At 56.7% G+C, this 57408-nt stretch carries 53 protein-coding genes and 2 pseudogenes (2 of these 55 running past the window's edge); 21 read left to right on the top strand and 34 right to left on the bottom strand.

Features of this window, described 5'->3' with window-relative positions; genetic code table 11:
- On the top strand, nt 1-2632 hold the 3' portion of the coding sequence (gene malT, locus DAI21_RS06155; RefSeq protein WP_100778584.1) for an HTH-type transcriptional regulator MalT. Its footprint begins 74 nt before the window's first position; the window shows 2632 of its 2706 coding nt (coding positions 75-2706); its start codon lies off the left edge, out of view; the stop codon is at nt 2630-2632.
- Between the two features lie 75 nt (nt 2633-2707).
- Here the strand turns inward: malT and DAI21_RS06150 are convergent, their stop codons facing one another.
- Genes DAI21_RS06150 through glpE form a run of 3 tightly spaced genes read right to left on the bottom strand, consistent with a single transcriptional unit; the run spans nt 2708 to nt 4693 of the window.
- On the bottom strand, nt 2708-3466 hold the full coding sequence (locus tag DAI21_RS06150; protein ID WP_100778583.1) for a DeoR/GlpR family transcriptional regulator: 759 nt from the start codon (nt 3464-3466) through the stop codon (nt 2708-2710).
- A gap of 16 nt (nt 3467-3482) precedes the next feature.
- Nucleotides 3483-4313 carry a rhomboid family intramembrane serine protease GlpG gene (gene glpG / locus DAI21_RS06145; RefSeq protein WP_100778582.1) on the bottom strand — a complete coding sequence of 277 codons (831 nt, stop codon included), beginning with the start codon at nt 4311-4313 and terminating at the stop codon, nt 3483-3485.
- A gap of 47 nt (nt 4314-4360) precedes the next feature.
- Entirely contained in the window at nt 4361-4693 is a 333-nt protein-coding gene (gene glpE, locus DAI21_RS06140; protein WP_100778581.1) for a thiosulfate sulfurtransferase GlpE, read from the bottom strand.
- Nucleotides 4694-4908: 215 nt separating this feature from the next.
- Between glpE and glpD the strand changes: the two genes are divergently transcribed.
- On the top strand, nt 4909-6417 hold the full coding sequence (gene glpD, locus DAI21_RS06135) for a glycerol-3-phosphate dehydrogenase (RefSeq protein WP_100778580.1): 1509 nt from the start codon (nt 4909-4911) through the stop codon (nt 6415-6417).
- Nucleotides 6418-6486: 69 nt separating this feature from the next.
- On the opposite strand, the gene glgP is transcribed toward glpD, so the two are convergent.
- The 6 genes from glgP to asd all read right to left on the bottom strand — a co-directional run bounded on the left by glgP (nt 6487) and on the right by asd (nt 17209).
- Entirely contained in the window at nt 6487-8934 is a 2448-nt protein-coding gene (gene glgP, locus DAI21_RS06130) for a glycogen phosphorylase (RefSeq protein WP_100778579.1), read from the bottom strand.
- A 15-nt stretch (nt 8935-8949) separates the two neighbouring features.
- The gene (glgA, locus tag DAI21_RS06125; protein ID WP_100778578.1) at nt 8950-10386 is read right to left on the bottom strand and encodes a glycogen synthase GlgA; all 1437 of its coding nucleotides are present in this window, start codon (nt 10384-10386) and stop codon (nt 8950-8952) included.
- Nucleotides 10386-11681, bottom strand: a complete 1296-nt coding sequence (gene glgC / locus DAI21_RS06120) for a glucose-1-phosphate adenylyltransferase (protein WP_102105323.1) — start codon at nt 11679-11681, stop codon at nt 10386-10388. The genes glgA and glgC overlap by 1 nt, the downstream gene beginning before the upstream one ends.
- 17 nt (nt 11682-11698) lie before the next feature.
- Nucleotides 11699-13672, bottom strand: a complete 1974-nt coding sequence (gene glgX / locus DAI21_RS06115; RefSeq protein WP_107702700.1) for a glycogen debranching protein GlgX — start codon at nt 13670-13672, stop codon at nt 11699-11701.
- On the bottom strand, nt 13669-15855 hold the full coding sequence (gene glgB, locus DAI21_RS06110) for a 1,4-alpha-glucan branching enzyme (RefSeq protein ID WP_100778575.1): 2187 nt from the start codon (nt 15853-15855) through the stop codon (nt 13669-13671). Before glgB ends, glgX begins: the two co-directional genes overlap by 4 nt.
- A 247-nt stretch (nt 15856-16102) precedes the next feature.
- Nucleotides 16103-17209 carry an aspartate-semialdehyde dehydrogenase gene (gene asd, locus DAI21_RS06105; protein ID WP_100778574.1) on the bottom strand — a complete coding sequence of 369 codons (1107 nt, stop codon included), beginning with the start codon at nt 17207-17209 and terminating at the stop codon, nt 16103-16105.
- Between the two features lie 176 nt (nt 17210-17385).
- Between asd and yhgN the strand changes: the two genes are divergently transcribed.
- Entirely contained in the window at nt 17386-17979 is a 594-nt protein-coding gene (gene yhgN, locus DAI21_RS06100; protein WP_015960802.1) for an NAAT family transporter YhgN, read from the top strand.
- Between the two features lie 166 nt (nt 17980-18145).
- On the opposite strand, the gene gntU is transcribed toward yhgN, so the two are convergent.
- The 5 genes from gntU to DAI21_RS06075 all read right to left on the bottom strand — a co-directional run bounded on the left by gntU (nt 18146) and on the right by DAI21_RS06075 (nt 23100).
- Entirely contained in the window at nt 18146-19486 is a 1341-nt protein-coding gene (gene gntU, locus DAI21_RS06095; protein WP_100778573.1) for a gluconate transporter, read from the bottom strand.
- Nucleotides 19487-19489: 3 nt separating this feature from the next.
- A complete protein-coding gene (gntK, locus tag DAI21_RS06090; RefSeq protein WP_100778572.1) occupies nt 19490-20017 on the bottom strand; it encodes a gluconokinase in 528 nt (175 codons plus the stop codon).
- A gap of 126 nt (nt 20018-20143) precedes the next feature.
- Nucleotides 20144-21139, bottom strand: coding sequence for a gluconate operon transcriptional repressor GntR (gene gntR / locus DAI21_RS06085; protein ID WP_100778571.1), 996 nt, complete (start codon nt 21137-21139; stop codon nt 20144-20146).
- Between the two features lie 104 nt (nt 21140-21243).
- A complete protein-coding gene (locus DAI21_RS06080; RefSeq protein WP_100778570.1) occupies nt 21244-21939 on the bottom strand; it encodes a pirin family protein in 696 nt (231 codons plus the stop codon).
- A gap of 123 nt (nt 21940-22062) precedes the next feature.
- Complete coding sequence (locus tag DAI21_RS06075; RefSeq protein ID WP_100778569.1) at nt 22063-23100, bottom strand: oxidoreductase; 1038 nt, start codon at nt 23098-23100, stop codon at nt 22063-22065.
- Nucleotides 23101-23455: 355 nt separating this feature from the next.
- Here DAI21_RS06075 and yhhY point away from each other — a divergent pair, with 355 nt between their 5' ends.
- On the top strand, nt 23456-23944 hold the full coding sequence (yhhY, locus tag DAI21_RS06070) for an N-acetyltransferase (RefSeq protein ID WP_102105320.1): 489 nt from the start codon (nt 23456-23458) through the stop codon (nt 23942-23944).
- Nucleotides 23945-23984: 40 nt separating this feature from the next.
- Here the strand turns inward: yhhY and ggt are convergent, their stop codons facing one another.
- Nucleotides 23985-25730 carry a gamma-glutamyltransferase gene (ggt, locus tag DAI21_RS06065; protein WP_181826966.1) on the bottom strand — a complete coding sequence of 582 codons (1746 nt, stop codon included), beginning with the start codon at nt 25728-25730 and terminating at the stop codon, nt 23985-23987.
- A gap of 121 nt (nt 25731-25851) precedes the next feature.
- On the opposite strand from ggt, the gene DAI21_RS06060 reads away from it, so the two are divergent.
- A complete protein-coding gene (locus DAI21_RS06060) occupies nt 25852-26232 on the top strand; it encodes a DUF2756 family protein (protein WP_102105319.1) in 381 nt (126 codons plus the stop codon).
- Here DAI21_RS06060 and ugpQ read toward each other — a convergent pair.
- The 10 genes from ugpQ to livK all read right to left on the bottom strand — a co-directional run bounded on the left by ugpQ (nt 26213) and on the right by livK (nt 36262).
- Entirely contained in the window at nt 26213-26962 is a 750-nt protein-coding gene (gene ugpQ / locus DAI21_RS06055; protein WP_107702699.1) for a glycerophosphodiester phosphodiesterase, read from the bottom strand. The genes DAI21_RS06060 and ugpQ overlap by 20 nt on opposite strands.
- Nucleotides 26959-28029 (bottom strand): sn-glycerol-3-phosphate import ATP-binding protein UgpC, encoded by a 1071-nt coding sequence (locus DAI21_RS06050; protein ID WP_107702698.1) that lies wholly within the window; start codon nt 28027-28029, stop codon nt 26959-26961. The genes ugpQ and DAI21_RS06050 overlap by 4 nt, the downstream gene beginning before the upstream one ends.
- Nucleotide 28030: 1 nt before the next feature.
- Nucleotides 28031-28876, bottom strand: coding sequence for a sn-glycerol-3-phosphate ABC transporter permease UgpE (ugpE, locus tag DAI21_RS06045; protein ID WP_107702697.1), 846 nt, complete (start codon nt 28874-28876; stop codon nt 28031-28033).
- Nucleotides 28873-29760 (bottom strand): sn-glycerol-3-phosphate ABC transporter permease UgpA, encoded by an 888-nt coding sequence (gene ugpA, locus DAI21_RS06040; protein WP_107702696.1) that lies wholly within the window; start codon nt 29758-29760, stop codon nt 28873-28875. The genes ugpE and ugpA overlap by 4 nt, the downstream gene beginning before the upstream one ends.
- Before the next feature lie 87 nt (nt 29761-29847).
- The gene (ugpB, locus tag DAI21_RS06035) at nt 29848-31164 is read right to left on the bottom strand and encodes a sn-glycerol-3-phosphate ABC transporter substrate-binding protein UgpB (protein ID WP_100778562.1); all 1317 of its coding nucleotides are present in this window, start codon (nt 31162-31164) and stop codon (nt 29848-29850) included.
- A gap of 245 nt (nt 31165-31409) precedes the next feature.
- A complete protein-coding gene (gene livF, locus DAI21_RS06030) occupies nt 31410-32123 on the bottom strand; it encodes a high-affinity branched-chain amino acid ABC transporter ATP-binding protein LivF (protein WP_100780798.1) in 714 nt (237 codons plus the stop codon).
- Between the two features lie 17 nt (nt 32124-32140).
- Nucleotides 32141-32908, bottom strand: coding sequence for a high-affinity branched-chain amino acid ABC transporter ATP-binding protein LivG (livG, locus tag DAI21_RS06025; protein ID WP_100778561.1), 768 nt, complete (start codon nt 32906-32908; stop codon nt 32141-32143).
- On the bottom strand, nt 32905-34182 hold the full coding sequence (locus DAI21_RS06020; protein WP_107702695.1) for a high-affinity branched-chain amino acid ABC transporter permease LivM: 1278 nt from the start codon (nt 34180-34182) through the stop codon (nt 32905-32907). Before DAI21_RS06020 ends, livG begins: the two co-directional genes overlap by 4 nt.
- Nucleotides 34179-35105, bottom strand: a complete 927-nt coding sequence (gene livH / locus DAI21_RS06015; protein WP_100778559.1) for a high-affinity branched-chain amino acid ABC transporter permease LivH — start codon at nt 35103-35105, stop codon at nt 34179-34181. The genes DAI21_RS06020 and livH overlap by 4 nt, the downstream gene beginning before the upstream one ends.
- Nucleotides 35106-35152: 47 nt before the next feature.
- Nucleotides 35153-36262: a high-affinity branched-chain amino acid ABC transporter substrate-binding protein LivK gene (gene livK / locus DAI21_RS06010; protein ID WP_102105315.1), complete on the bottom strand. Its 1110-nt coding sequence runs from the start codon at nt 36260-36262 to the stop codon at nt 35153-35155.
- A 424-nt stretch (nt 36263-36686) separates the two neighbouring features.
- Here livK and panM point away from each other — a divergent pair, with 424 nt between their 5' ends.
- A complete protein-coding gene (gene panM / locus DAI21_RS06005; RefSeq protein WP_107702694.1) occupies nt 36687-37070 on the top strand; it encodes an aspartate 1-decarboxylase autocleavage activator PanM in 384 nt (127 codons plus the stop codon).
- 85 nt (nt 37071-37155) lie between these two features.
- On the opposite strand, the gene livJ is transcribed toward panM, so the two are convergent.
- From livJ to ftsY, 6 genes and pseudogenes are all read right to left on the bottom strand, one after another.
- Complete coding sequence (gene livJ, locus DAI21_RS06000) at nt 37156-38256, bottom strand: branched chain amino acid ABC transporter substrate-binding protein LivJ (protein ID WP_142503677.1); 1101 nt, start codon at nt 38254-38256, stop codon at nt 37156-37158.
- Between the two features lie 196 nt (nt 38257-38452).
- Entirely contained in the window at nt 38453-39718 is a 1266-nt protein-coding gene (locus DAI21_RS05995; RefSeq protein WP_107702693.1) for a 4-aminobutyrate--2-oxoglutarate transaminase, read from the bottom strand.
- Nucleotides 39719-39850: 132 nt separating this feature from the next.
- Nucleotides 39851-40708, bottom strand: coding sequence for an RNA polymerase sigma factor RpoH (rpoH, locus tag DAI21_RS05990; RefSeq protein WP_059180334.1), 858 nt, complete (start codon nt 40706-40708; stop codon nt 39851-39853).
- Nucleotides 40709-40964: 256 nt separating this feature from the next.
- A complete protein-coding gene (gene ftsX / locus DAI21_RS05985) occupies nt 40965-42020 on the bottom strand; it encodes a permease-like cell division protein FtsX (protein ID WP_100778553.1) in 1056 nt (351 codons plus the stop codon).
- Entirely contained in the window at nt 42013-42678 is a 666-nt protein-coding gene (gene ftsE, locus DAI21_RS05980; protein WP_100778552.1) for a cell division ATP-binding protein FtsE, read from the bottom strand. Before ftsE ends, ftsX begins: the two co-directional genes overlap by 8 nt.
- A 2-nt stretch (nt 42679-42680) precedes the next feature.
- A pseudogene (ftsY, locus tag DAI21_RS05975) lies at nt 42681-44176 on the bottom strand (signal recognition particle-docking protein FtsY).
- A 127-nt stretch (nt 44177-44303) separates the two neighbouring features.
- Between ftsY and rsmD the strand changes: the two are divergent.
- Nucleotides 44304-44903: a 16S rRNA (guanine(966)-N(2))-methyltransferase gene (rsmD, locus tag DAI21_RS05970; protein ID WP_100778550.1), complete on the top strand. Its 600-nt coding sequence runs from the start codon at nt 44304-44306 to the stop codon at nt 44901-44903.
- Nucleotides 44887-45168: a DUF1145 family protein gene (locus tag DAI21_RS05965; RefSeq protein WP_107702692.1), complete on the top strand. Its 282-nt coding sequence runs from the start codon at nt 44887-44889 to the stop codon at nt 45166-45168. The genes rsmD and DAI21_RS05965 overlap by 17 nt, the downstream gene beginning before the upstream one ends.
- Nucleotides 45169-45218: 50 nt before the next feature.
- On the opposite strand, the gene DAI21_RS05960 is transcribed toward DAI21_RS05965, so the two are convergent.
- The gene (locus DAI21_RS05960; protein ID WP_107702691.1) at nt 45219-45578 is read right to left on the bottom strand and encodes a DUF2500 domain-containing protein; all 360 of its coding nucleotides are present in this window, start codon (nt 45576-45578) and stop codon (nt 45219-45221) included.
- A 128-nt stretch (nt 45579-45706) separates the two neighbouring features.
- Here DAI21_RS05960 and DAI21_RS05955 point away from each other — a divergent pair, with 128 nt between their 5' ends.
- Nucleotides 45707-46333, top strand: a complete 627-nt coding sequence (locus DAI21_RS05955) for a lysoplasmalogenase (protein ID WP_100778547.1) — start codon at nt 45707-45709, stop codon at nt 46331-46333.
- A 75-nt stretch (nt 46334-46408) separates the two neighbouring features.
- Nucleotides 46409-48589: a Zn(II)/Cd(II)/Pb(II) translocating P-type ATPase ZntA gene (zntA, locus tag DAI21_RS05950; protein ID WP_107702690.1), complete on the top strand. Its 2181-nt coding sequence runs from the start codon at nt 46409-46411 to the stop codon at nt 48587-48589.
- A 64-nt stretch (nt 48590-48653) separates the two neighbouring features.
- Here the strand turns inward: zntA and tusA are convergent, their stop codons facing one another.
- Nucleotides 48654-48896 carry a sulfurtransferase TusA gene (gene tusA / locus DAI21_RS05945; protein WP_100778545.1) on the bottom strand — a complete coding sequence of 81 codons (243 nt, stop codon included), beginning with the start codon at nt 48894-48896 and terminating at the stop codon, nt 48654-48656.
- Between the two features lie 190 nt (nt 48897-49086).
- On the opposite strand from tusA, the gene DAI21_RS05940 reads away from it, so the two are divergent.
- Both DAI21_RS05940 and DAI21_RS05935 read left to right on the top strand, forming a co-directional pair.
- The gene (locus DAI21_RS05940; protein WP_100778544.1) at nt 49087-49752 is read left to right on the top strand and encodes a 7-cyano-7-deazaguanine/7-aminomethyl-7-deazaguanine transporter; all 666 of its coding nucleotides are present in this window, start codon (nt 49087-49089) and stop codon (nt 49750-49752) included.
- A 72-nt stretch (nt 49753-49824) separates the two neighbouring features.
- A complete protein-coding gene (locus DAI21_RS05935) occupies nt 49825-50382 on the top strand; it encodes a DcrB family lipoprotein (protein ID WP_100778543.1) in 558 nt (185 codons plus the stop codon).
- Nucleotides 50383-50388: 6 nt separating this feature from the next.
- On the opposite strand, the gene DAI21_RS05930 is transcribed toward DAI21_RS05935, so the two are convergent.
- Nucleotides 50389-51603: an MFS transporter gene (locus tag DAI21_RS05930; protein ID WP_107702689.1), complete on the bottom strand. Its 1215-nt coding sequence runs from the start codon at nt 51601-51603 to the stop codon at nt 50389-50391.
- Between the two features lie 146 nt (nt 51604-51749).
- Here DAI21_RS05930 and DAI21_RS05925 point away from each other — a divergent pair.
- The 9 genes and pseudogenes from DAI21_RS05925 to DAI21_RS05885 form a co-directional block, all read left to right on the top strand.
- Nucleotides 51750-52796 (top strand): annotated as a pseudogene (locus tag DAI21_RS05925) (AI-2E family transporter); the annotation flags it as partial.
- 296 nt (nt 52797-53092) lie between these two features.
- The gene (locus DAI21_RS05920) at nt 53093-53482 is read left to right on the top strand and encodes a hypothetical protein (protein ID WP_107704220.1); all 390 of its coding nucleotides are present in this window, start codon (nt 53093-53095) and stop codon (nt 53480-53482) included.
- 69 nt (nt 53483-53551) lie between these two features.
- A complete protein-coding gene (locus tag DAI21_RS05915; protein ID WP_107702687.1) occupies nt 53552-54616 on the top strand; it encodes a methyltransferase in 1065 nt (354 codons plus the stop codon).
- A gap of 64 nt (nt 54617-54680) precedes the next feature.
- Nucleotides 54681-55403: a beta-ketoacyl synthase chain length factor gene (locus tag DAI21_RS05910; RefSeq protein ID WP_102105304.1), complete on the top strand. Its 723-nt coding sequence runs from the start codon at nt 54681-54683 to the stop codon at nt 55401-55403.
- Complete coding sequence (locus tag DAI21_RS05905) at nt 55400-56215, top strand: 1-acyl-sn-glycerol-3-phosphate acyltransferase (protein WP_100778538.1); 816 nt, start codon at nt 55400-55402, stop codon at nt 56213-56215. The genes DAI21_RS05910 and DAI21_RS05905 overlap by 4 nt, the downstream gene beginning before the upstream one ends.
- On the top strand, nt 56196-56453 hold the full coding sequence (locus DAI21_RS05900) for a phosphopantetheine-binding protein (RefSeq protein ID WP_100778537.1): 258 nt from the start codon (nt 56196-56198) through the stop codon (nt 56451-56453). The genes DAI21_RS05905 and DAI21_RS05900 overlap by 20 nt, the downstream gene beginning before the upstream one ends.
- Nucleotides 56454-56466: 13 nt before the next feature.
- Nucleotides 56467-56718 carry an acyl carrier protein gene (locus tag DAI21_RS05895; RefSeq protein ID WP_100780796.1) on the top strand — a complete coding sequence of 84 codons (252 nt, stop codon included), beginning with the start codon at nt 56467-56469 and terminating at the stop codon, nt 56716-56718.
- A gap of 6 nt (nt 56719-56724) precedes the next feature.
- On the top strand, nt 56725-57312 hold the full coding sequence (locus DAI21_RS05890) for a hypothetical protein (protein WP_107702686.1): 588 nt from the start codon (nt 56725-56727) through the stop codon (nt 57310-57312).
- Nucleotides 57305-57408, top strand: partial view of an AMP-binding protein gene (locus tag DAI21_RS05885; protein ID WP_107702685.1) — the beginning only. 1258 nt of this gene lie beyond the right edge of the window; the window shows 104 of its 1362 coding nt (coding positions 1-104); the start codon lies at nt 57305-57307; its stop codon lies beyond the right edge, outside the window. The genes DAI21_RS05890 and DAI21_RS05885 overlap by 8 nt, the downstream gene beginning before the upstream one ends.

Genomic DNA, 57408 nt, shown 5'->3' with positions numbered 1-57408 from the left:
ACTTTCCGGCGCGAATAATTTCCGACTGGCGCTGGTTACGAGTCCTGCAGGTTATGGAAAAACAACGCTCATCTCACAGTGGGCCGCAGGCAAAAGCGATTTAGGCTGGTACTCCCTTGATGAGGGCGATAACCAGCAGGAGCGCTTTGCCAGCTACCTGATCGCCGCCATACAGCAGGCGACTAACGGGCATTGCGTCACCAGCGAAGTGATGGTGCAAAAACGCCAGTACGCCAGCCTCTCCTCCCTGTTCGCCCAGCTGTTCATTGAGCTGGCCGAATGGCATCGCCCGCTGTTCCTGGTGATTGACGATTACCACCTGATCACCAATCCGGTGATCCACGAATCCATGCGTTTCTTCCTGCGCCATCAGCCGGAGAACCTGACCCTGGTGGTGTTGTCACGTAACCTGCCGCAGTTGGGAATTGCCAACCTGCGCGTGCGCGATCAGCTGCTCGAAGTGGGCAGCCAACAGCTGGCCTTTAACCATCAGGAAGCGAAACAGTTCTTTGATTGCCGCCTCAGCTCGCCGATTGAAGCCTCAGAAAGCAGCCGCCTGTGCGACGACGTTGCCGGCTGGGCAACCGCGTTGCAGCTCATCGCCCTGTCAGCGCGTCAGAATAACAGCCCGACGCATCAGTCTGCGCGCCGCCTGGCGGGCATTAATGCCAGCCACCTGTCCGATTATCTGGTCGACGAAGTGCTTAACAGCGTTGACCCGGCGACCCGCCAGTTTCTGCTGAAAAGCTCGCTGCTGCGCTCCATGAACGATGCGCTGATTGTGCGCGTCACTGGCGAAGACAACGGCCAGATGCGCCTCGAAGAGATTGAACGTCAGGGGCTGTTCCTGCAACGCATGGACGACTCCGGCGAATGGTTCAGCTTCCACCCGCTGTTTGGCAATTTCCTGCGCCAGCGCTGTCAGTGGGAAATGGCCACCGAATTACCCGACGTCCACCGCTCCGCGGCGGAAAGCTGGATGGCACAAGGGTTCCCGAGCGAAGCGATCCACCACGCGCTTGCCGCCGGTGATGCCAACATGCTACGCGATATCCTGCTCAACCACGCCTGGGGCCTGTTCAACCACAGCGAGCTGACCCTGCTCGAAGAGTCACTCCGCGCCCTGCCGTGGGAAAGCCTGCTGGAAAATCCGCGTCTTGTCCTGTTGCAGGCGTGGCTGATGCAGAGTCAGCACCGCTACAGCGAAGTGAACACTCTGCTGGCACGAGCCGAACAAGAGATGAAAGGCGAGATGGACGGCACGCTGCACGGCGAATTTAACGCCCTGCGCGCGCAAGTGGCCATCAACGATGGTGACCAGGAAGAGGCCGAACGTCTGGCGATGATCGCCCTCGACGAGCTGCCGCTGGCGAACTATTACAGCCGCATTGTCGCCACCTCGGTCCACGGGGAAGTGCTGCACTGCAAAGGGGACCTCACCCGTTCTCTGTCGTTGATGCAGCAGACGGAGCAGATGTCCCGCCGCCATGACGTCTGGCATTACGCTCTGTGGAGCATGATCCAGCAGAGCGAAATCTTATTTGCTCAGGGGTTCTTGCAAGCCGCCTGGGAGACACAGGAAAAAGCGTTCCAGCTGATTCAGGATCAACATCTGGAACAGCTGCCGATGCACGAGTTCCTGCTGCGTATTCGCGCACAGCTGCTGTGGGCCTGGGCGCGTCTCGATGAGGCCGAAGCCTCTGCCCGTCATGGCGTTGACGTCCTTTCCACCTTCCAGCCGCAGCAGCAGCTGCAATGTCTGGCGCTGCTGGTGCAGTGCTCGCTGGCGCGCGGCGATCTGGATAACGCCCGCAACCATCTGAACCGTCTGGAAAACCTGCTGGGCAATGGTCAGTACCATAGCGACTGGGTTTCCAACGCCGATAAAGTCCGGGTGATTTACTGGCAAATGATCGGCGATAAGAAATCAGCCGCCAACTGGCTGCGTCAGACGCCAAAACCGGAATTTGCCAATAACCACTTCCTGCAAAGCCAGTGGCGCAACATCGCCCGTGCGCAGATCCTGCTCGGTGAGTTTGAGCCTGCGGAAATTGTGCTCGAAGAGCTGAACGAAAACGCCCGCAGTCTGCGTCTGATGAGCGATCTGAACCGCAACCTGCTGCTGCTCAATCAGCTTTACTGGCAGGCAGGGCGGAAAAATGACGCACAACGCGTCTTGCTGGAAGCATTACAGCTGGCGAACCGCACCGGGTTTATCAGCCACTTTGTGATTGAAGGCGAAACGATGGCGCAGCAACTGCGTCAGCTGATTCAACTCAACACTCTGCCGGAGCTGGATCAGCACCGCGCCCAGCGTATTCTGCGGGAGATTAACCAGCATCATCGCCATAAGTTCGCGCATTTTGATGAGAACTTTGTCGAACGTCTGCTGAACCACCCGGAAGTGCCGGAGCTGATTCGCACCAGCCCGCTCACCCAGCGTGAATGGCAGGTTCTGGGGCTGATTTATTCGGGTTACAGCAACGAACAGATTGCGGGCGAGCTGGCGGTCGCGGCGACCACCATCAAAACCCATATTCGCAATTTGTATCAGAAACTCGGCGTGGCGCATCGTCAGGATGCGGTGCAGCATGCGCAGCAATTGCTGAAAATGATGGGTTACGGCGTGTAATGCAATGCCCGGCGGCGGGACGTTTGCCGGGCCTGAAGTTAAGTCAGCCGGGAGGCGCCGCCGCCCGGACCGGGATTAGCACAGCTCTAACTGAACGTTATTGTCCTTAATCACCTGCAACACACCCGCTGGCGGCATTACGTCGGTGTACACGGCATTGACCATGCTGATGCTGCCCATATTTACCATCGCGTTACGGCCAAATTTCGAGTGATCCACCACCAGCATTACGTGGCGCGAGTTGTCGATAATCGCCCGTTTGGTGCGCACTTCATGGTAATCAAATTCCAGCAGAGAACCATCGCTGTCGATGCCGCTGATCCCAAGGATGCCGAAATCGAGGCGGAACTGGGAGATAAAATCGAGCGTCGCTTCACCAATGATCCCGCCGTCGCGGCTGCGCAGTTCGCCGCCCGCCAGGATGATGCGGAAATCTTCTTTCTGCATCAGGGTATTGGCGACGTTAAGGTTGTTGGTGACCACGCGCAGATTTTCATGGTTGAGCAACGCATGGGCCACCGCTTCCGGCGTCGTTCCGATATCAATAAACAGCGTCGCGCCGTTGGGGATCTGGCTCGCCACTTTGGCGGCAATACGCTCTTTCTCTGCGGTTTGCGTCGCCTTACGGTCATGCCATGAGGTATTCACCGAGCTGGACGGCAGGGCCGCGCCGCCGTGATGGCGCAGAATACGGTTCTGATCGGCCAGGTCGTTTAAATCACGACGAATTGTTTGCGGGCTGACGGCGAATTGCTCCACCAGCTCTTCGGTGCTGACGTATCCCTGCTTTTTAACCAGTTCGATAATGGCGTCATGACGTTGCGTTTGTTTCATGAAATATCCCTGGGAATTATGTTCGTTTTCGCGCATTCAGCGTATCAGCAAAGGCCATTACCAGCCCCACGCCCAGCCCGGCAACGTGTGCGCCATTGGCGATAGACATACCAAACAGATCAAACCATCCGGCAATGAGCCATATTAATGCAAAGGTGATTAACCCGCGTTGCAGATAGATGCCGCTTTGTGGGTCGCGCTCGCCGCGCAGCCAGACATAGCCCATTAACGCATACACCACGCCGGACAAACCGCCGAACCACGGGCCGCTAAACTTGTGCTGCACATAGCCGCTCAGCAGGGCGCTGATCACGGTGATGACGACGAGTTTACCGGTGCCGAGGCGCTTCTCAACGGCGCCACCGAGATACCACCACCACAGCAGGTTAAAGAGGATATGCAGCACCGAGAAGTGCATCAGGGCATGGCTGAAGTAACGCCAGACGTCAAACTGCACCGAAGCGTCATACGGCCAGGCCAGGGCAATCATTACCTGCTGATCGCCCACCACGTTCATGATGATAAACACCAGAATACAGGCCGCCATCAGCAGCAGGGTAAACGGCCCGGCGCGCTCGCGCACGGTGGCTAAGAAAGGGAAACGCTGATAGTGCAGCCCGCTGTCCGTGTGGCCGGAGGTCCAGCTGGCCGCCAGATAGCGCGGGTCCGCAGGGTTTTCAAGAAAGCGCGCCAGCTCGGTGTTAACAAAATTCGCCTGGCTTTCATCAGCAAGCCAGACATCGGTTTGCGTATGCTGTTGAATCGTCAGGATCACACCCTGCGTCGCCATATAATCGACAAACGCCTGAGCGACGCGCGGGTTCGTAAAAGAGGTAATCATCAACATGGGCGGCAGTCGCTTATTTCCGTACAAAAGAGGACAGTATAACTGCGTCAGCCGCCAAAGGCGTGTTCTACTTCCGCCGGAAAATGACGATGCCAGGCGTCGAAGCCGCCATCGACGCTGTATACCGCGTCATAACCCTGCTGGAGCAGGTATTGCGCCGCACCTTTGCTGCTGTTGCCGTGGTAGCACATCACCATCACTGGCGTTTCAAAATCGTTATCGCGCATAAACGCGCCCAGGCTGTCGTTCGTCAGATGAAACGCGCCCGGCGTGTGGCCCATCGCAAAACTTTGCGGATCGCGGATATCCACCAGCACCGCCTTTCCCTGGTGCATCTTCTGATGGGCTTCTTCTACATTAATGCATTCAAACTGTTCCATTCGATTCTCTTCGTTTTTCAGGTTTGGTGCGCTCTCCCGCAGGAAGAGGGGAAAACTATTTTACCCCGTAGTGTACGTCCTGGCGGCGGCGAAACGCCATTATGTTATCTCTATCACTCAAAATTGTTTTTTTGATGTTACCAAAAGAGCGTTCCTTTGCTATTATGAGCGATATCGAACATTTCTGAGCTTTAACGAAAGTGCGTGAGGGTGATATGGAAACCAAAGATCTGATTGTGATAGGCGGTGGCATTAACGGTGCCGGTATTGCGGCGGATGCTGCAGGACGCGGGTTATCTGTACTGATGCTGGAAGCCAACGATCTCGCCTGCGCGACGTCGTCCGCCAGCTCCAAACTGATCCACGGTGGCCTGCGCTACCTGGAGCACTACGAGTTCCGCCTGGTCAGCGAAGCGCTGGCGGAGCGTGAAGTGCTGCTGAAAATGGCCCCTCACCTGGCGATCCCGATGCGTTTCCGTCTGCCTCATCGCCCGCATCTTCGTCCGGCATGGATGATCCGAATTGGTCTGTTTATGTACGATCATCTGGGTAAACGTACCAGTCTGCCGGGATCGACCGGTTTGCGTTTTGGCTCAGAATCGGTTCTGAAACCGGAAATCGTGCGCGGATTCGAATATTCCGACTGCTGGGTAGACGATGCGCGTCTGGTGCTGGCGAACGCCCAGATGGTCGTGAAGAAAGACGGCGAGGTGAAAACCCGCACTCGCGCCACCGCTGCACGCCGTGAAAACGGGCTGTGGATTGTGGAAGCCGAAGATATCGATACCGGCGAGAAATTCAGCTGGCAGGCGCGCGGCCTGGTGAACGCCACTGGCCCGTGGGTGAAACAGTTCTTTGACGACGGCATGAAATTGCCTTCGCCGTACGGCATCCGCCTGATCAAGGGCAGCCATATCGTTGTTCCGCGCGTACACACCCAGAAGCAGGCCTACATCCTGCAAAACGAAGATAAGCGTATCGTGTTTGTGATCCCGTGGATGGACGAGTTTTCAATCATCGGCACCACCGACGTGGAGTACAAAGGCGATCCGAAGAACGTTGAAATCGACGAGAGCGAAATCGGCTATCTGCTGAAAGTCTATAACGCCCACTTTAAGAAACAGCTGGGCCGCGATGACGTGGTCTGGACATACTCCGGCGTGCGTCCGCTGTGCGATGACGAATCTGATTCACCGCAGGCGATCACCCGTGACTATACGCTCGATATTCATGACGTTGACGGCCAGGCGCCGCTGCTGTCGGTCTTTGGCGGCAAGCTGACGACCTACCGTAAGCTGGCGGAACATGCGCTGGAAAAACTGACGCCGTACTACAAAGGTATCGGCCCGGCGTGGACCAAAGGGGCGACGCTGCCTGGCGGTGATATCGGCAGCGACCGCGATGACTTTGCGGCAAAACTGCGCCGCCGTTATCCGTTTATTACCGAATCCATGGCACGCCATTACGCGCGCACTTACGGTAGCAATACCGAGTGGATTCTGGGGGAAGCGAAAACGCTCGCCGATCTCGGTGAACATTTTGGTCATGAGTTGTATGAAGCTGAGCTGCGTTACCTGGTCGAGCACGAGTGGGTGCGCCGTCTGGACGATGCCATCTGGCGTCGTACCAAAGAGGGGATGTGGCTGGATGCGGAGCAGCAATCGCGCGTGGCGCAGTGGCTGGCCCAACATGCGGGAAAGCGTAAATTGTCACTGGCATCGTAATGCCCCGCCCTCCCACATAGCGTGAGGGCGAAGACATAAAAAACGGCAACTTACGTTGCCGTTTTGCATTTACAACCGCACCGGATCGATATGCCAAATGGTCTCGGCATACTCTTTGATGGTCCTGTCGGATGAGAAATAGCCCATGTTGGCGATATTGAGCATCGCTTTGGTGGCCCACTCCTCCTGATGGCGATACAGCTCGTCCACCTTATCCTGACAATCCACATAGCTGCGATAATCCGCCAGCACCTGATAGTGATCGCCGAAGTTAATCAGGGAATCCACCAGATCGCGATAGCGGCCAGGCTCTTCCGGGTTAAATAGGCCGGTGGCGATCTGCGTCAGCACTTCGCGCAGCTCTTCATCCTGCTCGTAATACTCGCGTGGTTTGTAGCCCTGCTTGCGCAGCTCCTCCACCTCTTCCGCCGTATTCCCGAAGATAAAGATATTGTCCGCACCGACGTGCTCCAGCATCTCGACGTTAGCACCGTCCAGCGTGCCGATGGTCAGCGCGCCGTTCAGGGCAAACTTCATGTTACTGGTCCCGGACGCCTCGGTCCCCGCGAGCGAAATCTGCTCGGAGAGATCCGCCGCCGGAATGATCAGCTGCGCCAGGCTCACGCTATAGTTGGGGATGAAGACGATCTTCAGTTTGTCGCCAATCTGCGGATCGTTGTTGATCACCTTCGCCACGTCGTTGATAAGGTGAATGATGTGCTTCGCCATGTAGTACGCCGAGGCGGCCTTTCCGGCAAAAATGTTCACACGCGGCACCCACTCCGCCGTCGGATCGGCTTTGATGCGGTTGTAGCGGGTGATCACATGCAGCACGTTCATCAGCTGACGTTTGTACTCGTGAATACGTTTAATCTGCACGTCAAACAGCGCTTTCGGATTCGCGATGACGTTCAGGTGCTGAGCCATGTACACCGCGAGGCGTTTTTTGTTCAGCAGCTTGGCGTCGCGTACCGCTTTGTTCACCGTCGGGAAATCGGCGTGCTGCTCCAGTTCGCTCAGCTGACTGAGATCGGTACGCCAGGTGCGACCGATGTTTTCATCCAGCACTTCCGAGAGCGGCTGGTTCGCCAGCGCCAGCCAACGGCGAGGCGTGACGCCATTAGTGACGTTGCAGAAGCGCATCGGGAAGATTTTTGCGAAATCAGCAAACAGCGACTGCACCATCAGGTTCGAGTGCAACTCGGACACCCCGTTCACCTTGTGGCTGATCACCACCGCCAGCCACGCCATCCGCACGCGACGGCCGTTGGACTCATCGATAATCGACGTGCGGCTCAACAGCCCGGTGTCGTTCGGATATTGCTCCTGGAGCGTTTTCAGGAAGTAGTCGTTAATTTCAAAGATGATCTGCAGATGGCGCGGCAGGATCTTGCCGAGCATGTCGACCGGCCAGGTCTCCAGTGCTTCGCTCATCAGCGTATGGTTGGTGTATGAGAACACCTGACAGGTCACTTCGAACGCCTCGTCCCAGCTGAACTTGTGCTCATCCATCAGCAGGCGCATCAGTTCGGGAATCGACAGCACCGGGTGGGTGTCGTTGAGGTGAATCGCGGTCTTTTCGGCCAGGTTGTTGTAGGTTTTGTGCAGCTGATAGTGGCGGCTCAAAATGTCCTGGATGGTCGACGATACCAGGAAATACTCCTGACGCAGACGCAGTTCGCGCCCGGAGTAGGTGGAGTCATCCGGATACAGCACGCGCGACACGTTCTCGGAGTGGTTTTTGTCTTCCACCGCCGCGAAGTAGTCGCCCTGGTTGAATTTACCGAGGTTGATTTCGCTACTGGCCTGGGCGTTCCACAGACGCAATGTATTGGTGGCGTCCGTGTCATAGCCGGGGATAATCTGATCGTAAGCGACCGCCAGGATCTCTTCGGTCTCCAGCCAGCGGCTCTTTTTGCCTTCGAGCTGCACGCGGCCACCAAAGCGCACTTTGTAGCGCGTATTGTGGCGTTTAAATTCCCACGGATTGCCGTACTCCAGCCAGTAATCCGGCGACTCTTTCTGCCGCCCGTCGACGATGTTCTGCTTGAACATGCCGTAATCGTAGCGAATCCCGTAGCCGCGTCCCGGCAGGGCCAGCGTCGCCAGCGAATCGAGGAAGCACGCCGCCAGACGGCCCAGACCACCGTTGCCTAAACCGGGGTCGTTCTCTTCATCAATCAGCTCTTCTAAATCTAACCCCATCTCTTCCAGTGCGTTTTTGACATCGTCGTAAATCCCGAGCGATAACAGCGCGTTGGAAAGGGTGCGGCCAATCAAAAACTCCATCGACAGGTAATAAACCTGACGGGTTTCCTGCGAGAGCTGGGCGCGGTTCGAGCGCAGCCAGCGTTCGACCAGACGGTCACGCACGGCAAACAGCGTGGCGTTCAGCCACTCGTGCTTGTTGGCGATCACCGGATCTTTCCCGATGGTAAACATCAGCTTATAGGCGATGGAATGCTTTAACGCCTCTACGCTAAGTGTCGGGGATGCATAACTAAAAGGTGCATTCATATCAGTGACTCCGCCTTATGACATCAAGCGTTGATAAAGATCGCGGTACGACTGCGCCGCAACGTGCCAGCTAAAGTCCATCGCCATCGCCTGGCGTTGCACGAAACGCCACAAAGAGGGACGCGACCACAGAACAAATGCCCGCCGAATCGCGCGCAGCAGCGACCAGGCATTGCTGTCTTCAAAGGCAAAACCGGTGGCGATGCCGTCCGCCAGATTCTCCAGCGACGTATCCGATACGGTATCGGCCAGCCCACCGGTGCGGCGCACCAGCGGCAGCGTGCCGTACTTGAGTCCATACAGTTGGGTTAAGCCGCACGGCTCAAAGCGGCTTGGCACCAGGATGACATCCGCGCCGCCCATAATGCGGTGCGAGAACGCCTCGTGATAACCAATCTGCACGCCAACCTGCCCCGGATGTTCGGCGGCAGCGGCAAGGAAACCTTCCTGCAACACCGGATCGCCTGCCCCCAGCAGCGCCAGTTGACCGCCCTGCTCCAGCAGCCCCGGCAGCGCTTCCAGCACCAGATCCAGCCCTTTCTGGCTGGTCAGGCGGCTGACCACGGCGAACAGCGGCACTTTGTCGTTCACCTTCAGCCCCATCGCAATCTGCAGCTGGCGCTTGTTTTCCGCTTTGTCTTCCACCGAATCACGGTTGTAGCGCGAGGCCAGCAAAAGGTCCGTTTCCGGACTCCAGATTTTTTCATCGACGCCGTTGAGGATCCCCGACAGGCGTCCTTCACGATGTCGCTGGCGCAACAGCCCTTCCATGCCGTAGCCAAACTCCGGCTCGGTGATTTCGCGTGCGTAAGTCGGGCTGACCGCCGTGATGTGGTCGGCGTAGTACAGCCCCGCTTTCAGGAACGAAATCTGACCGTTAAACTCCAGCCCGTGCATGTTATAGAACGACCATGGCAGATCGATGTCATTCATATGATGGGCGTAATACATGCCCTGATACGCCAGGTTGTGCACCGTAAAGACCGACTTTGCCGGGTGGCCGCGCGCCGCCAGATAGGCGGGAGCCAGCCCTGCGTGCCAGTCGTGCGCGTGGACGATCTCCGGGCGCCAGAAGGGATCGAGTCCGACCGCCATTTCAGCACCCACCCATCCGAGCAACGCAAAACGCAGCACGTTGTCCGTATAGGCGAATAAGTTCGTATCGTGGTACGGGCTCCCTGGACGATCGTACAAATGCGGCGCATCAATCAGATAAATGCCGACGCCATTGTAATGGCCAAACAGCAGGGTGATGCGCCCGGCGAACGTGTCGCGACGGCTCACCACCTGCGCGTCGGGAATGCCACGGCGGAGATCAGGAAAAGCCGGCAGCAGCACGCGGGTGTCGATACCTTCCGCAATTTGCGCCGCCGGGAGTGCGCCCAGTACATCCGCCAGCCCGCCCGTTTTCAGCAGCGGGAACATCTCAGAACATACATGTAAAACCTGCATTATCGCTCCTGTTTGACCTGCAGTTTGCGCAGCATTTCGCGCGTGACCAGCACGATGCCTTCTTCTGAGCGGTAGAAGCGGCGAGCGTCTTCCTCCGCATTCTCTCCAATCACCATCCCTTCCGGGATCACACAGGCACGGTCGATAACACAGCGACGCAAACGACACGAGCGCCCCACCCATACATCTGGCAGCAGTACCGACGAATCGATATTGCAGAAGGAGTTCACCCGCACGCGCGGGAAGAGCACCGACTGCACCACCACTGAGCCAGAAATAATGCACCCGCCCGACACCAGCGAGTTCAGCGTCATGCCGTGGCTACCGGAACGATCCTGCACAAATTTGGCCGGCGGCAGCGATTCCATGTGCGTGCGAATCGGCCAGTTCTGGTCGTACATATCCAGTTCCGGGGTGACGGAGGCTAAATCGAGGTTCGCCTTCCAGTACGCTTCAAGCGTACCCACGTCGCGCCAGTACGGTTCGGCATCCGGGTCAGACTGCACGCAGGACAGCGGGAAGGGATGCGCATAAGCCATGCCAGCTTTGGTGATTTTCGGGATGATATCTTTGCCGAAGTCGTGGCTAGAATTCTCGTCCTTGTCGTCCTCTTCCAGCAGTTCATAAAGGTAATCGGCGTCAAAGATATAGATGCCCATACTGGCGAGGGATTTGGTGGCGTCCGTCGGCATGGTCGGCGGGTTAGCCGGTTTCTCGACGAAATCGATAATCTTGTCGTTCTCGTCCACGTCCATGACGCCGAACGCCGTCGCTTCAGCAACGGGCACCGGCAGACACGCCACGGTGCAACGCGCCCCTTTTTCGACGTGGTCGATGAGCATGTGCGAGTAGTCTTGCTTATAGATATGGTCGCCCGCGAGGATCACGATGTATTCCGCGCCGTAGCGGCGAATGATGTCGAGGTTTTGCGTCACCGCATCGGCCGTGCCGCGATACCAGTTTTCACCGTGTACGCGCTGCTGAGCCGGAAGCAGATCGACAAACTCGTTCATCTCTTCGCTGAAAAATGACCAGCCGCGCTGGATGTGCTGCACCAGGGTGTGCGACTGATACTGAGTAATCACGCCGATACGGCGAATACCGGAGTTCAGGCAGTTGGATAATGCAAAATCGATAATACGGAACTTACCACCAAAGTGAACGGCAGGCTTAGCACGCTTGATTGTCAAATCTTTCAGACGGGTACCACGTCCACCAGCAAGTATCAGCGCGACCGTTTTTAAGGGTAACTGGCGCGCCAACATCAAGGGATCGTTCTTCTCTAATCTCACCATGACTAACTCCTTTTTTATCATCTTTGGAATACGCACACTCCGTGTGCAGGCCCGTGCCAGACAGCCATTACCACCGGATTATCCACTCCGGCAAAGGGGGAAATGGCGCGCCATTCCCCGTGAGGTAAAACAATCTCTGCGACATCGTTCGTCGCGTTTAACGTGATTAGCCAGTTATCCGAAAGCAGGATTTGCAGGCAGGGAATACCGTACTGCCACTCGTGCGCACTCAGCGGTTGTGCCTCTTTATTCAGCCAGCTGACGTTGCCGTCTCCCTCTTCCCACCAGCGATCCGCCGTGAGTGCCGGGATCTGTTGCCGAAGGTGGATCAAGGCCGCTGCAAAGTGCGTTAACCCCGTGTTTGCCTGTTCCCAGTCGAGCCAGGTCAGCGCGTTATCCTGGCAATACGCATTGTTATTGCCGTGCTGGCTATGACCGAACTCATCACCCGCCAGCAGCATTGGCGTCCCTTGCGAGAGCAACAGCGAAGTCAGCAGCGCATGCACGCTGGCGCGACGCCGCTCGATAACATCCTGACTGCCGCCTAACCCTTCTATACCATGATTAAAGCTATGGTTATTGTTAGTCCCATCGCGGTTTTCTTCGCCGTTTGCCTCATTGTGTTTCTGATTGAAACAAACACAGTCGCGAAGGGTAAACCCGTCGTGCGCCGTCACCAGATTGACGCTGGCCGACGGTGCTCTGCCACTCTTCCTGAACACATCACTGGACGCTGCAAACCGCCCGGCGAAGTCGCCAAGAGAGAGATTTTTTTCCAGCCAAAAACGGCGCGTGGCATCGCGGAAACGATCGTTCCACTCGGCAAACAGCGGCGGGAAGTTCCCCACCTGATAACCGCCGTCACCGATATCCCACGGCTCAGCAATCAGTTTGACGCGCGACAGCACCGGACAGTTTTTAATGGCTTCAAACAAGGGAGCCTGCTGGCTGAACGCAGGCGTTCGGCCCATCACAGACGCCAGATCGAAGCGGAAACCGTCGATATGGAAGGTCTCGACCCAGGATTTCAGGCAGTGATAAGCAAAGTCCGCCACCGCCGGATGACTGAGGTTGAGCGTGTTACCGCAACCGGTCCAGTTGTGATAATCACCATCCTCCCTAATCCAATAATAGCTACGGTTATCGATTCCGCGCATTGAGAGCGTCGGTCCGTCGAGATCCAGCTCCGCACTGTGGTTCAACACCACATCCAGAATCACTTCGATACCGGCCTGGTGCAGCGCTTTTACCGCATCGCGAAACTCATCTCTGGCGCGTTCCGGATGTGAGGCATAGCGCGGATCGAGAGCAAACATCGCCAGCGGGTTGTAGCCCCAGTAGTTGGTCAGCCCCAGGCGCAGCAGGCGCGGCTCGGAGGCAAAATGGGCCACCGGCAGCAGCTCCAGGGCGGTGACGCCCAGGTGTTTGAGATAGGCAATCATCACCGGATGAGCGAGCGCCTTGTAGGTGCCGCGGATCTCCTGCGGGATCGCCGGATGCAGATACGTCAGCCCTTTGACGTGGGCTTCGTAGATAACCGTTCTCCCCCACGGCGTCGCGGGCGGGGCGTCATCTTCCCAGTCGTAAGCATCGCTCACCACCACGCTTTTTGGCGCAATCGCCGCGCTGTCGCGAGGCTCAGGTTCGTGGTCGCCATCAAAGTAGAGCGGGTTATCGGTGACCTCTCCCTCGACGCGCAGGGCGCAAGGATCGACGAGTAATTTGGCCGGATTAAATCGTAGCCCCTGCCCCGGCTCCCACGGGCCGTGCACGCGAAAACCGTAGCGCAGTCCGGGCCGTCCGTCGGCCAGATAGCCATGCCAGATGTCCCCGCTGCGTTCCGGCAGATCGTAGCGGTACTCATTACCCTCACCGTCAAACACACAGAGTTCCACCCGTTCTGCGTGGGCGGTAAAGAGGGTGAAATTCACCCCTTTGCCGTCAAACGTTGCCCCAAGCGGAGCGGGTTTGCCTGCCGTGAGTTGCGTCATTCGCCCTCCCGAACCAGCCAGATTGTGGACAGCGGTGGCAGCGTGAGGCTCAGAGAGTTCGGACGCCCGTGGCTTTCCCACTCATCGCTATGAACGCTGCCGCCGTTACCAGCGTTACTGCCGTGGTAGTGGCTGGAGTCGGTGTTGAGAATTTCGCGCCATCTGCCCGGCTGGTTGATGCCGAAGCGATAGTTCTGTCGCGGCACCGGCGTAAAGTTGCTGGCGACGATGATTTCATTCCCTTCCCGATCGCGGCGCACGAAGATAAACACCGAGCGCTCGTGGTCATCCACCACCAGCCACTCAAAACCGTAGGAGTCAAAGTCCAGCTCGTGCAGGGCTTTGTGATGGCGATAGGTCAGGTTGAGGTCGCGCACCAGGCGCTGAACGCCGTGATGCCAGTTGTCGCCGCCTTCCAGCAGATGCCAGTCGAGACTCGCATCATGGTTCCACTCGCGGCCCTGGGCGAATTCGTTGCCCATAAACAGTAGCTTTTTGCCCGGGAAGGCAAACAACCAGCCGTAGTAGGCGCGCAGATTGGCAAAGCGCTGCCACGCGTCGCCCGGCATGCGGTCGAGAATCGATTTTTTGCCGTGCACCACTTCGTCGTGTGAGAGCGGCAGAACAAAGTTTTCGGTGTTGTTATAGAGCATCCCGAAGGTCAGTTTGTCGTGGTGATACTGACGATAGACCGGATCGAGTTTGAAATAGTCGAGGGTGTCGTGCATCCAGCCCAGGTTCCACTTGTACCAGAAGCCCAGCCCGCCCATGGCAGGCGGACGCGATACGCCGGGGAAGTCAGTCGACTCTTCGGCCATCGTCACCGCGCCTTCGACCTGCTCGCCGAGAATGCGGTTAGTGCTGCGCAGGAATTCAATGGCTTCAAGGTTTTCGCGGCCCCCGTATTCGTTCGGGATCCACTCGCCCTCTTTGCGGCTGTAATCGCGATAGATCATCGACGCCACGGCGTCCACGCGCAGAGCGTCAATACCGAAACGTTCAATCCAGTACAGGGCGTTGCCCACCAGATAGTTCGCCACTTCGCGACGACCATAGTTGTAAATCAGGGTGTTCCAGTCCTGATGGAAGCCTTCGCGCGGATCGCTGTGCTCGTACAGATTGGTGCCATCAAACTGAGAGAGACCAAAATCATCCGTCGGGAAATGGCCTGGCACCCAGTCGAGGATCACGCTGAGTCCGGCGGCATGGGCGGCGTTAATGAAATAGCGGAAGTCATCGCGGGTGCCGAAGCGGCGCGTCGGTGCGTAAAGGCCGGTCGGCTGATAGCCCCAGCTGCCGTCGAACGGGTGCTCGTTAATTGGCAGCAGCTCCAAATGGGTAAAGCCCATCCATTTGGCGTAGGGCACCAGCTGGTCCGCCAGTTCGCGATAGCTCAGCCAGAAATTGTTGTCCGTGTGGCGACGCCACGAGCCGAGGTGCACTTCATAAATAGAGATTGGCGCATCGAAGCGGTTGGCCTGTTTACGCTCTTCGGTCTGCACGATTTTCTCCGGCAGACCGCAAATCAGCGACGCGGTATCCGGGCGCATTTGCGCTTCGAAGGCGTAAGGATCGGCTTTCACCCGCAGCTGACCGTGGGCATCGATCATTTCGAATTTGTAGAGCTGGCCGTTATGCGCGCCGGGGATAAACAGCTCCCAGATCCCCGATTCACGCCGCAGGCGCATCGGGTGGCGGCGACCATCCCAATAGTTGAACTGCCCGACCACCGACACGCGCTGCGCATTCGGTGCCCAGACGGAAAAACGGGTGCCGGTGATGCCATCCATCGTATCGGCATGCGCGCCCAGCGTTTCGTACGGGCGAAGGTGCGTGCCTTCGGAGAGCAGCCAGGCGTCCATCTCTTGTAACAGCGGGCCAAAACTGTAGGGATCGTCAATCAGATTTTCATGACCATGCCAGAGCACGGCGAGCTGATAACGGAACAGGTTTTTGCGACGCGGGATCGCGCCTGAGAAGAAACCGCGCGAATCAAGGCACTCCAGCTTGCCTACCTTGCGGCCAGTTTTAGGTTCAATGACCCACACTTCGGTGGCGTCGGGCAACAGTGCGCGGACCTCCAGTCCATCCTCCGTCCTGTGCATACCCAGCACAGAAAATGGGTCCGCAAAATGACCCGCAATTAGCGCATTTATCACGTCTCTATCAATACGATCGGACATGGTATTCATCCTGTTTTTTCTAATGTCGCCCTATTTAAGCGCTCCGGTGCGACTTTTAATGTGACCTGAACGACGCAGATATTGTTCATCCTCTCTGCGCCATCCCACCCTCAGGTAAGAAATGACTCTTCCTTAAAGCATAGCCAACGACGAAATGACTCCTGATAAAAAATTGACGCTCTGCGCATGACTCCGTGTTACGCGCAAAAAAAAGGGGGTGAATATCACCCCCGGTATTAGCAAATTATTAGGCCAGTTGTCGCAACATGCGGCGAAGCGGCTCGGCGGCACCCCACAGGAGCTGGTCTCCGACGGTGAAGGCCGAGAGATACTCCGGCCCCATGTTCAGCTTACGCAGACGACCGACCGGCGTGGTCAGCGTGCCGGTAACGGCGGCTGGGGTCAGTTCACGCATGGTGATATCGCGATCGTTTGGCACCACTTTCGCCCACGGGTTGTGCGCAGCCAGCAGCTCTTCCACGGTCGGAATAGACACATCTTTTTTCAGTTTAAGGGTGAAGGCCTGGCTGTGGCAGCGCAGCGCGCCGACGCGCACGCACAGACCGTCAACCGGGATCACGGAAGAGGTGCTGAGGATTTTGTTGGTCTCGGCCTGACCTTTCCACTCTTCGCGGCTCTGGCCGTTATCGAGCTGTTTGTCGATCCACGGGATCAGGCTGCCTGCCAGCGGAACGCCGAAGTTATCGACCGGCAGTTCGCCGGAGCGGGAAAGCTGAGTGACTTTGCGTTCGATATCCAGAATCGCCGAGGCCGGGTTCGCCAGCTCGTCAGCGACGTGACTGTGCAGTTGACCCATCTGTGCCAGCAGTTCGCGCATATGACGCGCGCCGCCGCCGGATGCGGCCTGATAAGTGGCAACGGAGACCCACTCCACCAGATCCTGCGCGAACAGGCCGCCCAGGGACATCAGCATCAGGCTGACGGTACAGTTACCGCCGACAAAGGTTTTCACGCCGTTGTTCAGGCCATCGGTGATCACGCCCTGGTTCACCGGGTCGAGAATAATGATCGCGTCGTCTTTCATACGCAGAGAAGACGCGGCGTCAATCCAGTAACCCTGCCAGCCGCTTTCACGAAGCTTTGGATAGATTTCGTTGGTATAATCGCCGCCCTGGCAGGTCACTATAATATCAAGTGCCTTCAGCGCTTCCAGATTAAAGGCGTCCTGAAGCGTGCCCGTAGAGGCACCGCCGAACGCGGGCGCTGCTTGCCCGAACTGGGAAGTGGAGAAGAAGACCGGGCGGATGGCGTCAAAATCGCGCTCTTCGATCATGCGTTGCATGAGGACAGAGCCGACCATACCGCGCCAGCCGATAAAACCAACGTTTTTCATAGCGTATGTTCCTGCAGAGGTGTGTGCTGTGTGTGTCAACCCGTATCCAACGGGCATAGCCTTCACATTACAAAATGCTGCCAAAGTCGCAAGTGAAATTAATCAATGATTGCGCTGCGATCAGTAATACCACTAATTACAATAGAAACCACAGGGTTTATCAGGGATAAATAACAATGACTGAAATCATTTCCGCAGCGGTGCTTTTGATCCTGATTATGGATCCGCTTGGGAACCTGCCCATCTTTATGTCGGTGCTGAAACACACCGAGCCGAAGCGCCGCCGGGCAATCATGATCCGCGAGCTGCTCATCGCGCTGCTGGTGATGTTTATCTTCCTGTTCGCGGGTGAAAAGATCCTCGCGTTCCTGAATTTACGCGCTGAGACGGTTTCGATCTCTGGCGGCATTATTCTGTTCCTGATCGCCATTAAAATGATTTTCCCGAGCGCCGAAGGCAGCAGCAGCGGCCTGCCTGCTGGCGAAGAGCCGTTTATCGTACCGCTGGCGATCCCGCTGGTCGCCGGGCCGACCATTCTGGCGACGCTGATGCTGCTCTCCCATCAGTATCCGAATCAGATGAGCCATCTGGTGATTGCTCTGCTGATCGCCTGGGGCGGGACCTTCATCATCCTGCTGCAGTCGTCGCTGTTCCTGCGCCTGCTGGGCGAAAAAGGGGTGAACGCGCTGGAACGCCTGATGGGGTTGATTCTGGTGATGATGGCGACGCAGATGTTCCTGGATGGAATTCGGGCGTGGATGAAGGGGTGAGGTTGAGGAGTATATCGGGTAAAGGCGTTGTTCCGTTGATCTTACGGACTGAAGAAGGTGTAGAGCCGCTGTAAAAAAGCCGGGTAGTGCTTGCGCTTACCCGGCCTTCATATCACCGTTTTATCGGTCGGGTAAGGCGTAGCCGCCTTCCCGACAAACATCGCACTTAACTCAGCAGCGAAAACGCAATCATCCCAACAATCGCGCCTGTCGTGCCGAGGATGGTTTCCATCAGCGTCCAGGTTTTCAGGGTTTGCGCTTCGGTCGCGCCGGTAAATTTACCGAACAGCCAGAAGCCTGCGTCGTTTACGTGGGAGACGACGATAGAGCCGCCTGCGATACAGATAGACAGGGCCGCCATTTGCGCACCGGAGTAGTTCAGCTGTTCAATCACCGGCATCACCAGGCCGACCGCAGTCAGACAGGCTACCGTGGCAGAACCCTGAATAATACGCACCGCGGCTGCCAGCACGAAACAGGTCACGGCAATCGGTAAGCCCATCCCGGTCAGCGCTTCGCCCAGGGCCGGGCCCACGCCGGAATCAACCAGCACCTGCTTGAACACACCGCCTGCGCCAATCACCAGCAGAATAATCCCCGCCGGTTGCAGCGCCGCGCCGCAGATCTCCATCACGCGGTCTTTCGGCATCCCCTGACGCATCGCCAGGCCGTAAATCGCCACCAGACACGCCACCAGAATCGCGGTGAACGGATGACCGATAAACTCGAACCATTCGTAAGCACTGGAACCGACCGGCACAAAGCGCGCGGCGATGGTTTTGAGGCCAACCAGCACCAGCGGCAGCAGAATCAGCGACAGGCTGAAGCCGAAGGACGGCATTTTGCCTTCGCCAAGGTGCGGCTCGGTGATGTCATCAGGAATGTGCAGCTCAACGTAGCGGCTGATAAAGTTGCCCCACAGCGGCCCGGCAATAATCATCCCCGGGATCGCGGCGCACAGGCCAATCAGAATCATCCAGCCAAAATCGGCGTGCATCTGAGACGCCAGCAGCATCGGCGCAGGCCCAGGCAGCAGGAACGCTGCGGCCGCCGCCACGCCCGCAAACAGCGGAATGACCAGCTTAACAAGGTTGGTGCCCGTGTGACGCGCCATGGAGAACGCCACGCTAATCAGCAACACCACGGCCACTTCAAAGAACAGCGGCAGCGCGCAAATCAGACCGGCCAGACCAATCGCGTAGTGCGCGCGGCTGTGGCCGAAGGATTTGAGCATCTTGACGGCAATCTGATCGACCGCGCCCGTCTCATGCAAAATCTTGCCAAACATCGCGCCGAGCGCGACCACAATCGCCAGGAAGCCCAGCGTGCCTCCCATCCCTTTTTCCATTGTCGCTGCGATTTTATCGAGCGGCATACCGGAAAAGAGACCTGCACCAATAGAAACCACCATCAAAGCAACGAAGGCATGCATACGCGCCTTCATCACTAAAAACAGCAGCAGCAAAACGGAGCCGACTGCTGTCAAAACTAGCGTTAATGTACTCAAAACTTACTGCCTTTTTTTAATGACCTCAATGGTGCTGGCAACAACACCGTCCAGCGGCTGATCGATATCGACGATCAGAACATCGCTTTCGTCTGCACCCGGTTCCTGCAGCGCTTCAAACTGCGTGACCAGCATCTGAGTTTTGAAGAAGTGGCCTTTACGGGCTTTCAGACGGCTTTCGATCACGTCGAAATCGCCTTTCAGATAGATAAAGGAGAGGTTTGGGTTACCGTCACGCAGCAGATCGCGATAGGTCTTTTTCAGCGCGGAGCAGACAATCAGCGACACTTTGTTGGTGCGCTGCATCGCAAACGCGGCATCGTTCAGCGCCTGCAACCAGGGCTTACGATCGTCGTCGTTCAGCGGTTCGCCAGCGGCCATTTTAGTGATGTTGCTGCGCGGGTGGAGGAAGTCGCCATCAAGAAACGCTGCCTGAAGTTGATGCGCCACTTCGCTGGCGACGGCAGATTTACCGCTACCGGAAACGCCCATCAGGACGTAAACGTGGTGATCGAGATTTGTCGTGCTCAAAGGGTGCCCCTCAGTCAATTGTTACGGGTAACAGTTATCGGTAACATTGTCCTGCCGGGGCTATGGAGAAGCAATATCCATTCGTGCGAGAAGTGAATAAGTGTGAGCTACTTCAAATTTGTCAGACTAAATTGATCCACCCGGTGACAAGGTGAAACCTAAATCTAACATTTTAGGCGTGACCACTTCACCACGAATGCGCGCCAGCAGGCGTTCCGCACCGATGCGGCCCATGCGTTCGCGCGGCGTCAGAACGCTCGCCAGACGTGGCTCCATCACCTGTCCGATATCGTGGCCGTGGAAACCGGCAATCGCCATATCGTCAGGGATTTTCAGGCCAAGACGCTGACATTCAAAGGCTGCGCCGACCGCAAGGTCATCGTTGGTACAGAATATACCATCAAGCTGCGGATACTCACGGCGGGCCTGGCGCATCAGCTCAATACCGGACGAATAGGAAGAGGATTGCTCCACCATCACGCTGTACGGCGTTAAGTTTGCGTCGAGCATCGCCTGCTCGTATCCCTTCTGTTTGATGATAGTACGTTCGTCGAGACGTGCGCCCAGATAGGCCACGTGGCGGTGACCGCGGGCGAGAATGGCGGCGGTCATCTGACGCGCTGCTTCGAAGTTATCGAACCCGACGGCAATATCCAGACAAGGGGACTGACTGTCCATCAGCTCCACCACCGGAATACCGGCGACTTCGATCATCTTGAGCGTACGCGGCGTGTGAGTACGTTCCGTTAAGATCAGACCGTCGATGTTCCAGGAAAGCATCGATTCAAGACGTTCCTCTTCCAGTTCCGGTTTGTACCCGTAGTGCGCGAGCATGGTTTGATAACCGTAGGCGTCAGTAACGCTTTCGATTCCGCGCAGCACTTCGGCGAAGACCTGGTTGGTTAAGGAAGGAAGCAGAACACCGACCGCACGGCTGGTGGCATTGGAGAGAATATCGGGCGCGCGGTTGGGGATATAACCCAGTTCATCGAGAGCAGCGGCAATCTTGCCACGCAACGCCAGGGAAACCTGTTCCGGGTTACGCAAAAAGCGGCTGACCGTCATTTTGGTCACACCGACGCGATCGGCCACATCCTGAAGTACGGGTCGTTTCTTTTTCATCGTCCTGAGAGAAACCTGTAATGAGACATTCTCTCAGTTTATCACGGACAAAGGCCAACCTTCCCCTGTCAAATAGGGAAGGTTGGCCTTTTATTTACGATTAATCACACGGGCGGCAGATCGAAGAGCAGAATTTCGCTCGCGCTGTCAGCATGGACGGACAGCGCCTGCTCATCCCAAATCGCCAGACCGTCGGCGGTGGTGGCTTTGGTGCCGTTGATTGTCACGTCACCTTTGACCACCTGGATCCAGACGCGGCGGTTCGCGGCAATCTGATGCACAGACTGTTCGTCTTTCGCCAGTGCCCAACGGTACAGTTCCATATCCTGATGCACTTTCAGGGAGCCATCACGCGCATCCGGGGAAAGCACCAGCTGTTTGCCCTGCAGGGCATCGAAGCGGCGCTGCTCGTAGCGCGGCGTGATGCCGGTTTCTTCTGGAATGATCCAGATTTGGTACAGGTGCAGTTTTTCCGTGTTGCTCGGGTTGTACTCCGAGTGACGAACCCCGGTACCGGCGCTCATAATCTGGAACTCACCGGCCGGAACCTGCTCTTCGTTACCCATGCTGTCTTTGTGCGCTACGGCGCCTTCCAGCACATAGGTCAGGATTTCCATGTCTTTATGCGGATGGGTGCCGAAGCCCTGGCCCGCGTCGATCACGTCATCGTTAATCACGCGCAGTGCCGAGAAGCCCATGAAGTTCGGGTCGTAATAGTCCGCGAACGAGAAGGTATGCCATGAGTCCAGCCAGCCATGATTTGCGTGACCACGATCGCCTGCTTTACGTAAAAAGATCATTGTTTTTCACCCCAGTTCGTTTCGATGAAGTAAGTGTGGACGCAATTGGCCTGGGATCATAGAGGGTGAAAATTGACTCCTCTGTTCAAAAATTATGAACAAGCACAGAGGAGTCGACAGAGCTTACTTCGCGAGGGTAATCGTGGCAGGAGAAGCCTGCTCGAACCCGCGCTCGAGGATCTCCAGATTAGTGAGAACTTCAGATTCCTTGACGTAATTCGGCGCGCCTTTGGTGAGGGTGTCATACAGCGCATCGTAGACGCGGCCATAATCGCCAGTTTCCGGGGTGAGCTGTTCTTTTACCGTCACGCCTTCGTCATTGACATACTCCAGCACGCCGACCGATTCATCCGCCGCGAATCCCGGCTCGCCCGGCATGATATTGGCCTTCAGACTGGTCTCCTGCTGGTCGATACCGTATTTGATAAACGAGCCGCGGGTGCCGTGCACGATAAATTTCGGATAGTCCGTTTTCACCAGATGGCTGGTTTTGACGATCGCCTTCAAATCGCCGTAAAACAGCTGTGCTTCAAAGGTATCGTCCGGATTGGCTTTGTTGCGCAGGCTGCGGATATCGTAGGTCACGTGATCCGGGCGGCCCAACAGAGAGATTACCTGGTCCATGGTATGCACGCCCAGACCATAAAACGCGCCGTCCTGCGGCAGGCCGGGTTTGGTTTCCGCCACCGGACGATAGAGGTCGAAATGGCTTTCGATTTCAACGATATCGCCCAGTTTGCCGCTCTCGATAGCCTGTTTCGCCATCAGGAAGCAGGTATCAAAGCGACGGTTCTGGTACGGCGTGACGGTCAGCCCTTTGCTTTTTGCCAGCGCGAAAAGCTCTTTGGCCTCCGCAAGCGTCGGGGTGAAGGGTTTTTCCACCAGCACGTTTTTGCCCGCTTCCAGCGCGCGTTTCGCGTAGTCAAAGTGGCTGTCGGCATGGGTACAGACGATCACCAGTTTGACCTGCGGATCGCTTAACACCTCATCCAGATCGCTGGTGAAATGAATATGGGAATACTGTGGGGACTGCTCTTCGGGTTTCGCGTGACGGCGGAAGATATGCGCCACGTGCCAGCTGTCTTTACGGTTGAGAACATACGGAAGGTGATAGCGAGTGGTGCTTTTACCAAATCCAATAAATGCGCAATGTAATGTCATGGCTCAGTCCTTGTTAAGGTTGTTGGGACAACCATAGCGCAAGTTAAATGCGCGTGCATCCGCCGCTGTGAGCTTCACATATGTGGGATGGCGAACGCTTCCCGAGGGGAACGGGCAGGTCTGCCTGGCTGAAACAGGATAAAAAAAAGCCAGCGCGAGGCTGGCTAAAGTAATACTGGAAGCAATGTGAGCAATGTCGTGCTTTCAGGTTTCCGTAGAGGTCTTCCTGAACGCGAGACAATAATAATCATTCTCATTCGCACTTGTCCAATACTTTTTGCAAAAAAAAGGGAGTTGACTCGAATTTCAAAGTCAATGATGTTGAAAGGGATATCAACCCACCGAGGACAAAAGAATGAGTGAGATAGTGATACGCCACGCTGAACCGAAAGATGCCGAAGCCCTGCGCCAAAATTATATGCATCCAGAGGTGTATCACGACACGCTACAACTCCCTCATCCTTCCCTTGAGATGTGGCAGGAACGCCTTAATCCTAAAGCTGGGCAAAAACGTCTTGTCGCCTGCATGGATGAAATTATTGTCGGTGATCTGGCGCTGCAGGTCGAAGCCAGCCCGCGACGCAGCCATGTGGCAACCTTTGGTATCAGCGTTGCGGCGCATGCTCAGGGGCGAGGCGTCGGAAGTGCGCTCATGCGTGAGATGATCAACCTGTGCGACAACTGGATGCGCATCGAACGTATCGAACTCACGGTTTTTGCCGATAATCCTCCTGCGCTGGCGCTGTACAAGAAGTTTGGCTTTGAAATCGAAGGCACCGGAAAGAGATTCGCCCTGCGTAATGGCGAGTTTGTGGATGCCTATTATATGGCGCGGATGAAGTGAAAAATTGCCCGGTAGCGCTGCGCTGCCGGGCGACAACGTATCAGTACCCTGCCGTCAAATCATCCACCGACCGTGGATCGGATGCCCCGGAAAGGGAACCGTCGGGCGCCACCACAATGCTCTGCGTGCTCCCCATCGCCTCTTTCACCACCACTTTCTGCCCGCGCTGTTCCAGCAGTTTGATAGTGTCCGGGCTAAAGCCTTTTTCCACGCGCAGTTCGTCCGGCAGCCACTGATGGTGGAAGCGCGGCGCGTTGGTCGCTTCGGCCACGTTCATCCCGAAATCGATACTGTTGACCACCATTTGCAGCACGGTGGTGATAATTCGGCTTCCGCCTGGGCTACCCGTCACCAGCCAGGTTTTGCCGTCTTTCACCACGATGGTCGGAGACATGGAGGACAGCGGGCGTTTCTTCGGCCCAACGGCGTTGGCATCGCCGCCCACCAGCCCGTAAACGTTCGGCACGCCCGGTTTGGCGGAGAAGTCATCCATTTCGTTGTTTAGCAGAATGCCGCTGTTACCCGCCACAATCCCGGTGCCAAACACCGTGTTCAGCGTGTACGTCACCGCCACCGCGTTACCGTCCTTATCCACCACCGAGAAATGGGTGGTCTGATTGCTCTCGTACGGCGCCAGTTTGCCGGGGCGGATCTGGCTGGACGGTTTCGCTTTGTTGATATCAATCTGATCCGCCAGCGATTTGGCATAGGCTTTGTTGGTTAGCGCCTGCCAGGGCACTTTGACAAAATCCGGATCGCCGAGATACTCCGAGCGGTCGGCATAGGCAAATTTTTCTGCCTCCGCCATCACCTGCATCGCATCGGCGCTACCGAAGCCAAATTTGTGCATATCGAAGTTTTCAAGAATATTGAGGATCTGCACGATGTGAATCCCGCCGGAGGACGGTGGCGGCATTGAGAACACCTGATACCCGCGATACTCACCGCTTATCGGTGTGCGCTCAACCGCTTTGTACTCCGCCAAATCCGCTTTGGTAATCAGCCCGCCGTTCTTTTGCATCTCGTCGGCAATCTGATCGGCAATCGCCCCTTTGTAGAAGGCATCCGGGCCGTTTTCCGCAATCAGCTCCAGGCTTTTCGCAAGATTTGTCTGCACCAGCTTGTCGCCCTTTTTCAGCGGCTCGCCGTCCTTCCAGAAGATCGCTTTACTGTTCTCATGGTTCGGAATCACTTCGCTGCCGTAGGTTTTGAGATCGTCCGCCAGCGCGTCATTGACCACAAACCCGTCGCGCGCCAGCTTGATGGCTGGCTGCACCACTTTGTTCAGCGGCAAGGTCCCGTATTTTTCCAGCGCCAGAGAGAACCCGGCGACGGTGCCCGGCGTGCCGCTTGCCAGATGGGATGTGAGGGATTTTTTACTGTCCGGATTCCCCTGATCGTCGAGGAACATATCGCGCGATGCCTGATTTGGCGCCATTTCGCGGAAGTCGATGGCCGTGGTATTGCCGTCTTTGGTGCGCAGCAGCATAAAGCCCCCGCCGCCGAGATTCCCCGCCTGCGGATGGGTCACCGCCAGGGCATAACCCACGGCTACCGCCGCATCAACTGCATTACCGCCCTGCTTGAGGATATCCACACCGACCTGGGTGGCCATCGCGTCCACGGACGCCACCATCCCCTGCTTCGCCCTGACGGGATGGAAGACATCCTCTTCCACGCCGTAGGAGACTGGCGGTGCAGCAGGCGGGTTCGCCGCCACGGTAAATGTCCCGCCGGCCATCAGCGCAGCGATCGCTACCCAGCGCAAAAACGTTGGTTTTATCATTGTTGTTCTCCAGGTGAGGGATCCAGATTCCCGTTTAAGCCTGGTTCACAACTCCTAAAAAATCATCGTTGTGGCAGATTCGGGGTAAACTTAAGAGAGGCCTCAGAAGGAGGAAATGAGAATGAAACGACTACTAATCTTAACGGCACTGCTCCCGTTCGCCGTGCTCGCACAGCCACTGAATACCCTGAATAACCCCAACCAGCCGGGCTATGAGATCCCCAGCCAGCAGCGGATGCAGACCCAGATGATGGGCCAACAGCAGCAGCAAAAAGGGATGCTCAATCAACAGCTGCATACCCAGACGCAGATTCAGCAGCAGCACCTGCAAACGCAGATGAACAACAACACGCAGATGATTCAGCAGGGCCAGGTGCGGGAGCAGCCGCTGCCGAATACCAGCGGCGGCATGTTAAGCGGGGGAACAAGCCCGAGCAGCGGTCAGCAGCATATGCTGCCGCCGCGTTCGAATGGCGATATGCTTAATAATCCGCAGAATTAAAGTTCGGGCCAATCACGTCAATCGCATCGGTACAGATGCAGTCCACGCCCCAGCGCAGCAGTTCTGCCGCTCGCTGGGGTTTGTTGACCGTATAAACCAGGATGTGCAGCCCGGCGTCTTTGAGCATCCTCACGCGCGCCTCATCCAGCAGGCGATGATTGAGATGAATCGACACACACCCTAAGCGAGTGGTCAGCTCGCGCCAGTCGTCACGCCATTCGTCCAGCAACAATCCCCGAGGCAGTTCCGGTGCAGCGGCTTGTGCGGCTTCCAGCGCGTCAATTTCAAACGACGACAGCAGCGGAGCGGTCATGCCTTCCCACAGTTCACGCGCGGCGAGGGCAATCACTTTTCCGGTGAGCGGCCCGGTGCCGGTCGTCGGTTTGATTTCGATATTGGCCATCATCCCGTGCTGACGACAGCGATCGGCCACTTCCGCCAGCAGCGGCAACGGCTCGCCTTTGAATTCGCTGCTAAACCAGCTTCCGGCGTCTACGTTCAGCAGATCGCGCCACGGCAAGTCGCCCGCCACGCCCCATCCGTTGCTGGTGCGCTCAAGGTTATCGTCATGCAGCAGGAAAATTTCGCCATCTTTCGACAGCTTGGCGTCGAATTCGATCATTGTATGACCGTAATACGCGCCCTTATCTATTGCCGCCAGGGTGTTTTCCGGTGCCCGTTTCCCGCCGCCACGGTGGGCGACGATGTGAGGATATGGCCAGTTACTCATACGCGTTGTCCTGTTTCACCATCAAATAAGTGCAGATGATTTTCCGGCAGATGCAGCCACAGCGTGCTGCCCGCCTTTGGGCGTTCCTGATGCGCCAGACGCACCACCAGCTTTTGATCGCCCCAGCGTCCGTGCGCCAGGTTGTCCGCGCCCAGCATCTCCAGCGTGTCCATCACCAGCGGCACGCCGCCTTCCGCCTGCGAGCTTAGCGCAATATGTTCCGGGCGGATACCGAGCGTCATTTTACGCCCGGCGTAGCCGCGATAAAACCAGTTCACCGGCAGCGCCATGCCGCTCTCCAGCTCAAAATGCGTGCCCGCGTTGCCGATGCGCCCTTCCAGCAGGTTCATCGCCGGGCTGCCGATAAAGCTGGCGACAAAGCGGCTGGCGGGTTTTTCATACACCTCCACCGGCGTGCCGATCTGCTCGGCGATACCTTTGTTCATCACCATCACGCGCTGCGCCAGGGTCATGGCTTCCACCTGATCGTGGGTGACGTACAGGGAGGTGGTTTTCAGGCGGCGATGCAGATGTTGCAGCTCAAGACGCATCTGCACGCGCAGTTTGGCGTCGAGGTTAGAGAGCGGTTCGTCGAACAGGAACACCGCCGGATCGCGCACGATGGCGCGGCCCATCGCCACGCGCTGACGCTGGCCGCCGGAAAGCTCACGTGGACGGCGTTTTAACAGACCGTCCAGCTCCAGAATGCGCGCCGCCTCTTTCACCCGTTCGTCGATATGGCCTTTCCCCATCCCGCGAATTTTCAGGCCCCAGGCCATGTTCTCTTCCACGCTCATGTGCGGATAGAGGGCATAGTTCTGGAACACCATCGCGATGCCGCGATCTTTCGGCTCCATCTCAGTGACACGCTGGCGGTCAATCCAGATGTCGCCGCTGGTCACGCGCTCAAGCCCCGCCACCATGCGCAGCAGCGTCGATTTCCCGCAGCCGGACGGGCCGACCATCACGATAAATTCGCCGTCTGCCACGTCGAGGGTCAGGGGTTGAATCACCTGGGTTTTGCCGTCCCAGCTTTTGGTTACTGCCTGTAATTTTAATCCTGCCATCTTATTTCTCACTGTCTACTAAACCACGCACGAACGCGCGCTGCATGGCTAAAACGATAACGACCGGAGGGATCAGCGTGAGCAGCATCGCCGCCATCACCTGATTCCAGAGGGTGGTGCCTTCGCCGGTGGCGATCATCCCTTTGATGCCCGCCACGGCGGTGCCAAGATTCACGTCCTGCACAATCAGCAGCGGCCACAGGTACTGGTTCCAGCCGTAGATAAAGGTGATCACGAACAGCGCGGCGAGGTTGGTTCTGGAGAGCGGCAGCACGATGTCGCGGAAAAAACGCATCGGCGATGCGCCGTCGATGCGCGCCGCTTCAATCAGTTCGTCCGGCAGGGTCATAAAGAACTGGCGGAACAGGAACGTCGCGGTGGCCGACGCCATCAGCGGCAGCGTCAGGCCCGCGTAGCTGTCGAGCATCCCGAGATTGGCGATCACCTCGACGGTCGGGAAAATACGCACTTCGACCGGCAGCATCAGAGTGATAAAGATCATCCAGAAGAAGAGGTTACGCAGGGGAAAACGGAACCAGACGATAGCGAAGGCCGAGAGCATCGACACCACGATCTTCCCCACCGTAATGCCAAAGGCCATGATGAAACTGTTGAGCATCATCAGCCAGAACGGCGCGCTGTTGGCCCCTACCCCCTGGGTCCAGATAGTCGCCATGTTTTCGAAAAGATGGCCGCCAGGCACCAGCGTCATCGGCGTGTCGAACACGGCTTTGGTATCCAGCGTGGCGGCAACAAAGGCCACGTACAGCGGGAACAGGATGACGATGATCCCGAGTATTAACAGGGTGTGGCTGAAAATCGTCAGCCCCGGACGGTTCTCAATCATTGGTAGCGCACCTTACTTTCGACATAGCGGAACTGAACCACCGTCAACACAATCACCAGCCCCATCAGCACCACGGACTGCGCGGCAGAGGCCGACAGATCCAGCCCCGCAAAGCCTTCGCGGTAGATTTTGTAGATAAGCGTGGTGGTCGCCTGTACCGGCCCACCGGCGGTGGCGGCGTCGATCACCGGGAAGGTGTCGAAGAAGGCATAGACCAGGTTTACCACCAGCAGGAAGAAACTCACCGGCGCAATCAGCGGCAGCGCCAGTTTGAAGAAGCGGCGAATCGGCCCTGCGCCATCAATCGCGGCGGCTTCGACCAGCGAGCGCGGAATGGATTGCAGCGCGGCGAAGAAGAACAGGAAGTTGTAGCTGATCTGCTTCCAGACCGAGGCAAACACCACCAGGAACATCGCCTGGCCGCTGTTTTGCGCGTGGTTCCAGTCATAGCCGAATTCGCCGAGGAAATGGGTAATCAGCCCGCGCCCTGGATTAAACAGGAAGATCCACAGCACGGCGGCGACGGCAGGCGCGACGGCGTAGGGCAGCAGCATCAGTGTCTGATAGAGACGGCTGCCGCGCACCACGTAATCCACCAGCGCCGCAAAAAACAGCGACACGACGAGGCCGCTGACCGTCACCATGGCGCTGAATTTGATCGTCGTCCAGAAGGAGTCGAGGTAATAACTGTCGTGGAACAGCGTGGTAAAGTTATCCAGACCGACAAACTGGCTGGAAAGCCCGAACGGATCGACGCTTTGTACCGAGTACCAGAGCGCTTCGCCCGCAGGCCAGATAAAAAAGATGACGGTGATAATCAGCTGCGGGGCGACCAGCAAATAGGGCAGCCAGCGCGAACGGAATACCGGACGGGAGGAAGACATTGAGATTGGATTCCTGAACAGTGCCGGATGACCCGGCCAACGAAGAGAATTTCCCCCTCGCAGGCCGGGTAAGCCGGCATAAAAACATTAAGACTTCGTCGACTGCTCAAAGCGGCGCAGCAGCTGATTTCCGCGCTCTACCGCCGAATCCAGCGCCTGCTGTGGCGTTTTCTTACCGGTCCATACGCTTTCCAGCTCTTCATCCACGATGGTCCTAATCTGCGGCATGTTGCCCAGACGCAGACCTTTGGTGAACGGTAACGGCGGCTTGTTCAGCATCTGGCGCGTCGCGATATCCGCCCCTGGGTTTTTGTCATAGAAGCCCTGCTCGCGCGTCAGGTCGTAAGCGGCTTTGGTGATCGGCAGGTAGCCGGTCTTCTGGTGCCACTCGGCGGCGTTTTCAGGTTTCGCGAGGAAGTCGAGGAACTCCGCCACGCCTTTGTAGGTGCCGTTGTCTTTGCCCTGCATTACCCACAGGCTCGCCCCGCCGATGATAGCGTTCTGCGGCGCGCCTTTGGCATCGGCGTCATAAGGCATCATGCCCACGCCGTAGTTGAATTTGGCGTAATGACGGATGTCCGCCAGCGAACCGGAAGAGGCGGTGGTGATCGCACAGTCGCCGTTGTAAAACTTCTCGGTAGATTCGTCTTTACGGCCGAAGTAGCTGAAATCGCCCTTCTTATTCAGCGCCTCCAGCAGCGCGATGTGTTTCACCTGCTCGGGTTTGTTGAACTCCAGCACGGCGTCGGTGCCGTCAAAGCCGTTGTTCTTCGTGGCGACCGGCAGACCATGCCAGGCACTGAAGTTTTCAATCTGAATCCAGCCCTGCCAGCCGCTCGCATAGCCGCACTTCATGCCTGCCGCTTTCAGTTTGGCGGTGTACTCCGCCAGGTCCTGCCAGGTTTTCGGCGGCTGATCCGGATTTAAACCGGCTTTTTTGAAGGCGTCTTTGTTGTAATAGAGCACCGGCGTGGAGCTGTTAAACGGTTGAGACAGCAGATGCCCGGTTTTGGAATCGGTGTAGTAACCGGAAACCGTCGGCACAAACTGGGATTCATCGAAGTTAATGCCCGCGTCTTTAAACACTTCATAGACCGGTTTGATCGCTTTCGAGGCCATCATGGTGGCGGTGCCGACTTCATACACCTGCAGCAGCGCCGGTGCATTCCCGGTGCGGAACGCGGCGATGCCCGCGCTCAGGCTCTGCTCGTAGTTACCTTTGTACACCGGCACAATTTTGTAATCCGGATGGGTGTCGTTGAAACGCTGCGCCAGAGAATCAACCTCTTTGCCCAACTCCCCTTCCATGGAATGCCAGAACGGAATGGTCGTGACAGCCATTGCGTTCGTCGCAAAAGCCAGACCGATTGCCAGACCCAAAGCTGTGTGTCGTAACGATGTCATTGTCATCTCTCTTTTTTGTGCCGGATGCGCGATATCACGCGTTTTATGCTCGCGAGGTAACATGACATGCTCGAATGACAGAAAAATAACTGTTTATTTACAGAATGATGACAGACCGGGGTCAGGGGGATGATGGAATGGTGACGATAGCATGGCAAAAAAAAGCCGGGAGGCATCGCCCTACCCGGCCTGTGATTCAGGTTTTACTGGCCCGGTAAGCGCAGCGCCACCGGGTAACAGACAGCTTAACCGCCTAAATATGCACTTCGCACCGCTTCGTTCGCCAACAACGCTTCGCCGGTATCGGACAGCACAACGTGACCGTTCTCCAGCACGTAGCCGCGATCCGCAAGTTTCAGCGCCTGGTTGGCGTTTTGCTCCACGAGGAAGATAGTCATCCCCTCTTTACGCAGTTGCTCAATGGTGTCGAAAATCTGCTGAATGATGATCGGCGCGAGGCCGAGGGATGGCTCATCGAGCAGCAGCAGACGCGGCTGGCTCATCAGCGCACGACCAATCGCCAGCATCTGCTGTTCACCGCCTGACATGGTGCCCGCACGCTGAATACGGCGCTCATACAGGCGCGGGAAGAGTTCATACACGCGCTTAATGCGGGTCTGATACTGTTCGCGCTCGGCAAAGAAGCCGCCCATCGCCAGGTTCTCTTCCACCGTCATACGGGAAAACACGCGGCGGCCTTCCGGCACTATCGCCACGGCTTCGCGCATGATTTTCGCGGTCTGCCAGTCGGTAATGTCTTTACCGTCAAAGATGATACGCCCGCTGGAAGCACGCGGATCGCCGCACAGGGTGCCGAGCAGCGTGGTTTTCCCCGCGCCGTTGGCCCCGATGAGCGTCACGATCTCACCCTGATTGATATGCAGGCTGACATCATGCAGCGCCTGAATCTTGCCGTAGTGGGCATTCACCTTGTCAAAAGATAACATCGCTTTTTCCATATTATGACTCGCCCCCATCATGCTTCACCTAAGTAGGCGCGGATCACGTCCGGGTTATGTCGAATTTCTTCAGGCGTGCCGTTCGCCAGCGGCGTCCCCTGGTTGACCACGTAGATCCGATCCGAGATGCCCATCACCAGCTTCATATCGTGCTCAATCAGCAGGATGGTGGTGTCATGATGGTTACGCAGCTCGACGATCAGCTCGTCCAGCTCTTTGGTCTCTTTCGGGTTCAGACCGGCGGCAGGCTCATCAAGCATCAGGATTTCCGGCTGTGTGACCATGCAGCGGACAATTTCCAGACGACGCTGGTCGCCATAGGCCAGATTGCTGGCCTGACGGTTTGCGTGCTGCAACAGACCGATACGATCCAGCCAGGTTGCGGCGCGGTCCAGGGCTTCGCTCTGAGCGCGGCGGAAGGCCGGGGTTTTCAGCAGGCCGGAGAACACCCCGCTCTTCAGCTGCTGATGTTGTGCCACCAGCAGGTTTTCAATCACCGTCATTTCACGGAACAGGCGCACGTGCTGGAAAGTGCGCACCACGCCCATACGGGCGATCTGCTGGCCCGGCAGCCCTTCAAGATGCTGATCGCGCAGCATGATGGTCCCGCCCGTCGGCTTGTAGAAACCGGTTAGGCAGTTAAACACCGTGGTTTTCCCTGCGCCGTTCGGGCCGATCAGGGAGACAATCTCTTTCGGGAACAGGTCCAGCGAGACGTTATTGACCGCCAGCAGGCCGCCAAAACGCATCATCAGGCCGTTCACGGATAATAATGGCTGACTCATGCCTGCTCTCCTTTCGCTTGCCCGTTCTTCAGCTTCAACTGTGGACGGGTCATCGGCAGCAAGCCCTGCGGACGCCAGATCATCATCAGTACCATCAAACCACCCAGCATCAACATGCTGTATTCGTTAAAGTCGCGCATCAGCTCGCGGGAGACCACCAGCAGAATTGCCGCGAGGATCACCGCAAACTGGGAGCCCATCCCGCCGAGTACCACGATGGCCAGCACAAAGGCTGATTCGGCAAAGGTGAAGGATTCCGGGCTGACGAACCCCTGACGCGCGGCAAACAGCGTTCCGGCAAAACCGGCAAACGCGGCGCTGATGGTGAACGCAGTCAGTTTGATGCGCGTCGGGTTCAGCCCCAGGGAACGGCAGGCGATTTCGTCTTCACGCAGCGCTTCCCACGCGCGCCCCAGCGGCATGCGCAGCAGACGGTTGATCACGAACAGGGTGATCACCACCAGCAGCAGCGCCACCAGATAGAGCCAGATAACGCGGTCGGAGGGATCGTACTTCACGCCGAAGAAGTTGCTGAAGGTATCCCAGCCGCCTTCGCGCGCCGTGCGGCTGAACTCCAGGCCGAAGAAGGTCGGTTTCGGGATCTGGCTGATGCCGTTCGGACCGCCGGTCACTTCGGTGTTGTTGAGCAGCAGGATACGGACGATCTCGCCAAAGCCTAAGGTCACAATCGCCAGATAGTCACCGCGCAGACGCAGCACCGGGAAGCCGAGCAGGAAACCTGCGGCGGCAGACACCAGGCCCGCCAGCGGCAGACAGGTCCAGAAGCCCAGCCCGTAATAGTGGTTCAGCAACGCAAACGTGTAGGCACCGATGGCGTAAAATCCGCCATAGCCCAGCACCAGCAGGCCAGACAGACCGACCACCACGTTCAAGCCCAGACCCAGAATCACGTAGATCATGGTCAGCGTGGCAATATCCACCGTCCCGCGCGACACCATGAACGGCCACGCAACAGCGGCCACCAGCAGCGCCAACAGGAACAGTTTCTGCTTAACGGTCGAGCCATCAATGGCTGGCAGCACGAATTTCGGGCCAGAGACGTTTTTCATTGTCTTCTGGAACACCGGGCGCAGCAGCTGGAACAGGAACACCACCGCCGTGCCGACAAACACCCACTGCCAGCGGATATCCGCGGCGGTATCGACCACCAGTCGGGTGCCATCCAGTTCTAACTGCACACCCATAAAGACGCCCGCGAGGACGAAGAACATGACGGCAGAGAGCAGCGCCATCGCAAAATGCATCGGTTTCATACTTTCTCTACCTCCGGACGACCCAGAATCCCGGTAGGCATCACCAGCAGCACCAGAATCAGCAGTGCAAAGGAGACGACGTCTTTATATTCGGTACTCAGATACGCCGAGGAGAGCGCTTCAGCAACGCCCAGAATCAGGCCGCCGATCATCGCACCAGGAATACTGCCGATCCCGCCGAGCACCGCAGCGGTAAAGGCTTTCATCCCGGCCATAAAGCCGATGTATGGGTTGATAACGCCGTAGAACTGACCGAGCAGCACACCCGCCACCGCCGCCATCGCAGCACCAATCACAAAGGTCAGGGCGATCACGCGGTCGGTGTTAATGCCCAGCAGGCTGGCCATTTTCAGGTCTTCTGCACAGGCGCGACAGGCGCGGCCCATGCGGGAGTAACGGATGAAAATGGTCAGCGCCAGCATCGCGAGGAAGGTCACAACCCAGATCACCAGCTGCATGGTGGTGATAGAGGCCGAGAAGTTTTCGCTGGCCCCGATAATCCACTGGCCGTTAAACAGGCTTGGCAGCGCCACATCGCGCGAGCCTTCCGTCAGGCTGACGTAGTTTTGCAGGAAGATGGACATCCCGATGGCGGAGATCAGCGCAATCAGACGTTTGGAGCTGCGCACAGGCCGATAGGCCACGCGCTCGATGCTCCAGCCGTAGGCGCTGGCAATCACAATTGCACCGACAAAACCGGCACCCACCAGCAGCCAGCTGCTGTCGATACCCATCATCATCAGTGCGGCAATGATCATAAAGGAGACATAGCTGCCGATCATATAGACCTCGCCGTGGGCGAAGTTGATCATGCCGATAATGCCGTAAACCATCGTGTAACCGATGGCGATCAGCGCATAGGTGCTTCCCAGCGTGACGCCGTTAAACATCTGCTGCAAGAAATAGAGAAACTGCTCGGACATAAGAAAACCTTTTTATAACCGCCCGTTTTGCGCGGGCGGCGGGATGATTATTTGGCTACCGAAGAAGAACCATCGGCGTGCCATTGGAAGACACCAAATTCAAATCCCTTTAGATCGCCTTTCTCATCCCAGTTCAGCGGCCCAATCACGGTGTTTGCTCCGTGTGCTTTCAAATCTTTAACTAAGTCCAGCGGCTCTTTGCTGCCGGTACGTTCCATGGCAGTCGCCAGAGACTGTACCGCCGCGTAGGTGATCCAGACGTACGGACCGCTCGGATCTTTCTTCTGCGCTTTGAGCGCTTCTACGATAGCCTTGTTCGCCGGTTCCTGGTCATAGCGTTTTGGCATTGTCACCAGCATACCTTCGCCCGCATCGCCTGCGATGTTGGACAGAGACGCGTTACCCACGCCTTCCGGGCCCATAAACTGCGTTTTCAGGCCGGTCGCGCGCGCCTGGCGCAGCATCTGGCCCATCTCAGGGTAGTAACCGCCGTAGTACACGAAGTCGATGTTCTCTTTTTGCAGGCGTGCCAGCAGGGCAGAGAAATCTTTCTCACCTGCGGTGATGCCGTCGAAGAAGACCACATTCGCGCCGCCTTTTTTCAGGCCATCCTGTACGGAACGCGCGAGACCTTCGCCGTATTGCTGTTTATCGTGAATGATCGCGATGCGCTGCGGCTTCACTTTCTCGAGGATGTACTTCGCGGCAGTTGGACCCTGAGAAGAGTCCAGACCGGCGGTACGCATGATGTGCTGATAGCCACGCTGCGTCAGCTCCGGGTTGGTAGCGCCTGGCGTGATCATCAGAATGCCTTCGTCTTCATAGATATCTGAAGCGGGCTGCGTGGAAGAGGAGCACAGGTGGCCGATAACGTACTGAATACCGTCGTTAACGATTTTGTTCGCCACGGCGACGGCTTGTTTCGGATCGCAGGCGTCGTCATATTCCACGCCAACCAGCTTATCCCCTTTGATCCCACCTTTGGCGTTGATGTCTTTGATCGCCTGACGCGCGCCGTTGAACTCCATATCACCCCACTGGGCAACCGGACCGGACATCGCACCGACGACGGCAACTTTAATCTCTTCCGCCATGGCTGCCTGCGAAATCGCTAATGCAACCATTCCCGCGATCAATGCTTTCGCGTTCCTTTTCATCTGTGAATCCCCATTCGTGACGTGATGTATATATTTTGTTTTATTATGGTTAAAAAGCATTCTGTACTTTTAATGAACAACGCTATTTTTACCAGTGCCTTTAATGGTTTAGCGCAGTTTTTTGATAAAAACCAGACTAAAATCTCTATTTTTCAGGCGATTAAGCAAAGATAATATTCTGAAATCAGACAGAGATAAACAAATAAAAGTGCAGTTTGCAGCATAAAATAACGGTACAAAGCGCCGAATAAAACACTGCCTTTTAGAGTAAAATTCTGCTTAATTTTCGATCCCTGCTCTTTCTCGCTACACATCGCGTTGCTAAAAAAGTAATCAGCTGGAGAATGGTTCAAAAAAGGGGAAGCCGCTGAAGAGATAAATTGAGTACACTGCCTTTACTCTTTTTGATTTGGACAAGCAGCTAATGAAACTGACCATCCTTCGTCTGGTGTCCTTTAGCGACCAGGATCATATCGACCTGGGCAAGATCTGGCCGGAATATTCTCCTTCCTCCCTGACCGTGGATGAAACCCATCGAATTTATGCCGCCCGCTTTAACGAGCGTCTGCTGGGCGCAGTGCGCGTGACCCTGAGCGGAGCCGATGGCGCGCTGGACTCCCTGCGCGTGCGGGAAATCACCCGCCGTCGCGGCGTGGGGCAGTATTTGATTGAAGAGGTGATTCGCGATAATCCGGACGTGTCAGCCTGGTGGATGTCCGATATCGGCGTGGAAGACCGCAGCGTGATGTCCGCCTTTATGCAGGCGACAGGGTTTTCAGAGCGGGAAAATGGGTGGGAGCGGCGGTAAAAAAAGCCGGGTGGCGACTGCGCCTTACCCGGCCTGGAACTCAGGTTTTGTAGGCCCGGAGAGCATAGCGGCACCGGGCATTTTTTTACTTAGCGTCGGTCGCTGAACCGTCTGCATGCCAGGTGAAGACACCGAACTCAAAACCTTTCAGATCGCCCTTCTCGTCCCAGGACAGCGGCCCCATGACGGTATCGACGGAGTTCGCTTTCAGCCAGGTCGCAATCTCAGCCGGATCGGCTGACTGGTTCAGGCCTGCCTGCAGGGATTGCAGCGCTGCGTAGGTGGTCCACACGAACGCGCCGCTTGGATCTTGTTTCTTGGCCTTGATGGCATCCACAATCGGTTTGTTCGCCGGAACCTGATCGTAGTTCTTCGGCTTGGTGACCAGCATCCCTTCAGCCGAGTCGCCCGCGATGTTAGACAGGGAAACGTTCGCCACGCCCTCTGGCCCCATGAACTGCGTTTTCAGACCGGCCGCGCGCGCCTGGCGCAGGATCTGGCCCATTTCCGGGTGATAACCGCCGTAGTACACGAAGTCGATGTTCTCTTTCTTCAGACGCGCTACCAGCGTGGAGAAGTCTTTTTCACCGGCGGTGATGCCGTCGAAGAACACCACTTTCGCATTGGCTTTTTTCAGGCTGTCCTGCACGGAGCGCGCCAGGCCTTCGCCGTACTGCTGTTTATCGTGAACAATCGCGATGCGCTGCGGCTTCACTTTCTCAAGAATGTATTTCGCGGCGGTTGGGCCCTGGTCAGAGTCCAGACCGGTGGTACGCAGAATCAGTTTATACCCACGCGCGGTCAGCTCTGGAGCGGTCGCCGCCGGGGTGATCATCAGAATACCTTCGTCTTCGTAGATATCAGACGCAGGCTGGGTGGATGAGGAGCACAGGTGACCGATAACGTATTTGATCCCGTCGTTCACCACTTTGTTCGCCACTGCTACCGCTTGTTTCGGATCGCAGGCATCGTCATATTTTACGATCTGCAGTTTTTCGCCTTTGATGCCGCCCTTGGCATTAATGTCTGCAACCGCTTGTTCTGCGCCGGTAAATTCCTGGTCGCCGTATTGCGCTACCGGACCGGACATCGCACCGACAACAGCCACTTTAATATCCGCCTGAGCCATAGTGCTGAATGCCAACGCGATACATCCTGCCAGTAACGCTTTACCCTTCATATTCATCCTGAGATTCCCCATTATTATGGTTATTACGATTGTTGTGATGTTGTTGTGTAGCGCTTTATTTCAATTATAGGTCTGCCGTCCGCGCTTTTTCAGCACACTCTGCTAAAACATACCCCATTTTTATGATTTTGGAATAGCTAATTTGAAATGTAACTCTGCCAGCCCGGTGCAGTTTTGCGACCGGGCTCGGGCTTTATCGAGTCAGCGAGGCAGAGATGATATCCAGCGCTTTGCGGAACTGCGCGTCGGGAATGGTGAGTGGATAGAGAAAACGAATGACGTTGCCGTATACGCCGCAGCTGAGCAGCAACAGCCCTTCCGCCAGCGCGCGCTCCTGAACCTTACGGGTAAATTCCGGTGAGGGCTGCCCGGTCTCGGGATCGTTGAACTCCACCGCCACCATCGAGCCTTGCGCGCGGATATCGGCGATATACGGGCAACCAGATTTGGCCTTGCTCAGCACTTCCACCAGATGATGGCCCAGGTGCGAGGCGCGAGCGCACAGATCCTCTTCGTCGATCACGTCCAGCACCGCCAGTGCCGCCGCAATCGCCAGCGGGTTCCCGGCGTAGGTGCCGCCCAGCCCGCCCGGTGCGGGGGCGTCCATCACCTCGGCACGGCCCGACACCGCCGAGAGCGGCATACCGCCCGCCAGGCTTTTCGCCATGGTGATCAGATCCGGTTTGACGCAGTGATGCTCCATCGAGAACAGTTTCCCGGTACGGGCAAAGCCGGTCTGCACTTCGTCAGCGATCAGCAAAATTCCGTGGGTGTCGCACAGGGCGCGCAGCCCTTGCATAAAATCGGGCGGCGCGACGTTGAATCCGCCTTCACCCTGAACCGGTTCGAGGATAATCGCTGCCACCTGATCCGGGGCGATATCGGCTTTAAAGATACGCTCCAGGCTTTTCAGGGCGTCCTGAGAACTCACGCCGTGCAGCGTGTTGGGATATTGCGCGTGATAGACCGAGCCAGGGAACGGGCCGAAGCCGAGTTTGTACGGTGCCACTTTGCCGGTGAGGGCCATGGTCATAAAGGTACGCCCGTGGAAGGCGCCGCCGAACGTGATAAGACCGGGTCGTTTGGTGTAGGCGCGGGCGATTTTGACCGCGTTTTCGACGGCTTCTGCACCCGTCGAGAAGAAAGCGGTTTTGGCTGGCCCTTCAATCGGCACGCGGGCATTGATGCGCTCTGCGAGGGCGATATAGCCTTCGTACGGCACAATCTGGTACGCCGTGTGGGTAAACGACTGAAGCTGCTTTTCGATGGCGCCGATCACTTTGGGATGGCGATGGCCCGTGTTCAGCACTGCAATCCCGGCGGCGAAGTCGATCACTTCGTTGCCTTCGATATCCCACAGCGTGGCGTTTTCCGCTTTATCGGCGTAGAAACCGCACATCACCCCGATACCGCGCGGCGTTGCCTGCAAACGCCGTTCATTTAACTCGTGATTGTTCACCCTGTCCCCTAAGATTCGCATGCGTAGCGCATCTGTAAGTGTTTGCCAGGGGGAGGAATTCGCCAGAGCGGTCGTTAAAAAAACAAAACCCCCAGATTTTCATCCAGGGGTTATCGGGGAACTTCGCAGGAATTACGCTTCGATAGCGGCGCGAAGTTTTTTCATGGCGTTCTTTTCAAGCTGACGCACACGCTCTGCTGAGACGCCGTAGCGGTCGGCCAGCTCCTGCAGGGTGGACTTGTTGTCTTCGTCCAGCCAGCGGGCGCGGATAATCGCCTGGCTACGCTCGTCGAGACCTTCCATCGCGTGGGTGAGTTTGTTCGCGGCCTGATCTTCCCAGTTATCCTCTTCGATGCCGTCGGCAAAGTTAGAGGTTTTATCCTGCAGATACAGAACCGGTGCCATCGGCTGGCTATCCTGCGCATCGTCGTCAGAAGACATATCGAATGTCATATCCTGAGCGGCCATACGGGATTCCATCTCACGCACATCTTTGCTGGAAACGCCCAGCTCACGCGCTACCATTTCGACTTCATCCTGATTGAACCAGCCCAGACGCTGCTTGGCTTTACGCAGGTTGAAGAACAGTTTGCGCTGTGCTTTGGTCGTAGCGACTTTCACAATACGCCAGTTACGCAGCACGTATTCGTGAATTTCCGCTTTGATCCAGTGAACGGCGAAGGAGACCAGTCGCACACCCACTTCCGGGTTGAAGCGACGTACAGCCTTCATCAGACCGATGTTACCTTCCTGAATCAAGTCCGCCTGCGGCAGACCGTAACCCGAGTAATTACGAGCAACGTGAACAACAAAGCGCAGGTGAGACAGGATCAGCGTCTTAGCTGCTTCCAGATCGCCCTGGTAATGCAGCTTTTCAGCAAGCTCCTTTTCTTCCTCAGCCGTCAACATCGGCCAGGTGTTCGCAGCCCGGATATAAGATTCCAGGTTACCAACAGGGGCTAAAGCTAAAGTTTGCATTTCTTTGGTCATTCATTCCTCTCAATTTAGTGTCTTCTGGCGTTTGTTTGTCCCCATCAGGCAACAAGCATGCCAAAGCATTTGAGCAGTGAGACTAACATTCACATTTCTATCAGACCGTGATTTTATCCACAAGTTCCATGTAATGCTGTGAATAAATTACGCACAAATTGTGACATGGACAACTGATTGCGGGGGAGAGCCAACAGGGACTCTTTCCCTGCAGAGTGAAGTACTCATTGCAGGGAAAGATTATACCAGAGATTTTTTACTGCGGGGTAAAGTGACGTAAATGTTGTACGGTGGCAAGCCAGGCGGCCACCCAGCCAATCATCGAGCACACCAGCAGTAATAACAGGCACTCATCGAAGGATAAGCCACTGATATCAAACTTAGTTCCGAAAACCTGCGCCACTTCGGTAACGGCAGAAGAGAGCCGCATCACCAAAATTTCTGACAGAATCAGTGAAAGAAATGCGCCGGAAAAACCGAGCAATGCGCCGCCATACAGGAACGGGCGCAGGATGAATCCATCCGTTGCACCTATCAGTTTCTGCACGTTAATCGTATCGCGACGGGCGAAGATGCTCAGACGCACGCTGTTACCGATGACGAGGAAGACCGCCGCCACCATCAGCACGCCAATCATTGCCGCCACGCGCCCTACCAGCCCCGTCAGGGAGGCCAAACGCGCAAACCAGCTGTCGTCCATACGCACTTCATCAATGCCGTTGATACGGGTGATGCGATCGCGCAGGGTGTTCAGCGAATCCGTGCCCTGGAAGTCCAGTTTCGGGATCACCACCGCCACGGCGGGCAGCGGGTTCTCTTCGAGCATATCCAGCGCGCCGCCAAACCCGGACCAGTTGCGGAACTCGCCCAGCGCTTCGTCGCGCGACAGGTAGTTCACCTTTTCAACGCCCTGCTCCGCCTGGAGCTGCCCCACCACCTGCGCGGCGGCGCTGTCATCCAGCGCCTTATCCAGATACACCGTGATTTGCGGAGACGGATAGTATTGCGAGGCCGCCTCATTGACGTTTTTGTAGACCATATAGCAGACGCTCGGCAGCGTCAGGGAGATGGCGATCACCATCACCGTCAGGAACGTCGCCAGCGGTTTGCTTTTCAGATCCTGCACCGCGCCGTGGAAGGCGTAGCGCACCTGTTCGTTAAAGACGTTGGTCTTGCGAGAGTTTGGCTTCGGCGCCGCTTTCGCACGCTTTGGCGTGTTACGGTTACCCTCTCCGCCGCCCTGCGGCTTGCGGAAGCGGTCGAATCGATTACCAAACTGCCGAATCTGGTTTATTGCGTCGCGCTTATTCAACGTGGCCTCCGTGCAAATGACCTTCGCTCAGGGTCAGCATGCGGTACGAACGACGGGAAATCAGCCCAATGTCGTGCGTCGCCATCAGGACTGTTACCCCAACGCGGTTAAATTCCTCAAACAGCCGCAGGATCCCTTCCGAGAGCGCATCGTCCAGGTTACCGGTCGGTTCATCCGCCAGCAGGACGGCGGGTTTGTTCACCACCGCGCGAGCAATACCCACGCGCTGCTGTTCACCGCCGGAAAGCTGAATCGGGAAGTTCTTCGCTTTGTCCAGCAGCCCGACTTTATCCAGCGCCGCCGAAACGCGACGGCGGATATCGTCATAGCTGGCACCCGCAATGATCAGCGGGATCGCCACGTTATCAAAGACGGTGCGATCCATCAGCAGGTGGTGATCCTGGAAAATCATGCCGATCTGGCGACGCAGAAACGGCACCTCACGGTTTTTCAGGCGGCTGATATCATGCCCGCTAAAAAAGATGTTCCCGGCGCTTGGGCGCTCGATCCCACAGATAAGCTTGAGCAGGGTACTTTTCCCCGCGCCGGAGTGGCCGGTCAGGAATGCCATCTCGCCCGGTTGCAGGTGGAATGTCACCCCCTGCAACGCTTGTCTCCCACCGAGATAGGCCTTGCTGACGTGTTCAAAGCGAATCATTGTTAATCCTCTCGGGCAAATAGTGCCTCAATAAAGTCGTCCGATTTAAACGGACGCAAATCCTCGATACGTTCGCCGACACCGATGTAACGGATTGGGATGCCGAACTGATCCGCCACGGAGAAGATCACTCCCCCTTGGCGGTGCCGTCCAGTTTGGTCAGCGTAATCCCGGTCAGCCCGACCGCTTCATCAAACAGTTTCGCCTGGCTGATGGCGTTCTGTCCGGTGCTGGCATCAATGGTCAGCATAATTTCATGCGGTGCGTCTTCGTCCAGCTTCTTCATCACGCGGACGATTTTCTTCAGCTCTTCCATCAGGTGCGATTTATTCTGCAAACGCCCTGCGGTATCCGCAATCAGCACATCGATATTTCGCGCTTTCGCCGCCTGGATGGCATCGAAAATCACGGACGCAGAATCTGCGCCAGTGTGTTGCGCAACCACCGGAATGTTGTTGCGCTGACCCCAGACCTGCAGCTGCTCGACGGCCGCTGCACGGAAGGTATCGCCCGCCGCCAGCATCACCGATTTGCCCTGCTGCTCAAACTGACGCGCCAGCTTACCGATAGTGGTGGTTTTCCCGACGCCGTTAACGCCCACCATCAGAATAACAAAAGGCGTTTTGCCTTCAATATTAAGCGGTTCGTCGACTTTTGCGAGAATTTCGCCCATCTCGTCTTTCAGCAGGCCGTACAGCGCCTCGGCATCACGCAGCTGTTTACGGCTCGCGCTTTCCGTCAGTTTCGCGATAATTTTGCGCGTGGTTTCCACGCCGACATCGGCAATCAGCAGCTGCTCTTCCAGCTCCTCAAACAGATCATCGTCGATTTTTTTGCCACGGAACAGACTGATAAATCCGGAACCGAGGTTTTCTTTGGTTCTGACCAGGCTGCGTTTCAGACGCGCGAAGAAACCTTCTTTGGTCGGTTTTTCCTGCTCCTGAACGATCTCTTCCGCCGGGGCCTCATCTTCCGTCTCTTCGACCGGCACCACGATCACCGCTTCTTCTGCGGCCTCGGCGGCCAGCGCCTGGGCTTCCAGCTCTTCATCGGTGATTTCAGGCGCGTTTTCCGCTTCTTCAACGGCTTCAACGATCTCTACGGTTTCCGCTTCCGCCTGCCACTCTTCTGGCGCGATCGTTTCGGCTTTGACCTCTTCCGGCAGCGGTAGCTCTTCGTGCTCAATCACGGCATGAGGCGCTTCTTCAACAACCGGCTCAACGACAACCTCGACCGCCTGAGGAACAATCACCGGCTCCGGTTTCTCGATCTCCTGAATCTGTTCGGTTACCTCAACCACGTCTTCAGCGAAGGAGTCGATCTCTTCTTTGCTGTGCGCGGGCTCTTCCGCTTCTACAACCGCGGCGGTTTCAACAGGCGTTTCGGGCTGTGACTGCTCTTCAACCGCTTGCTGTTCTTCGATTTTCTGTTCTGTTTCTTGCTCTTTTTCGCCGAAGCCCAGCCAGGAAAAGAAGCCACGTTTTTTTTGTTTTGCCATCTGCGACGACACTCCTCGCGGTGCTATATACATGGAAGCTATAAAAATGATGAAATAGTCTAACACTTTACCTAATTAACATCACCGCCTGGAATCGCAGGCCAATTGTTAGCAGAGCTTTCCTGAAATGAAGAAAACGAACCGCCCGGCCGGACAAATTCGCATTATTGGCGGCCAGTGGCGAGGCCGCAAACTGCCTGTGCCCGACAGCCCTGGGCTGCGCCCGACAACCGATCGCGTCCGCGAGACGCTATTTAACTGGCTGGCTCCATCGATGGTTGACGCCCGCTGCCTGGACTGTTTTGCCGGAAGCGGCGCGCTCGGCCTTGAAGCGCTGTCGCGTTATGCCGCAAGCGCTACCCTGCTGGAAATGGAGCGCGGCGTTGCGCAGCAGTTGCAGCAAAATCTGGCGACCCTCAAAGCAACCAACGGCAACGTGGTGAATACCAATACTCTGTCGTTCCTCGCGCAAAAGGGCACGCCGCACGACGTGGTATTTATCGACCCGCCGTTCCGCAAGGGGCTGCTGGAAGAGACGCTGACGCTGCTGGAAAACAACGGCTGGCTGGCGGATGACGCGCTTATTTATGTCGAAAGTGAAGTGGAAAATGGCCTTCCGCCGGTTCCCGTTCACTGGGATCTGCACCGCGAGCAGGTCGCAGGGCAGGTCGCCTATCGTTTGTATCACCGTGAAGTAGAAGGAGAGCCTGATGCCAGTTCTGATTAATCTTGGCCGTTTGCTGATGTTGGGCGTCTGGGCGTTTCTGCTCCTGAACCTCGTCCACCCATTCCCACGTCCGATGAACATTTTCGTCAACGTGGCGCTGATTTTCACCGCCTTTATGCACGCCCTGCAGATGGTGATGCTGAAAAACGGTCTGCCGAAAGACGGGCCGCCGATGACTGGCTGGCAGCAACTGCGCGTCTTTATTTTCGGCGTGTTCGAGCTGCTGGAGTGGATGAAAAAGTTTAAAGCACAGGCGAAGAAATAAGTCGTATGCAGCCCGGTGTACAGCTTTTGTAGACCGGGCCACCCGGCGAGTTACGGCTCGACCGCAAACCCTTCAAACCGCGATCCCTTATAGCTCAACAGCCCGCGATCCCCCACCGTCAGCTGATGGTACTGCTTCTCGTCGAGACGAAACGTCATCTCCAGCCCACCGCCCTGCGGCTTAAAGCTTGCCTCATAGCGCATTAACGCGCCTGCTGGCGTCACCTGTTGCTGCCGGGAACGGCGCTCATTAAGCGCTTTCTCGCGCTTATTGCTCACCACCACCCGTTTTTGTAATAGCGGCGCGGCGTCATTATCGGCTTTTTCGCGGCGCTGCTGCACAAAGCGAAACGAAGCGGCGATGACGATGATGGCCACCACCACCACGAAGAAAAGCGGCATTTTGCTCATTGTTGAATCCCATCAGATTATGCGGAAATCAGGATACCGCGGCTTATCCGGCATTGCCAAACGCCTGCTCGCGTCACTACACTGAATCAGAATGTATGATTCAAAAATAACAGATACAGGGAGTTAATATGCTTTGGTCATTTATCGCTGTCTGTTTTTCCGCATGGCTTTATGTCGATGCGTCGTATCGCGGTCCAACGTGGCAGCGCTGGCTGTTTAAACCGGTGACACTGCTGCTCCTGCTGCTGCTCGCCTGGCAGGCGCCGATGTTCAACGCCGTGAGCTATCTGGTGCTCGCAGGTCTGTGCGCCTCGCTGATTGGTGACGCGCTTACCCTGCTGCCGCGCCAGCGTTTGCTGTATGCCATCGGGGCATTTTTCCTTTCCCATCTGCTCTATACCATCTACTTCGCCAGCCAGATGACCCTCTCCTTCTTCTGGCCGCTGCCGCTGATCTTACTGGTCATGGGCGCGCTGCTGGTGGCGGTGATTTGGACACGGCTGGAGGAGATGCGCTGGCCGGTCTGTACCTTTATCGCCATGACGCTGGTGATGGTCTGGCTCGCCGGTGAACTGTGGTTCTTCCGCCCTACGTCACCTGCAATGTCGGCGTTCTTCGGTGCCGCCCTGCTGCTGATTGGGAATATTGTCTGGCTGGGAAGTCACTACCGCCGTCGCTTCCGCGCGGATAACGCTATCGCCGCCGCCTGCTACTTCGCCGGGCATTTCCTGATAGTCCGCTCGCTGTATATTTAATAGTGCTTGACTCTGGAGTCGACTCCAGAGTGTATGCTGCGGTTAATGAGAAAATTATCATTACCGGAGAGTGCCATGTCGACTCCAGAAACACCGAAAAAAGTGCCGCAATTCTCGGCGCTGAAACTCAGCCCCGCGCCTGCGAAAGACGACTGTTGCTGCGACAGCGGATGCGAAACCCAGACGGCACCCGTGCTGCCTGAAAACGGCGAGCGCTACACCTGGATCGTCAACGGGATGGACTGCGCCGCCTGCGCGCGCAAAGTCGAAAACGCTGTCAAACAGGTGACTGGCGTTAGCCACGTTCAGGTGCTGTTCGCGACCGAAAAGCTGCTCATCAGCGCTGAAAAAGATGTCAGTGCGCAAGTCGAAGCGGCCGTCACCCGCGCGGGCTATTCCCTGCGCAGCGAGCAGACGCCTGCCGAAAAAACCTCTCCCCTGCGGGAAAATCTGCCGCTCATTACGCTGATCATTATGATGGCGCTGAGCTGGACGCTGGAACACTTTAATCATCCGTTCGGTAATCTGGCGTTTATCGCAACGACCCTGGTCGGCCTGTTCCCGATTGCCCGTCAGGCCCTGCGCCTGATGAAAAGCGGCAGCTGGTTCGCCATTGAAACACTGATGAGCGTCGCGGCGATTGGCGCGCTGTTTATTGGTGCGACGGCAGAAGCGGCGATGGTCCTGCTGCTGTTCCTGATTGGCGAACGCCTTGAAGGTTGGGCGGCGAGCCGCGCACGCAAAGGGGTCAGCGCGTTAATGGCGTTGAAACCGGAAACGGCAACGGTCGTGGTCGACGGAGAACGAAAAACTGTCGCCATCACTACACTTCGCCCCGGCGATGTAATGGAAGTGGCTGCCGGAGGCCGTCTGCCTGCGGACGGTACGCTCATCACCGCAAACGCCAGTTTCGATGAAAGCGCCCTGACCGGGGAATCAATTCCTGTCGAACGTGAGACGGGCGAGAAAGTCCCTGCCGGGGCCACCAGCGTGGACCGTCTGGTGCAGTTCACGGTGCTGTCCGAACCGGGCGACAGCGCCATTGACCGGATTCTGAAGCTCATCGAAGAAGCCGAAGAGCGCCGCGCGCCCGTCGAGCGCTTTATCGATCGCTTCAGCCGCATTTACACGCCGGTGATTATGCTGATTGCCCTGCTGGTGGCGGTGGTTCCGCCGCTGCTGTTCAGCGCCCCGTGGGAGGCCTGGATTTATAAAGGGCTGACGCTGCTGCTGATCGGCTGTCCGTGTGCGCTGGTGATCTCAACACCTGCGGCCATTACCTCAGGTCTGGCGGCAGCCGCGCGACGCGGAGCGCTGATTAAAGGCGGTGCCGCGCTGGAGCAGTTCAGCCAGGTTCAGCAGATTGCCTTCGACAAAACCGGGACCCTGACGGTTGGCAAACCGCAGGTTACCGGAATTTATCCTGCCGACGACGCATTGCTGTCACTGGCCGCCGCCGTTGAGCAGGGATCTACCCATCCCCTGGCGCAGGCGATTGTGCGTGAGGCCCAGTCGCGCGGGCTGACTATCCCCGCAGCCAGCGCGCAGCGCGCGCTAATGGGGTCAGGGATCGAAGCGGTGGTCGAAGGACGCCAGGTGCTGATCTGTGCCGCCGATAAATTCCCCGCTGACGCATTTAGCCCGCAGATCCGCGAGCTGGAACAGGCCGGGCAGACGGTGGTGATCGTCGTTGTCGACGGTGTGGCAAAAGGGGTTCTGGCCCTGCGCGATACCCTGCGTGACGATGCCAAAGAGGCCGTGGCGGCACTGCATAAGCTCGGTATTCAGGGTGTGATTTTGACTGGCGATAACCCACGTGCAGCGGCTGCAATTGCCAGTGAGCTTGATCTGGAATACCGGGCAGGATTGTTGCCAGCAGATAAAGTGCAGGCTGTTACCGGGCTAAACGCTCAGGCACCGCTGGCAATGGTCGGCGACGGCATTAACGACGCCCCGGCGATGAAAGCCGCGACGATTGGGATTGCGATGGGCAGCGGCACCGACGTGGCGCTGGAAACCGCCGATGCGGCGCTTACCCATAACCGTCTGACCGGGCTTGCGCAGATGATATCCCTGGCGCGCGCCACCCGCGCCAATATTCGTCAGAACATTACGATTGCGCTGGGGCTGAAGGGGATCTTCCTGGTGACAACGCTGCTGGGAATAACAGGTCTGTGGCTGGCGGTGCTGGCGGATACGGGCGCGACGGTGCTGGTGACAGCCAACGCCCTGCGGTTGTTACGTCGAAAGTCATAACCGCCGGGCAAACGCGATAATGTTGTAGGCCGGGTAAGGCGTCGTCGCCACCCGGCAACCACGATTATCCTTTGCGCAGCAGATACCGGTACGGCAGCGATTGCGTCTCTTGCGCCACCAGCTCGTGTTCCATAAAGGTACAAAAGCCCGGAATATCGCGGGTGGTGGCAGGATCGTCAGCAATGATCAGCAGCGTCTCGCCGGTCTGCATGTTGCGCACGGTTTTGCGCACCATCATTACCGGCTCCGGGCAACGGAGGCCTTGTGCATCAAGCGTGTGGTCAGGGCTGGAAAACAGGTTGGTCATCATCTTCTCGTTCACATCAAAAACGGCTGTAGTTTACGCCGCGTTTTCGGCAAAGCAAACCAGGTTAACGATTGCGCGAAAATTAGCCATTGCAATACCCTCCAAAAGCAGTATTATGCGGCGGCTTTAAACCCTACCCCGGTAGGTTTTTATTGGGTTCCCTCACCCCAAATCATAAAAAGGTCACAATATGACGCAGTTCTCTCAATCGCAGCGCGTAAAAGCGTTGTTCTGGCTATCGCTATTTCATCTGCTGGTGATCACCTCCAGTAACTATCTTGTGCAGCTGCCCATCTCCATTTTTGGTTTCCATACCACCTGGGGCGCGTTCAGTTTCCCGTTTATCTTCCTTGCGACAGATTTGACCGTGCGCATCTTCGGCGCGCCGCTGGCCCGACGCATTATTTTTGCGGTGATGCTGCCCGCGCTGTTCATCTCCTACGTCATCTCATCCCTGTTCTATATGGGAAGCTGGCAGGGCTTTGAAGCGCTGACGCACTTCAATCTGTTTGTCGCCCGTATCGCCGCCGCGAGCTTTATGGCCTATGCGCTGGGGCAGATCCTCGACGTCCACGTCTTTAACCGCCTGCGACAAAACCACCGCTGGTGGATGGCACCGACGGCGTCCACGCTGTTCGGTAACGTCAGCGATACCCTCGCCTTCTTCTTTATCGCCTTCTGGCGCAGCCCGGATGCCTTTATGGCCGCCCACTGGATGGAGATCGCGCTGGTGGACTACTGCTTCAAAGTGCTGATCAGCATTGTGTTCTTCCTGCCGATGTACGGCGTGCTGCTGAATATGCTGCTGAAAAGGCTGGCGGATAAATCCGAAATGTCTGCATTACAGGCTGGTTAAAGGTTCGCTTTATCAGTTGTGATAAGATGGACAAATGAGCCGTTATGGCCGTTTATCGAAAGGAAGAAGTCAATGCGCAATCTGGTTAAATATGTCGGGATTGGCCTGCTGGTTGTGGGTCTTGCGGCCTGTGATAATAGCGATACGAAGACCCCTGCTCAGGGCGCGTCTGCTGAAAGTAACGCCACCGGACAACCGGTGAATTTGATGGATGGCAAACTCAGTTTCTCTCTGCCGGCGGATATGACCGATCAGAGCGGCAAGCTGGGTACCCAGGCGAACAACATGCACGTCTATTCAGACGCCACCGGGCAGAAAGCGGTGATCGTGATTGTCGGTGACGACACCAGCGAAGACCTGGCCGTGCTGACCAAGCGTCTGGAAGATCAACAGCGTAGCCGCGATCCGCAGCTGCAGGTCGTGACCAACAAGTCCATCGAACTGAAAGGCCACACCCTGCAACAGCTGGACAGCATTATCTCAGCTAAAGGCCAGACCGCTTACTCCTCCGTGGTGCTGGGTAAAGTGGACGGCAAACTGCTGACCATGCAAATCACCCTGCCTGCTGACGATCAGCAGAAGGCGCAAACCGCTGCGGAAAACATCATTAATACCGTCGTGATCAAATAATTTTCATCACGATTCAACGGCCTCCGTCGCTTGCGCCGGGGGCCGTTTTTTTAGGCGCCAGGTCAACAATAGCGCCACGCCCACCAGCCCCGCCGCCGCCAGATAGATCATCGGAACGCCCGCCCATGCCATCAGCAGCCCGGCCAGTGGACCGGTCACGCCCAAGGACATATCCATAAATACCGTATAGGTCGCCAGTGCAGAGCCCTGGTTTTGCTGTGGCACGGCTTTCACCGCCACCACGCCCAGCGCCGGGAAGACCAGCGAGAAGCCCGCGCCCGCGAGGAACACGCCGATTTTCGCCACCCACGGCTCGCTGGCAATGCCCGTCAGCAGCAGGCCAACAATCTCGACGGCAAAGCAGATCATAGCCACGTTCAGCCCGCCGAGGCGGTTGATGCCGTTCGGGAAGAGTAACCGCGTGCCAACGAAGGCACAGCTAAACAACGTCAGGGCGAACGCTGCGCCGTCCCAGCCTTTGGCATCGTAAAACAGGGTGATGAAGGTGGCGATCACACCGAAACCGGCGGAGGCCAGCGCCAGTGCCATGCCGTAAGGCCAGACGCGCCCGAGCACCGCGCGAAACGGCAGCGGTTTACCTTTGTTGGCTTTCACTTTCGGACGCGGCAGCGCCAGTAAAATTGCAATCAGCGCGACCACCATAATGGTGATTGCCAGCCCGTGCAGCCCGCCCCACGCGTAACACACCACGCCAAGCGGCGCACCGAGAGCCATCGCGCCGTAGGTGACAATCCCGTTCCACGAAATCACGCGCCCGATATGCGGCGTGCCGACGACGCCCACGCCCCACAGGGTCGAGCCGGTGCCCGCCAGACTTTGCCCGATGCCCAGAATCACACGCCCGAGACACAGCAGCGCCAGGCTAACCATCGGCCAGCCGCTGGTGGTCGCCGCCAGCAGATAGCTCAGGCCACTGAGGAAACAGCCGCACAATCCCACCACGACAATACTTTTCGGGCCAAACAGATCCGCGTAGCGCCCCGACTGCGGGCGACTCATCAGCGTGGCGAAATACTGGAGGCTAATCACCAGCCCCGCCCAGAAGGCGCTAAATCCCATCACGTCATGGACGTAACCGGGCAAAACCGCCAGCGGCAGCCCAATGGTGAGATAACTGGCGAAGTTAAACATGACAACAGAAACAATGCGCAGATTGAGGCGCAATCCGCTCAGCGCCGGTTCGGCGGCAGGTACGGGCATGAGGTTCTACCTGGAATTTTGCAACAGTGTTTCACTATTACCACGTCATGGGGCGAAAAGCAGCAGTGACTTTCAGATTAACGGCGTCAAACGCAGCGGTCTCCAGGCGCTACACTTAACGGGCACACAACAAAAGGAATCAGCATGACAACCCCCAGCCCGACAAGACGGGCCTCCACATTTTATTAAAGCTCGCCTGTCTGGTGGTAATTCTCGCTGGCATTCACGCGGCGGCGGATATTATCGTTCAGCTGTTGCTGGCGCTTTTTTTTGCCATTGTTCTCAATCCGTTAGTTACCTGGTTTATTCGACGTGGCGTGCGGCGTCCGCTTGCCATCACCATCGTAGTCATTGTGATGCTCATCGTACTGACCGCGCTGTTTGGCGTGCTGGCGGCGTCGCTGAGTGAGTTCTCCACCCTGCTGCCGAAATACAATAAAGAGCTGACGCGCAAGATTGTCGATCTGCAGCAGATGCTGCCGTTCCTCAACTTGCACATCTCCCCTGAACGCATGCTGAGACGCATGGACTCCGAAAAAGTCATGACCTTCGCCACCACCCTGATGACCGGGCTTTCTGGCGCGATGGCCAGTATTTTACTGCTGGTGATGACGGTGGTGTTTATGCTGTTCGAAGTGCGCCACGTACCGTACAAACTGCGCTTCGCCCTGAACAATCCGCAAATCCACATTGCCGGGCTGCACCGCGCGCTGAAGGGTGTTTCGCACTATCTGGCGCTGAAAACGCTGCTGAGCCTGTGGACCGGGGCGATTGTCTGGCTGGGGCTGGCGCTGATGGGCGTGCAGTTCGCGCTTATGTGGGGCGTGCTGGCTTTTCTGCTCAACTACGTGCCTAACATCGGCGCGGTGCTCTCTGCCGTGCCGCCGATGATTCAGGCGTTTCTGTTCAACGGCTTTTACGAATGTATGCTGGTGGGCGCGCTATTTCTGGCGGTGCATATGGTGCTCGGGAATATCGTCGAGCCGCGCATGATGGGCCACCGTCTGGGCATGTCGACAATGGTGGTCTTTTTATCATTATTAATATGGGGATGGTTACTCGGCCCCGTGGGAATGCTCCTTTCGGTGCCGCTGACCAGCGTCTGTAAAATATGGATGGAGACCACGAAAGGCGGCGGGAAACTGGCGATTCTTCTCGGACCAGGACGTCCGAAAAGCCGACTCCCCGGATAACGTTTTTAGCGTAAACCTACCAACCGGGGTAGGTTTACGTTTCTCATCAGGTCTATACACTCTATGCCGATTTTTTTAAATCGGCATAATTGTTATATTTAAGTGAATATTCTCTTAGCAAAGCCGATAACAAAATCGATGTCTACATTGCTATCGCGTTAATTAAAGTTAAATTGGCAATGAAAAAAAATAAATAACGCAAGAATGATATTTATCGCAATGGTTTCAATTTATCTTAAGGATTATATTGCGTGAATATCGCGGACGAAATCACTATTATTGATACGGAGTTGTTGATGAAGAAGATTGTGAAATGGTGTGCTGCGTTTGCCATTATGGGTGCGCTGGCAGGCTGTGCGCGTACTGCCCCGGTTGATCAGGTTCATTCTACTGTCAGCGCGGGCCATTCTGCGGAGCAGGTTAAGTCGGCGATTCTGAAAGCCGGTCTTCAGCGCGACTGGATTATGACCGAAGTCAGTCCTGGTATGATCAAAGGCCGCCTGCAGGCACGCGACCATAGCGCCGAAGTGCGCATCCCGTACACGGCCACAAGCTATTCAATTAATTACGAAAATAGCCTGAACCTGAAAGCCAGCGACGGTAAGATTCATAAAAATTACAACCGTTGGGTTCGCAATCTCGACAAAGATATTCAGCTGAATCTCGCCAGAAGCGCCGCGCAGTAAATTTGTTTAAAGTCGGGCCGCTATCGGCCCGATAACGTATTTCTCTGACCAGTTAAAGGTTACGCAATAATGTACGAAACGGATTCGCTCAGTGCGCTGGATGCCATTACAGAAGCACAACGTATCGCTTTTGCTCCGATGTTGTTTCAAACCGCGCTCTGTCTGCGTAACTCTGGCGTTTTAGCCTGGCTGGATAAACAGGGAAAACAGGGTGCATGCCTGGATGAGATTGTTAAAAACAGCACACTGAATGAATATGCAGTGAGCGTCCTGCTGGATATGGGATTAAGCGGACGGATCGTTACCCATAAAGAGGGGCTGTACTACCTGGCAAAAATAGGCCATTTTCTTCTGCATGACACCATGACCCGCGTAAATATGGATTTTACCCAGGACGTTTGTTATCAGGGTTTATTCCACCTCTCCGATTCCCTTAAACAGGAAAAACCCGCGGGATTATCGGTATTTGGCGAATGGCCGACTATCTATCCTGCATTGTCGCAATTACCGGCGCAGGCGAAAGAGAGTTGGTTTGCGTTTGATCATTACTATTCTGACGCCGCTTTTGATGCCGCTTTGCCATATATATTCGCAAGCAAGCCGACAAAATTGTACGATGTAGGCGGAAATACCGGTAAATGGGCATTACGCTGTTGCCGCTATGATGAAAATGTCGCCATTACGATCCTCGACCTCCCGCAGCAAATAGCGCTGGCGCAGGAAAATATCGCAATTGCAGGATTATCTCATCGCATTGAGTTCCATGCTGTCGATATGCTTAGCAACGCGGCACTGCCGGGCGAAGCTGACGTGTGGTGGATGAGCCAGTTCCTCGACTGCTTCTCTCCCGATCAGATTGTCACCATGCTGGGAAACGTGGCTCAGGTCATGAAGCCGGGCGCACGGTTATGCATTATGGAGCTGTTCTGGGATGCCCAGAAATTCGAAGCGGCCTCGTTCAGCCTGAACGCGACCTCGCTCTATTTCACCTGCATGGCGAATGGCAACAGCCGCTTTTATAGCGCCGAGAAATTTTATCGCTACCTGGAGCAGGCGGGTTTCCACGTAGAGCAGCGACTGGACAATTTAGGGTTAGGGCATACCTTACTGATTTGTCAGAAAAACGAACAATAAATTCAGTGAAATACCTGACGGCTGACGCCGTTATTTAATGACGATAGATCGCGGACGCGCGTAGATGAAATTTGCACTTAACATTATCGACTGGCAGGCCAGAGCGCCGGGTCTCAGTGATGCCGAACAATGGCAGGCGTGGTCACGCGATTCGCTCGCCATTGATCCCACTGCGCCACAGGCAAAACTGACTGATTTGCCGATGATGACCGCGCGTCGCCTCAACTCTGGCAGCAAGCTGGCCGTCGATTGCGGGCTGTCGATGCTGCGCAAGCACGCCATCGACGCCGTGGTCTACACCAGCCGTCACGGCGAGCTGGAGCGCAACTACCGCATTCTGCATGCCCTGGCGACGGATCAGGCCGTGTCGCCCACCGATTTCGCCATGTCTGTGCACAACTCTTCCGTGGGTAATCTCACTATCGCCGCGCGCCAGCCGATTGTCTCCTCTTCCCTCTCCGCCGGGCTGGACACCTTCCAGCAGGGCTTATGTGAAGTGCTGTGCATGCTGCAGGCGGGGTACGCACGCGTTCTGCTGGTCGATTTCGACGGTTCACTGCCGGTGTTTTACCACCCTCATTTACCCGCGCACATGCCCACCTGGCCGTATGCGATGGCGTTAGTGATCGAAGCCGGTGATGCGCTGCGCTGCGAAACCCGTTCTGGCAGCCTCGGCGAAGAGCCGCCGTTGCCGCAAAGCCTGATGTTCCTGCAACGTTATCTTACTGGCGAGCCGCAGTTTGTGGTTTCCGGTGAGCGCCTGCTGTGGCAGTGGTCCCGCGCATGAACGCGTTAGCCAGCACGATTAATCGGCTATGGCGTCTGATCATGACCGGATTCTGCTTCGCGCTGTTTGGCGTGGGCGGGCTGCTGCTGTCGCTGGTCTGGTTTAATCTCCTGCTGATTGTTCAGCGCGATCGCGTTAAACGCCGTCGGCTGGCACGCCGCAGTATCGCCGCCAGCTTTCGTTTCTTCATGAACGTCATGCGCCTGACGGGCGTGCTGGATTATCGAATTGATAACCTCGAGGCCCTGCGCAGCGAACGCGGATGCCTTGTCATCGCCAACCATCCCACGCTGATTGATTACGTGATCCTCGCCTCGGTCATGCCAGAAACCGACTGCCTGGTGAAAAGCGCCCTGCTGCGTAACCCCTTCGTCAGCGGCGTGATTCGCGCAGCGGATTATCTGATTAACAGCGAAGCAGATACCCTGCTCGCCGCCAGCCAGCGACGTCTGGCACAGGGCGATACCTTACTGATCTTCCCCGAAGGCACGCGCACCCGCGTCGGGGAAGCGATGACGCTGCAACGCGGTGCGGCCAATATCGCCGTGCGCTGCGGCAGCGATCTGCGGGTGGTGGTGATCCACTGCAGCGAGCACCTGCTCGATAAAAAAAGCCGCTGGTACGACGTACCGCCGCGCAAGCCCTTCTTCACGGTTGATGTCCGTGAACGGGTCAATATTCATGATTTTTACGATGCAACAGAACAAGAACCGGCTCTGGCAGCGCGCCAGCTGAACCGGCATCTGCAGCATCGCTTAACATCAGGCCTTCAATCTTTGTCAGGAATTAATGATGCAAGCGCTTTATCTTGAAATTAAAAATCTTATTATCTCTACGCTGAATCTGGACGAACTTACCGCCGACGATATCGAAACGGATGCGGCGCTGTTTGGTGATGGCCTGGGCCTCGATTCCATCGACGCGCTGGAGCTTGGCCTGGCAGTGAAAAACCAGTACGGGGTTGTGCTCTCTGCGGAAAGCGAAGAGATGCGTCAGCACTTCTATTCCGTCGCCACGCTGGCATCATTTATCCATGCCCAACGCGCCTGAGAACGAATTTGCTATGACAGAACAAAATGCCATTTATCAGGAAGTCTGCGGACTCCTGACCAAACTGTTTGAAATCGAACCGGATGCGATCTCTCCCGAGGCGCGCCTGTACGAAGATCTGGAGCTGGACAGCATCGACGCCGTCGACATGATTGTTCATCTGCAGAAGAAAACAGGCAAAAAAATCAAACCTGAAACCTTCAAATCGGTGCGTACCGTTCAGGACGTGGTGGACGCTGTAGAACAGCTTCTGCGCGAAGAGTAAGACGCCATGCGTGGCGGACGATCTTTTCCGGCCATCCCGCTCCTGACGGGGCTGATGCTGCTCGCCTGGCCATTTCTGATTGGCTTTGGGCTGACGCACAACAGCCTGCACTGGCTGCTGCCGCTGATGGCACTACTGCTGGTCTGTCGCCTGCGTCAGGCGCGGCATAACGCCGGGCCGATGCGCGTTGTGGTGCAAAGCGTGGCGCTGGCGGGCATCGCCCTCTGCACGGCGAGCTATCTGCTTAAAGCGCACCAGTGGCTGCTACTCTATCCCGTGGTGGTGAATCTCGTGATGCTGGCCGTGTTTGGCGGTTCTCTGTGGACGGCAATGCCGCTGGTCGAACGGCTGGCGCGTTTGCGCGATCCCCAACTGCCGCCGGAAGGCGTTCGCTACACCCGCAATGTCACCCGCGTGTGGTGCGGGTTTTTCATTTTGAACGGTTCGGTGGCGCTGTTAACCGTCCTCCACGGCGATATGCAGCTCTGGACGCTGTGGAACGGCATGATCGCGTACATCCTGATGGGGACGCTGATGGCGACAGAGTGGCTGGTGCGTCAACGGGTGATTAAAAAAAGTGAAGCACATGACTAAACCCCTTCCTCTGGGGCAGTGGCTGAACGCGCCGCGCCCGGATGATACGCCGATCGCCTGGCTTGACGATCACACCTGGACACTCGGGCAGCTCCG

Origin of the sequence: Lelliottia sp. WB101 (genome assembly GCF_003051885.1) — a bacterium.
Classification (GTDB): domain Bacteria; phylum Pseudomonadota; class Gammaproteobacteria; order Enterobacterales; family Enterobacteriaceae; genus Enterobacter; species Enterobacter nimipressuralis.
This window is presented reverse-complemented; position numbering and strand designations above follow the sequence as displayed.

Excerpts from the sequence above, each read along its gene's own strand:
- DAI21_RS06150 (WP_100778583.1), bottom strand. The coding sequence starts at position 3,466 with ATGAAACAAACGCAACGTCATGACGCCATTATCGAACTGGTTAAAAAG.
- glpG (WP_100778582.1), bottom strand. The coding sequence starts at position 4,313 with ATGTTGATGATTACCTCTTTTACGAACCCGCGCGTCGCTCAGGCGTTT.
- glpE (WP_100778581.1), bottom strand. The coding sequence starts at position 4,693 with ATGGAACAGTTTGAATGCATTAATGTAGAAGAAGCCCATCAGAAGATG.
- glpD (WP_100778580.1), top strand. The coding sequence starts at position 4,909 with ATGGAAACCAAAGATCTGATTGTGATAGGCGGTGGCATTAACGGTGCC.
- glgP (WP_100778579.1), bottom strand. The coding sequence starts at position 8,934 with ATGAATGCACCTTTTAGTTATGCATCCCCGACACTTAGCGTAGAGGCG.
- glgA (WP_100778578.1), bottom strand. The coding sequence starts at position 10,386 with ATGCAGGTTTTACATGTATGTTCTGAGATGTTCCCGCTGCTGAAAACG.
- glgC (WP_102105323.1), bottom strand. The coding sequence starts at position 11,681 with ATGGTGAGATTAGAGAAGAACGATCCCTTGATGTTGGCGCGCCAGTTA.
- glgX (WP_107702700.1), bottom strand. The coding sequence starts at position 13,672 with ATGACGCAACTCACGGCAGGCAAACCCGCTCCGCTTGGGGCAACGTTT.
- glgB (WP_100778575.1), bottom strand. The coding sequence starts at position 15,855 with ATGTCCGATCGTATTGATAGAGACGTGATAAATGCGCTAATTGCGGGT.
- asd (WP_100778574.1), bottom strand. The coding sequence starts at position 17,209 with ATGAAAAACGTTGGTTTTATCGGCTGGCGCGGTATGGTCGGCTCTGTC.
- yhgN (WP_015960802.1), top strand. The coding sequence starts at position 17,386 with ATGACTGAAATCATTTCCGCAGCGGTGCTTTTGATCCTGATTATGGAT.
- gntR (WP_100778571.1), bottom strand. The coding sequence starts at position 21,139 with ATGAAAAAGAAACGACCCGTACTTCAGGATGTGGCCGATCGCGTCGGT.
- DAI21_RS06080 (WP_100778570.1), bottom strand. The coding sequence starts at position 21,939 with ATGATCTTTTTACGTAAAGCAGGCGATCGTGGTCACGCAAATCATGGC.
- DAI21_RS06075 (WP_100778569.1), bottom strand. The coding sequence starts at position 23,100 with ATGACATTACATTGCGCATTTATTGGATTTGGTAAAAGCACCACTCGC.
- yhhY (WP_102105320.1), top strand. The coding sequence starts at position 23,456 with ATGAGTGAGATAGTGATACGCCACGCTGAACCGAAAGATGCCGAAGCC.
- ggt (WP_181826966.1), bottom strand. The coding sequence starts at position 25,730 with ATGATAAAACCAACGTTTTTGCGCTGGGTAGCGATCGCTGCGCTGATG.
- DAI21_RS06060 (WP_102105319.1), top strand. The coding sequence starts at position 25,852 with ATGAAACGACTACTAATCTTAACGGCACTGCTCCCGTTCGCCGTGCTC.
- ugpQ (WP_107702699.1), bottom strand. The coding sequence starts at position 26,962 with ATGAGTAACTGGCCATATCCTCACATCGTCGCCCACCGTGGCGGCGGG.
- DAI21_RS06050 (WP_107702698.1), bottom strand. The coding sequence starts at position 28,029 with ATGGCAGGATTAAAATTACAGGCAGTAACCAAAAGCTGGGACGGCAAA.
- ugpE (WP_107702697.1), bottom strand. The coding sequence starts at position 28,876 with ATGATTGAGAACCGTCCGGGGCTGACGATTTTCAGCCACACCCTGTTA.
- ugpA (WP_107702696.1), bottom strand. The coding sequence starts at position 29,760 with ATGTCTTCCTCCCGTCCGGTATTCCGTTCGCGCTGGCTGCCCTATTTG.
- ugpB (WP_100778562.1), bottom strand. The coding sequence starts at position 31,164 with ATGACATCGTTACGACACACAGCTTTGGGTCTGGCAATCGGTCTGGCT.
- livF (WP_100780798.1), bottom strand. The coding sequence starts at position 32,123 with ATGGAAAAAGCGATGTTATCTTTTGACAAGGTGAATGCCCACTACGGC.
- livG (WP_100778561.1), bottom strand. The coding sequence starts at position 32,908 with ATGAGTCAGCCATTATTATCCGTGAACGGCCTGATGATGCGTTTTGGC.
- DAI21_RS06020 (WP_107702695.1), bottom strand. The coding sequence starts at position 34,182 with ATGAAACCGATGCATTTTGCGATGGCGCTGCTCTCTGCCGTCATGTTC.
- livH (WP_100778559.1), bottom strand. The coding sequence starts at position 35,105 with ATGTCCGAGCAGTTTCTCTATTTCTTGCAGCAGATGTTTAACGGCGTC.
- livK (WP_102105315.1), bottom strand. The coding sequence starts at position 36,262 with ATGAAAAGGAACGCGAAAGCATTGATCGCGGGAATGGTTGCATTAGCG.
- panM (WP_107702694.1), top strand. The coding sequence starts at position 36,687 with ATGAAACTGACCATCCTTCGTCTGGTGTCCTTTAGCGACCAGGATCAT.
- livJ (WP_142503677.1), bottom strand. The coding sequence starts at position 38,256 with ATGAATATGAAGGGTAAAGCGTTACTGGCAGGATGTATCGCGTTGGCA.
- rpoH (WP_059180334.1), bottom strand. The coding sequence starts at position 40,708 with ATGACCAAAGAAATGCAAACTTTAGCTTTAGCCCCTGTTGGTAACCTG.
- ftsE (WP_100778552.1), bottom strand. The coding sequence starts at position 42,678 with ATGATTCGCTTTGAACACGTCAGCAAGGCCTATCTCGGTGGGAGACAA.
- rsmD (WP_100778550.1), top strand. The coding sequence starts at position 44,304 with ATGAAGAAAACGAACCGCCCGGCCGGACAAATTCGCATTATTGGCGGC.
- DAI21_RS05965 (WP_107702692.1), top strand. The coding sequence starts at position 44,887 with ATGCCAGTTCTGATTAATCTTGGCCGTTTGCTGATGTTGGGCGTCTGG.
- DAI21_RS05960 (WP_107702691.1), bottom strand. The coding sequence starts at position 45,578 with ATGAGCAAAATGCCGCTTTTCTTCGTGGTGGTGGTGGCCATCATCGTC.
- DAI21_RS05955 (WP_100778547.1), top strand. The coding sequence starts at position 45,707 with ATGCTTTGGTCATTTATCGCTGTCTGTTTTTCCGCATGGCTTTATGTC.
- zntA (WP_107702690.1), top strand. The coding sequence starts at position 46,409 with ATGTCGACTCCAGAAACACCGAAAAAAGTGCCGCAATTCTCGGCGCTG.
- tusA (WP_100778545.1), bottom strand. The coding sequence starts at position 48,896 with ATGACCAACCTGTTTTCCAGCCCTGACCACACGCTTGATGCACAAGGC.
- DAI21_RS05940 (WP_100778544.1), top strand. The coding sequence starts at position 49,087 with ATGACGCAGTTCTCTCAATCGCAGCGCGTAAAAGCGTTGTTCTGGCTA.
- DAI21_RS05935 (WP_100778543.1), top strand. The coding sequence starts at position 49,825 with ATGCGCAATCTGGTTAAATATGTCGGGATTGGCCTGCTGGTTGTGGGT.
- DAI21_RS05930 (WP_107702689.1), bottom strand. The coding sequence starts at position 51,603 with ATGCCCGTACCTGCCGCCGAACCGGCGCTGAGCGGATTGCGCCTCAAT.
- DAI21_RS05920 (WP_107704220.1), top strand. The coding sequence starts at position 53,093 with ATGAAGAAGATTGTGAAATGGTGTGCTGCGTTTGCCATTATGGGTGCG.
- DAI21_RS05915 (WP_107702687.1), top strand. The coding sequence starts at position 53,552 with ATGTACGAAACGGATTCGCTCAGTGCGCTGGATGCCATTACAGAAGCA.
- DAI21_RS05910 (WP_102105304.1), top strand. The coding sequence starts at position 54,681 with ATGAAATTTGCACTTAACATTATCGACTGGCAGGCCAGAGCGCCGGGT.
- DAI21_RS05905 (WP_100778538.1), top strand. The coding sequence starts at position 55,400 with ATGAACGCGTTAGCCAGCACGATTAATCGGCTATGGCGTCTGATCATG.
- DAI21_RS05900 (WP_100778537.1), top strand. The coding sequence starts at position 56,196 with ATGCAAGCGCTTTATCTTGAAATTAAAAATCTTATTATCTCTACGCTG.
- DAI21_RS05895 (WP_100780796.1), top strand. The coding sequence starts at position 56,467 with ATGACAGAACAAAATGCCATTTATCAGGAAGTCTGCGGACTCCTGACC.
- DAI21_RS05890 (WP_107702686.1), top strand. The coding sequence starts at position 56,725 with ATGCGTGGCGGACGATCTTTTCCGGCCATCCCGCTCCTGACGGGGCTG.